Origin of the sequence: Nonomuraea sp. NPDC048881, from assembly GCF_040649795.1 — a bacterium.
Lineage (GTDB): Bacteria > Actinomycetota > Actinomycetes > Streptosporangiales > Streptosporangiaceae > Nonomuraea.
This window is the reverse complement of the sequence record NZ_JBEZGC010000002.1, coordinates 903,918-958,841: the sequence shown is the minus strand read 5'-3', so window position 1 is coordinate 958,841 and position 54,924 is coordinate 903,918. Positions and strand designations below refer to the sequence as shown.

General features: G+C 73.3%; 55 protein-coding genes and 3 tRNA genes (1 of these 58 cut by a window edge). 25 read left to right on the top strand and 33 right to left on the bottom strand.

Going from position 1 to position 54,924, the window contains the following annotated elements:
- Positions 1-53: 53 nt before the first annotated feature.
- Positions 54-188, top strand: coding sequence for a hypothetical protein (locus AB0C33_RS09990; RefSeq protein ID WP_352361246.1), 135 nt, complete (start codon positions 54-56; stop codon positions 186-188).
- Between the two features lie 85 nt (positions 189-273).
- Here the strand turns inward: AB0C33_RS09990 and AB0C33_RS09985 are convergent, their stop codons facing one another.
- The gene (locus AB0C33_RS09985) at positions 274-1,077 is read right to left on the bottom strand and encodes an HAD hydrolase family protein (protein ID WP_358285551.1); all 804 of its coding nucleotides are present in this window, start codon (positions 1,075-1,077) and stop codon (positions 274-276) included.
- 50 nt (positions 1,078-1,127) lie between these two features.
- On the opposite strand from AB0C33_RS09985, the gene AB0C33_RS09980 reads away from it, so the two are divergent.
- Positions 1,128-1,511 carry a hypothetical protein gene (locus tag AB0C33_RS09980; RefSeq protein ID WP_358285550.1) on the top strand — a complete coding sequence of 128 codons (384 nt, stop codon included), beginning with the start codon at positions 1,128-1,130 and terminating at the stop codon, positions 1,509-1,511.
- Positions 1,512-1,533: 22 nt separating this feature from the next.
- On the opposite strand, the gene AB0C33_RS09975 is transcribed toward AB0C33_RS09980, so the two are convergent.
- On the bottom strand, positions 1,534-2,010 hold the full coding sequence (locus AB0C33_RS09975) for a DUF2283 domain-containing protein (protein ID WP_358285548.1): 477 nt from the start codon (positions 2,008-2,010) through the stop codon (positions 1,534-1,536).
- A gap of 127 nt (positions 2,011-2,137) precedes the next feature.
- Here AB0C33_RS09975 and pyrF point away from each other — a divergent pair, with 127 nt between their 5' ends.
- The gene (pyrF, locus tag AB0C33_RS09970) at positions 2,138-2,944 is read left to right on the top strand and encodes an orotidine-5'-phosphate decarboxylase (RefSeq protein WP_358285543.1); all 807 of its coding nucleotides are present in this window, start codon (positions 2,138-2,140) and stop codon (positions 2,942-2,944) included.
- Here the strand turns inward: pyrF and AB0C33_RS09965 are convergent.
- The gene (locus tag AB0C33_RS09965) at positions 2,925-4,601 is read right to left on the bottom strand and encodes a 2-isopropylmalate synthase (protein ID WP_358285989.1); all 1,677 of its coding nucleotides are present in this window, start codon (positions 4,599-4,601) and stop codon (positions 2,925-2,927) included. The two genes, pyrF and AB0C33_RS09965, sit on opposite strands and share 20 nt — an antisense overlap.
- A 202-nt stretch (positions 4,602-4,803) precedes the next feature.
- On the opposite strand from AB0C33_RS09965, the gene AB0C33_RS09960 reads away from it, so the two are divergent.
- The gene (locus tag AB0C33_RS09960) at positions 4,804-5,502 is read left to right on the top strand and encodes a FadR/GntR family transcriptional regulator (protein ID WP_358285540.1); all 699 of its coding nucleotides are present in this window, start codon (positions 4,804-4,806) and stop codon (positions 5,500-5,502) included.
- A 36-nt stretch (positions 5,503-5,538) separates the two neighbouring features.
- Here AB0C33_RS09960 and AB0C33_RS09955 read toward each other — a convergent pair whose 3' ends face one another.
- From AB0C33_RS09955 to AB0C33_RS09905, 11 genes are all read right to left on the bottom strand, one after another.
- Complete coding sequence (locus tag AB0C33_RS09955) at positions 5,539-5,757, bottom strand: hypothetical protein (RefSeq protein ID WP_352361234.1); 219 nt, start codon at positions 5,755-5,757, stop codon at positions 5,539-5,541.
- Between the two features lie 58 nt (positions 5,758-5,815).
- Positions 5,816-6,709, bottom strand: a complete 894-nt coding sequence (gene rbsK, locus AB0C33_RS09950) for a ribokinase (RefSeq protein WP_358285538.1) — start codon at positions 6,707-6,709, stop codon at positions 5,816-5,818.
- Positions 6,706-8,058, bottom strand: a complete 1,353-nt coding sequence (locus AB0C33_RS09945; protein ID WP_358285536.1) for an ADP-ribosylglycohydrolase family protein — start codon at positions 8,056-8,058, stop codon at positions 6,706-6,708. Before AB0C33_RS09945 ends, rbsK begins: the two co-directional genes overlap by 4 nt.
- Positions 8,055-9,194 carry an ADP-ribosylglycohydrolase family protein gene (locus AB0C33_RS09940; RefSeq protein WP_358285534.1) on the bottom strand — a complete coding sequence of 380 codons (1,140 nt, stop codon included), beginning with the start codon at positions 9,192-9,194 and terminating at the stop codon, positions 8,055-8,057. The genes AB0C33_RS09945 and AB0C33_RS09940 overlap by 4 nt, the downstream gene beginning before the upstream one ends.
- Positions 9,191-10,150, bottom strand: coding sequence for an ADP-ribosylglycohydrolase family protein (locus AB0C33_RS09935; protein WP_358285532.1), 960 nt, complete (start codon positions 10,148-10,150; stop codon positions 9,191-9,193). Before AB0C33_RS09935 ends, AB0C33_RS09940 begins: the two co-directional genes overlap by 4 nt.
- A gap of 6 nt (positions 10,151-10,156) precedes the next feature.
- Positions 10,157-11,122, bottom strand: a complete 966-nt coding sequence (locus tag AB0C33_RS09930; RefSeq protein ID WP_358285530.1) for an ADP-ribosylglycohydrolase family protein — start codon at positions 11,120-11,122, stop codon at positions 10,157-10,159.
- Positions 11,119-12,429, bottom strand: a complete 1,311-nt coding sequence (locus tag AB0C33_RS09925) for a sugar ABC transporter substrate-binding protein (RefSeq protein ID WP_358285527.1) — start codon at positions 12,427-12,429, stop codon at positions 11,119-11,121. Before AB0C33_RS09925 ends, AB0C33_RS09930 begins: the two co-directional genes overlap by 4 nt.
- A gap of 12 nt (positions 12,430-12,441) precedes the next feature.
- Positions 12,442-13,260 carry a carbohydrate ABC transporter permease gene (locus AB0C33_RS09920; RefSeq protein WP_357706637.1) on the bottom strand — a complete coding sequence of 273 codons (819 nt, stop codon included), beginning with the start codon at positions 13,258-13,260 and terminating at the stop codon, positions 12,442-12,444.
- Positions 13,257-14,171 carry a sugar ABC transporter permease gene (locus AB0C33_RS09915; RefSeq protein WP_357964307.1) on the bottom strand — a complete coding sequence of 305 codons (915 nt, stop codon included), beginning with the start codon at positions 14,169-14,171 and terminating at the stop codon, positions 13,257-13,259. Before AB0C33_RS09915 ends, AB0C33_RS09920 begins: the two co-directional genes overlap by 4 nt.
- Positions 14,168-15,199 (bottom strand): LacI family DNA-binding transcriptional regulator, encoded by a 1,032-nt coding sequence (locus AB0C33_RS09910; protein ID WP_352361218.1) that lies wholly within the window; start codon positions 15,197-15,199, stop codon positions 14,168-14,170. The genes AB0C33_RS09915 and AB0C33_RS09910 overlap by 4 nt, the downstream gene beginning before the upstream one ends.
- Before the next feature lie 255 nt (positions 15,200-15,454).
- The gene (locus AB0C33_RS09905) at positions 15,455-16,681 is read right to left on the bottom strand and encodes an MFS transporter (RefSeq protein WP_358285525.1); all 1,227 of its coding nucleotides are present in this window, start codon (positions 16,679-16,681) and stop codon (positions 15,455-15,457) included.
- 23 nt (positions 16,682-16,704) lie between these two features.
- Between AB0C33_RS09905 and AB0C33_RS09900 the strand changes: the two genes are divergently transcribed.
- The 3 genes from AB0C33_RS09900 (at position 16,705) to mihF (ending at position 18,872) form a co-directional block, all read left to right on the top strand.
- Entirely contained in the window at positions 16,705-17,952 is a 1,248-nt protein-coding gene (locus AB0C33_RS09900; RefSeq protein ID WP_358285522.1) for an ROK family protein, read from the top strand.
- 108 nt (positions 17,953-18,060) lie between these two features.
- Entirely contained in the window at positions 18,061-18,465 is a 405-nt protein-coding gene (locus tag AB0C33_RS09895; protein WP_358285520.1) for a heme-binding protein, read from the top strand.
- 101 nt (positions 18,466-18,566) lie between these two features.
- Positions 18,567-18,872, top strand: coding sequence for an integration host factor, actinobacterial type (mihF, locus tag AB0C33_RS09890; RefSeq protein WP_043641121.1), 306 nt, complete (start codon positions 18,567-18,569; stop codon positions 18,870-18,872).
- A gap of 143 nt (positions 18,873-19,015) precedes the next feature.
- Here mihF and AB0C33_RS09885 read toward each other — a convergent pair whose 3' ends face one another.
- Together AB0C33_RS09885 and AB0C33_RS09880 are read right to left on the bottom strand one after the other, a co-directional pair.
- Positions 19,016-19,663, bottom strand: a complete 648-nt coding sequence (locus AB0C33_RS09885) for a response regulator transcription factor (RefSeq protein ID WP_358285518.1) — start codon at positions 19,661-19,663, stop codon at positions 19,016-19,018.
- On the bottom strand, positions 19,654-20,901 hold the full coding sequence (locus AB0C33_RS09880) for a sensor domain-containing protein (protein WP_358285516.1): 1,248 nt from the start codon (positions 20,899-20,901) through the stop codon (positions 19,654-19,656). The genes AB0C33_RS09885 and AB0C33_RS09880 overlap by 10 nt, the downstream gene beginning before the upstream one ends.
- A 187-nt stretch (positions 20,902-21,088) precedes the next feature.
- On the opposite strand from AB0C33_RS09880, the gene AB0C33_RS09875 reads away from it, so the two are divergent.
- Genes AB0C33_RS09875 through AB0C33_RS09865 form a run of 3 tightly spaced genes read left to right on the top strand, consistent with a single transcriptional unit; the run spans position 21,089 to position 25,456 of the window.
- Positions 21,089-22,342, top strand: coding sequence for an acyltransferase (locus AB0C33_RS09875; protein ID WP_358285514.1), 1,254 nt, complete (start codon positions 21,089-21,091; stop codon positions 22,340-22,342).
- A gap of 36 nt (positions 22,343-22,378) precedes the next feature.
- On the top strand, positions 22,379-22,912 hold the full coding sequence (locus AB0C33_RS09870; RefSeq protein WP_358285512.1) for an N-acetyltransferase family protein: 534 nt from the start codon (positions 22,379-22,381) through the stop codon (positions 22,910-22,912).
- A 45-nt stretch (positions 22,913-22,957) separates the two neighbouring features.
- Positions 22,958-25,456, top strand: a complete 2,499-nt coding sequence (locus AB0C33_RS09865) for a DUF3516 domain-containing protein (RefSeq protein WP_358285510.1) — start codon at positions 22,958-22,960, stop codon at positions 25,454-25,456.
- A 131-nt stretch (positions 25,457-25,587) separates the two neighbouring features.
- Here AB0C33_RS09865 and AB0C33_RS09860 read toward each other — a convergent pair whose 3' ends face one another.
- The gene (locus tag AB0C33_RS09860; protein WP_358285508.1) at positions 25,588-26,151 is read right to left on the bottom strand and encodes a hypothetical protein; all 564 of its coding nucleotides are present in this window, start codon (positions 26,149-26,151) and stop codon (positions 25,588-25,590) included.
- Between the two features lie 8 nt (positions 26,152-26,159).
- Between AB0C33_RS09860 and AB0C33_RS09855 the strand changes: the two genes are divergently transcribed.
- The gene (locus AB0C33_RS09855) at positions 26,160-26,663 is read left to right on the top strand and encodes a DUF2087 domain-containing protein (RefSeq protein WP_358285507.1); all 504 of its coding nucleotides are present in this window, start codon (positions 26,160-26,162) and stop codon (positions 26,661-26,663) included.
- Between the two features lie 37 nt (positions 26,664-26,700).
- Here the strand turns inward: AB0C33_RS09855 and AB0C33_RS09850 are convergent, their stop codons facing one another.
- Positions 26,701-27,615: a helix-turn-helix domain-containing protein gene (locus AB0C33_RS09850; protein ID WP_358285505.1), complete on the bottom strand. Its 915-nt coding sequence runs from the start codon at positions 27,613-27,615 to the stop codon at positions 26,701-26,703.
- Between the two features lie 41 nt (positions 27,616-27,656).
- On the opposite strand from AB0C33_RS09850, the gene AB0C33_RS09845 reads away from it, so the two are divergent.
- A complete protein-coding gene (locus AB0C33_RS09845) occupies positions 27,657-28,436 on the top strand; it encodes a phytanoyl-CoA dioxygenase family protein (RefSeq protein WP_358285503.1) in 780 nt (259 codons plus the stop codon).
- A 23-nt stretch (positions 28,437-28,459) separates the two neighbouring features.
- On the opposite strand, the gene dusB is transcribed toward AB0C33_RS09845, so the two are convergent.
- Positions 28,460-29,569, bottom strand: coding sequence for a tRNA dihydrouridine synthase DusB (gene dusB / locus AB0C33_RS09840; protein ID WP_352325166.1), 1,110 nt, complete (start codon positions 29,567-29,569; stop codon positions 28,460-28,462).
- Between the two features lie 78 nt (positions 29,570-29,647).
- Between dusB and AB0C33_RS09835 the strand changes: the two genes are divergently transcribed.
- The 6 genes from AB0C33_RS09835 to AB0C33_RS09810 all read left to right on the top strand — a co-directional run bounded on the left by AB0C33_RS09835 (position 29,648) and on the right by AB0C33_RS09810 (position 32,315).
- The gene (locus AB0C33_RS09835; RefSeq protein ID WP_358285500.1) at positions 29,648-30,283 is read left to right on the top strand and encodes an ACT domain-containing protein; all 636 of its coding nucleotides are present in this window, start codon (positions 29,648-29,650) and stop codon (positions 30,281-30,283) included.
- 48 nt (positions 30,284-30,331) lie between these two features.
- A tRNA-Gly gene (locus AB0C33_RS09830) sits at positions 30,332-30,403 on the top strand.
- A 16-nt stretch (positions 30,404-30,419) separates the two neighbouring features.
- A tRNA-Cys gene (locus AB0C33_RS09825) sits at positions 30,420-30,493 on the top strand.
- A gap of 1 nt (position 30,494) precedes the next feature.
- A tRNA-Val gene (locus AB0C33_RS09820) sits at positions 30,495-30,569 on the top strand.
- Between the two features lie 294 nt (positions 30,570-30,863).
- On the top strand, positions 30,864-31,505 hold the full coding sequence (locus AB0C33_RS09815) for a maleylpyruvate isomerase N-terminal domain-containing protein (RefSeq protein WP_358285498.1): 642 nt from the start codon (positions 30,864-30,866) through the stop codon (positions 31,503-31,505).
- Positions 31,506-31,568: 63 nt separating this feature from the next.
- Positions 31,569-32,315 (top strand): hypothetical protein, encoded by a 747-nt coding sequence (locus AB0C33_RS09810; protein WP_358285496.1) that lies wholly within the window; start codon positions 31,569-31,571, stop codon positions 32,313-32,315.
- 36 nt (positions 32,316-32,351) lie between these two features.
- Here AB0C33_RS09810 and AB0C33_RS09805 read toward each other — a convergent pair whose 3' ends face one another.
- The 5 genes from AB0C33_RS09805 to AB0C33_RS09785 all read right to left on the bottom strand — a co-directional run bounded on the left by AB0C33_RS09805 (position 32,352) and on the right by AB0C33_RS09785 (position 39,612).
- Positions 32,352-34,259, bottom strand: a complete 1,908-nt coding sequence (locus AB0C33_RS09805; RefSeq protein WP_358285494.1) for a DUF5107 domain-containing protein — start codon at positions 34,257-34,259, stop codon at positions 32,352-32,354.
- The gene (locus AB0C33_RS09800; protein WP_358285492.1) at positions 34,256-35,059 is read right to left on the bottom strand and encodes a carbohydrate ABC transporter permease; all 804 of its coding nucleotides are present in this window, start codon (positions 35,057-35,059) and stop codon (positions 34,256-34,258) included. Before AB0C33_RS09800 ends, AB0C33_RS09805 begins: the two co-directional genes overlap by 4 nt.
- Positions 35,060-35,096: 37 nt before the next feature.
- Entirely contained in the window at positions 35,097-36,017 is a 921-nt protein-coding gene (locus tag AB0C33_RS09795) for a sugar ABC transporter permease (RefSeq protein WP_358285489.1), read from the bottom strand.
- Complete coding sequence (locus tag AB0C33_RS09790) at positions 36,017-37,336, bottom strand: ABC transporter substrate-binding protein (RefSeq protein WP_358285487.1); 1,320 nt, start codon at positions 37,334-37,336, stop codon at positions 36,017-36,019. The genes AB0C33_RS09795 and AB0C33_RS09790 overlap by 1 nt, the downstream gene beginning before the upstream one ends.
- Positions 37,337-37,410: 74 nt before the next feature.
- Positions 37,411-39,612, bottom strand: coding sequence for an RICIN domain-containing protein (locus AB0C33_RS09785; RefSeq protein ID WP_358285484.1), 2,202 nt, complete (start codon positions 39,610-39,612; stop codon positions 37,411-37,413).
- Between the two features lie 247 nt (positions 39,613-39,859).
- On the opposite strand from AB0C33_RS09785, the gene AB0C33_RS09780 reads away from it, so the two are divergent.
- On the top strand, positions 39,860-40,846 hold the full coding sequence (locus tag AB0C33_RS09780; protein WP_352361449.1) for a LacI family DNA-binding transcriptional regulator: 987 nt from the start codon (positions 39,860-39,862) through the stop codon (positions 40,844-40,846).
- Here AB0C33_RS09780 and AB0C33_RS09775 read toward each other — a convergent pair.
- Positions 40,785-41,429 (bottom strand): phosphatase PAP2 family protein, encoded by a 645-nt coding sequence (locus tag AB0C33_RS09775; RefSeq protein WP_358285481.1) that lies wholly within the window; start codon positions 41,427-41,429, stop codon positions 40,785-40,787. The two genes, AB0C33_RS09780 and AB0C33_RS09775, sit on opposite strands and share 62 nt — an antisense overlap.
- 39 nt (positions 41,430-41,468) lie before the next feature.
- The gene (locus AB0C33_RS09770) at positions 41,469-42,455 is read right to left on the bottom strand and encodes a LacI family DNA-binding transcriptional regulator (protein ID WP_352361447.1); all 987 of its coding nucleotides are present in this window, start codon (positions 42,453-42,455) and stop codon (positions 41,469-41,471) included.
- Positions 42,456-42,647: 192 nt separating this feature from the next.
- Between AB0C33_RS09770 and AB0C33_RS09765 the strand changes: the two genes are divergently transcribed.
- From AB0C33_RS09765 to AB0C33_RS09750, 4 genes are all read left to right on the top strand, one after another.
- Positions 42,648-43,493: a sulfotransferase gene (locus AB0C33_RS09765; RefSeq protein WP_358285479.1), complete on the top strand. Its 846-nt coding sequence runs from the start codon at positions 42,648-42,650 to the stop codon at positions 43,491-43,493.
- Positions 43,490-44,668 carry a glycosyltransferase family 4 protein gene (locus tag AB0C33_RS09760; protein WP_358285477.1) on the top strand — a complete coding sequence of 393 codons (1,179 nt, stop codon included), beginning with the start codon at positions 43,490-43,492 and terminating at the stop codon, positions 44,666-44,668. Before AB0C33_RS09765 ends, AB0C33_RS09760 begins: the two co-directional genes overlap by 4 nt.
- Before the next feature lie 124 nt (positions 44,669-44,792).
- The gene (locus AB0C33_RS09755; RefSeq protein WP_358285474.1) at positions 44,793-45,722 is read left to right on the top strand and encodes a D-alanyl-D-alanine carboxypeptidase family protein; all 930 of its coding nucleotides are present in this window, start codon (positions 44,793-44,795) and stop codon (positions 45,720-45,722) included.
- A gap of 198 nt (positions 45,723-45,920) precedes the next feature.
- On the top strand, positions 45,921-46,988 hold the full coding sequence (locus AB0C33_RS09750) for an oxidoreductase (protein ID WP_358285472.1): 1,068 nt from the start codon (positions 45,921-45,923) through the stop codon (positions 46,986-46,988).
- A gap of 62 nt (positions 46,989-47,050) precedes the next feature.
- Here AB0C33_RS09750 and AB0C33_RS09745 read toward each other — a convergent pair whose 3' ends face one another.
- Positions 47,051-47,680, bottom strand: coding sequence for an alpha-ketoglutarate-dependent dioxygenase AlkB (locus AB0C33_RS09745; RefSeq protein WP_358285470.1), 630 nt, complete (start codon positions 47,678-47,680; stop codon positions 47,051-47,053).
- A gap of 203 nt (positions 47,681-47,883) precedes the next feature.
- Between AB0C33_RS09745 and AB0C33_RS09740 the strand changes: the two genes are divergently transcribed.
- Complete coding sequence (locus tag AB0C33_RS09740) at positions 47,884-49,287, top strand: MFS transporter (protein WP_358285468.1); 1,404 nt, start codon at positions 47,884-47,886, stop codon at positions 49,285-49,287.
- A 34-nt stretch (positions 49,288-49,321) separates the two neighbouring features.
- Here the strand turns inward: AB0C33_RS09740 and AB0C33_RS09735 are convergent, their stop codons facing one another.
- From AB0C33_RS09735 to AB0C33_RS09715, 5 genes are all read right to left on the bottom strand, one after another.
- Positions 49,322-49,861, bottom strand: coding sequence for a CGNR zinc finger domain-containing protein (locus tag AB0C33_RS09735; RefSeq protein WP_358285466.1), 540 nt, complete (start codon positions 49,859-49,861; stop codon positions 49,322-49,324).
- A gap of 68 nt (positions 49,862-49,929) precedes the next feature.
- Complete coding sequence (locus AB0C33_RS09730) at positions 49,930-50,886, bottom strand: hypothetical protein (RefSeq protein WP_358285464.1); 957 nt, start codon at positions 50,884-50,886, stop codon at positions 49,930-49,932.
- Positions 50,887-50,891: 5 nt separating this feature from the next.
- Positions 50,892-51,842 (bottom strand): hypothetical protein, encoded by a 951-nt coding sequence (locus AB0C33_RS09725; protein WP_358285461.1) that lies wholly within the window; start codon positions 51,840-51,842, stop codon positions 50,892-50,894.
- A gap of 73 nt (positions 51,843-51,915) precedes the next feature.
- Positions 51,916-52,278 carry a DUF2203 domain-containing protein gene (locus AB0C33_RS09720; protein ID WP_352361155.1) on the bottom strand — a complete coding sequence of 121 codons (363 nt, stop codon included), beginning with the start codon at positions 52,276-52,278 and terminating at the stop codon, positions 51,916-51,918.
- 10 nt (positions 52,279-52,288) lie between these two features.
- The gene (locus AB0C33_RS09715; protein WP_358285458.1) at positions 52,289-52,969 is read right to left on the bottom strand and encodes a GntR family transcriptional regulator; all 681 of its coding nucleotides are present in this window, start codon (positions 52,967-52,969) and stop codon (positions 52,289-52,291) included.
- Positions 52,970-53,060: 91 nt separating this feature from the next.
- On the opposite strand from AB0C33_RS09715, the gene AB0C33_RS09710 reads away from it, so the two are divergent.
- The gene (locus AB0C33_RS09710; protein WP_358285456.1) at positions 53,061-54,392 is read left to right on the top strand and encodes an MFS transporter; all 1,332 of its coding nucleotides are present in this window, start codon (positions 53,061-53,063) and stop codon (positions 54,390-54,392) included.
- An 89-nt stretch (positions 54,393-54,481) separates the two neighbouring features.
- Here the strand turns inward: AB0C33_RS09710 and AB0C33_RS09705 are convergent, their stop codons facing one another.
- Positions 54,482-54,924 carry the end of an MFS transporter gene (locus AB0C33_RS09705; protein ID WP_358285454.1) on the bottom strand. Its footprint extends 856 nt past the window's final position, so the window shows 443 of its 1,299 coding nt (coding positions 857-1,299); its start codon lies off the right edge, out of view — the gene reads right to left on this strand; its stop codon occupies positions 54,482-54,484.

The window sequence follows — 54,924 nt, the reverse complement described above, 5'->3', positions numbered from 1 at the left end:
CGTACGCCTCGGCCGCGGCGCCTGCCCAGGGGCCGCGACCGCTCATCGGCGACGTGGTCGTCTTCAACGACGAGATCGTCGAGCCGGTGTCGCTCCCGGTGAGCACCTGCGGCGGCCTGCTGCCGGTGCTGAGCGGCGCCCCCACCGGGTGCGAGGGCACGTCCAGGGTGTCGGACGACGACGCCTGAGATCTCCGGCGCCCGCCCGCGGGGGCGGGCGGGCGCCGGACCCCGGCCGGGTCAGCCATAGAGGCGTTCGAGAACGTCGGCCGGGTCAGCCGTAGAGGCGTTCGAGGACCTCGGCCACGCCGTCCTCGTCGTTGGAGGACGTGCGGTGCCCGGCCGTGGCCAGCACCAGCGGGTGGGCGTTGGCCATCGCGTAACCGGCCCCGGCGAAGGCCAGCACGGCCAGGTCGTTGGGCATGTCGCCGAACGCCACCACCTCGGCGGGCGCGACCCCGCGTGCCAGGCACAGCTCGGCCAGCATGCCCGCCTTGGTCACGCCCAGCGCGCTGACCTCCAGGAGCCCCGGCACCCCGGAGTGGGTGACCTCGGCCAGTTCCCCCACCGCCGCCGCAGCCAGGGCCGACATCTCGTCGAGGGTGTGCGCGGGCGAGAGCACCAGCAGCTTGACGATCGGCTCGCCCGCCTCGCACGCCGAGGCCACCTCCCGGTAGTGCGCCACGTCGTGCTCGACCCGTCTGGTGTAGCCGGCCTCGGTGAGCACGCCGGTGCCCGTCTCGACGGCGAAGGCCGCCCCGGGCAGGGCCGCGGCCAGGCTGTCGGCCACCTTCCTGGCGGCCTGCGGCTCGATCGTGCGGCTGGCCACGATCCGCGCGGCGGCCAGGTCGTACAGGAGGGCGCCGTTGCTGCAGATCGCGAGGCCCGTCAGGCCCGCCTGGCCGGCGATGGCGTGGATGGAGCGCGGCGGGCGGGCGGTCACGAAGACGATCTCCGCTCCGGCGGCGCGGGCCAGGCCCAGGGCCTGCCGGGTGCGCGGGGAGACGACGCCGGCGGAGGTCAGGAGGGTGCCGTCGAGATCGGTGGCCACGATGCGGGGCGGGGTGGCGGAGGTCACGTCCCCACCGTAGGTCCCGGCCGGGAGGGGGGCAGGAGTAGGGTGCCCTCGTGTCTTCCCTATCGGGGCGTTTCGCCCGGTCCGGACCGCGTCCGGACGACCGGGTCGCCTCCGTCTTCCGGTTCGCGTCGGAGCTGGTCGCCTGGGTCGCGGCGCCGTGGGCGCTGCTTCCCGGGTCGGTGTGGCAGGCCGTGTTGTCGGTCGTGGTGCTGATCGGGCTGCCGACGGTGTTCGCCACGCCCGGCGACAAGCGGGGCGTGCTGGTCGCCGTGCCCGGGTTCGTGACCGTCGGGCTGGTCGCCCTGCAGCTCGTGGTGGCGGTGGCGGCGGCGTGGGTGGCCTGGCACGCGGTCGTGGCGGCGGTGGTCACGGTGCTGGCGGTGGTCACCGTGGTGCTGGAACTGCCGCGCTGGCGCTGGCTGCTGACGGGCTGAGCGGCCGCGCGTCCGGTGGGTCTCAGAGGCGCATCTCGGCGGGGAGGCGGGTGGCGGCGTTGAGCAGCTCCAGGCCGAGCAGGTCGCCCGAGGCGCCGTAGTCGAGGACGGCGTCCTCCGAGACGGTCTGCCGTACCGCCTCACCTGGCACGATTTCGTGCTTCATCGCGATATAGGCGATGTCTTGTTCCTTGTTCCAGCTGACGTACACGGTCCGGGTGAGCTGGCGGTCCGGCGGGGCGTCGTCCGGCCGGAGCAGGCCCTCCTTGGCCTCGTGCGAGCCGGCCAGCGCCGCGCGTACCATGGCCAGCGCCACCTCGACCGCCTCCAGCGAGTCGCGCCCGGTCGCCCGGCGCTCGTGCTCCCATCCGGCCAGCCCGTCGATCCGGTACGGGCACGACCACTCCCCCGCCTCCTCGTACGGCATGCCGACGGCGACGGTCACCTCGCGCGGCGGGACGGTCTCCAGCACCAGCACCCGCTGGGCGATCTCGTACATGCCGCATCATCTACCCAGGCGCCCGCTTCCGGAAGACCCACGGCACGAGCCATATCATCCGGGGCCGATGCGTTCCGGCTTCCGGCGGCGGCGGGTTAGTGTGCGTTAGGGTCGCAAGGGGGCCTAGATGAACGAGTCGTTCGGCACACGCCTGCGTGCCAGGCTGGACAAATTCGGCCCGCTCTGTGTGGGCATCGATCCGAGCCCGGCGTTGCTCGACGCCTGGGGCCTCGACGACTCACCGGGCGGCCTTGAGCGCTTCAGCCGCACGGTGGCCGACACGGTCAGCGACGTGGCCGCCGTGGTCAAGCCGCAGTCGGCCTTCTACGAGCGCTGGGGCAGCCGCGGCGTCGCCGTCCTGGAACGCACCATCGCCGACCTGCGCGAGGCCGGCACGCTGGTGCTGCTCGACGTCAAGCGCGGCGACGTAGACACCACCATGGCCGCCTACGCCGAGGCCTACCTCGACCAGGGCAGCCCGCTGGCCGCCGACGCGGTGACGCTCAGCCCCTACCTGGGGTTCGGCTCGCTGGAGGTGGCGATCACCTCGGCGGTGGCCAACGACGCCGGCGTCTTCGTGCTGGCCCGCACCTCCAACCCGGCGGCGGCCGGGCTGCAGCAGCGGGTGGCCGACCTGGTGATCGCCGGCGCCGCCGCGGCCAACGCGGGTCACGAGCCGTTCGGTCCGGTGGGAGTGGTCATGGGCGCCACGCTGCCCGCGCTCGACCACTCCCTGGCCGACCTCAACGGCCCGATCCTGGCTCCCGGCCTCGGCGCGCAGGGCGCCTCACCCGCCGACGTGGCCCGGCTGTTCGCCCCGGTACGCGGCTCCGTCGTGCCGTCGGTCTCCCGGGCCGTGCTGGCCGACCCGCGCCGGCTGCGGTCGAGGACCCTGCAGTACCGGGACGAGTGCGTCATGTACCTGACGTACTGAGCCGTTCGACGGCGGCCAGCACCGCCCGTACCGACGCGGTGAGCACGGAGGTGTCCTGACCGGCGCCCCAGCCGATCACGCCCCCGACCCGGGCCTCCACGTACGCGACGGCGCTGCTGCCCGTCCCCGGGTCCACGGCGTGCTCGGCGTAGTGCAGGACGTCGACCTCGACGCCGTCCCCGGCCAGCGCGGCGGTCAGCGCGGACAGCGGCCCGTTGCCGGTGCCGCGCAGCACCCGCCCCGACTCCAGGACGCCCTCGAACTCGTGCGTGCCCGGCGCGGTCTCGGCCGTGCGCCAGGAGGCGAACCCGGAGCGCTCGCCGGGCGCGATGTAGGTGGCGTGGAAGAGCGCCCGCAACTCGTCGGCGGTGATCTCCTCGCCGCTGTCGTCCGTGGCCCGCTGCACCGTCGCGGCGAAGTCGATCTGCAGACGGCGCGGCAGGTCGAGGCCGTGGCGGGCGCCCAGCAGGTACGCGATGCCGCCCTTGCCCGACTGGCTGTTGACCCGGATGACCGCCTGGTAGCCGCGCCCCACGTCGGCCGGGTCGATGGGCAGGTACGGCACCTCCCACGGCGCCTGCTCCGGCGGCACGCCCAGCTCGGCGGCCCGCGCGGCGTGGTGGGCCAGGCCCTTGCCGATGGCGTCCTGGTGGGTGCCGGAGAAGGCGGTGTAGACCAGGTCGCCGGCGTAGGGGTGGCGGTCGTGCACGGGCAGGCGGTTGCAGTGCTCGACGACGCGCCGGATCTCGTCGATGGCGGAGAAGTCGATCATCGGGTCGACGCCCTGGGAGTGCAGGTTGAGCGCGAGGGTCACCAGGTCGACGTTGCCGGTGCGCTCGCCGTTGCCGAACAGGCAGCCCTCCACCCGCTGCGCCCCGGCGAGCACGGCCAGCTCGGCGCAGGCCACGCCGGTGCCGCGGTCGTTGTGCGGGTGCACCGACAGGATCACCGAGTCGCGGCGGTCGAGGTGGCGGTGCATGTACTCGATCTGGTCGGCGTACACGTTGGGGGTGGCGATCTCGACGGTCGCGGGCAGGTTGTGGATCACCGGGCGGTCCGGGGAGGCGTCCCAGAGGGCGGTCAGCTCGTTGCAGATCTCCAGCACGTAGTCGGGCTCGGTGAGGTTGAACACCTCGGGCGAGAACTCGAAGCGCACGGGGAGCCCGTCGGCCAGGCGGGCGACCTGGCCGGCCGCGTCCAGGACGAGCTTGCGCAGGGCGTCGCGATCGTGGCCGAGCACCACGTTCCGCCAGGTGGGCGCGGTCGCGGTGTAGAGGTGCACGACCACGTCGGGCAGGCCGCGGATCGACTCGAAGGTGCGCTCGATCAGGTCCTGCCGGGCGGCGGTGAAGGCCACCACGGTCACGTCGTCGGGCACCGCGCCGGGCTCGGCCAGCTCCCTGAGGAAGTCGAAGTCGAGCCTGCTGGCCGACGGGTAGCCGACCTCGATCTCCTTGAAGCCCATGCGCACCTGAAGGTCGAACAGGCGGCGCTTGCGCGCCGGGTCCATCGGCTCGGCCAGAGCCTGGTTGCCGTCGCGCAGGTCGACCGGGACCCAGAGGGGGGCGGCGGTGATGCGGCGCGAGGGCCAGGCGCGCTCGCCGGTCAGGGGCACCTCGACCCGCTCGTGGGCGGGCCGGTAACGGTGAGAGAGCATCGCGCTGGGGCGCTGCCGGTTCCATGCGTACACGTCTTCGTTCCTTCTTCGGCGGTCGGACGACCGGCAGCACCTCGCACGCCGCGGCGGGGTGCCGGTCCGGTCAGGCCCCGCCGCGGCGGCCGAGAAGAAGGAGACCGTACGACGACATGGCGGCTACACTAACCACCACACAGGTCCTCAGACAACCTGAGAGGTAGATATGCCGCTCGGCGCCCTCCGCCGCAGCCCCCTGGTCGACCAGGCCGTCCAGCACCTGCGCGAGCAGATCACCGAGGGCCACTGGCCGGTCGGCACCCGGCTGCCCGGCGAGAACGCGCTGGCCAAGACGCTCGGGGTGGGCCGGTCCACGGTCCGCGAGGCGCTGCGGGCGCTGGCCGGGGCGGGGCTCGTGCGGGCGCGTCAGGGCTCGGGGGTGTTCGTCATCGCCTCGGAGCCGGCCGAGGACTGGCCGGCGCGGCTGCGGCGGGCGGCGATCACCGACGTGTACGAGGTCCGCATGATGGTCGAGACCCAGGCGGCCAGGCTGGCGGCGGTCCGGCGTACCGACGAGGACGTCGCGGCGATGGAGGCCGCGCTCCAGGCCCGCGAACGGGCGGCGGGCGAGGACGACGCGGCGTTCGTCGACGCCGACATCGCGCTGCACGCGGCGGTCGTGGCGGCGGCGGGCAATCCGGTGCTCACGGACCTGTTCGCCGAGTTCGCGCCGGCGTTGCGGGAGGGGCTGATCGACATGGTGGGGCTGCTGGAGCTGCGCGGGCACGACCGCACTCCCGGGCACGACGCGCACGCCGCGCTGGTGGCGGCGGTCCGCGACGGCGACGCGGCGGCGGCCGGCGACCTGCTGCAGGCCGAGCTGGAGCAGACCCTCGCCCGGCTGCACACGCAACCCGGCGCCTGACGACCGCGGGGGCAGGCGGTCCCGGCGGGCGGCAGGTCAGGCGGTGGGGCCGGCGTCGGGGCGGATGACGTCCTCGCCTTCGTCGTCCTCCTCGGGCGGCTCCTCCGGGACGGGCTCCTCCAGCTCGTCGGGCGGGTCCGCGGACAGGGGGCGGCGGGTCCTGGGCGATCCGGAGGCGGACCGCTCGGCGACCACGTCGCTCTCCCCCTCCACGCCTCCCACCGCCGCGGGCAGGTCGTCGGGCTTTCGGTTCATGGCCCCCACCTGCCCGTGACGGCGTCCCTTGACGCCCGGCCGGACGTCAAGGGACGGGCTAGGACAGCTCCCGCAGCGCGTCCTCGATCTCGGCCCTGACCGGCATCGACGTGCTGGCGCCCGCCCGCTGGACCGACAGCGCCGCCGCAACCGAGGCGAAGCGCAGCGCCTCGGCCGGGGCCAGGCCGTCGGCCCGCGCGACCGCCAGCGCGCCGACGAACGTGTCACCGGCGGCCGTGGTGTCCACGGCCTTGACCTCGATCGCGGGCACCCGCAGCCGCTCGCCCGAGCGCGCGCCGTAGAGCGCGCCGCGCGAGCCCAGTGTGATGACGGCCTCCTCGACGCGTTCGAGGAGCGCGTCGAGGGCGGCGTCGGGGTCGGCCTGGCCGGTGATGTCGGCGGCCTCGTGCTCGTTCGGGACGATCATGGTGACCGCGTCGAGCAGTTCGTCGGGCAGCGGCTGCGCGGGCGCCGGGGTCAGGACGGCGGGCACCCCGGAGACCCGGGCCGCCTCCGCGGCGGCCACGACGGCCTCCATGGGCAGTTCGAGCTGGAGCAGCAGGGCCCGCGACCCGGCGATCGTGGCCAGGTCGCCGCCGGACGGCCCGGTCACGGTGCCGTTCGCGCCGGGCACGACGATGATCGAGTTGCCGCCGGCGTCGTCGACCACGATGTGCGCGATGCCGCTGGGGCCGGGCACCTGGCGCAGGCCGCGGACGTCCACGCCGGCCTCGGCCAGGGTGGAGCGCATCTCGGCCCCGAAGGCGTCGTCGCCGACCGCGCCGAGGAAGGCCACCTGCGCGCCGGCGCGGGCGGCGGCGATGGCCTGGTTGGCGCCCTTGCCGCCGGGCACGGTCCGGAACCGGTGACCGGTGACCGTCTCGCCCCGTTTGGGGGCCTGGGATACGTACGCGACGAGGTCCATGTTGGCGCTGCCGAAAACCGAGATCATGGGGCCATCATCTCCTGTGTACGTCGCGCCAGTTCGCCGAGCCCCACCCCGTCGAAGCCGGTCAGGCTGCTGGCCAGGCTGTCGCGCATGAGCCAGCGCTCCGGCACGCCGCCGTTCAGCGCGCCCGCCACGGACCCCGCCGTGGCCCCGGCCGAGTCGGTGTCCCAGCCGCCGGCGACCGCGCCCGCGACCGTGGCGGTGAAGTCGCCCGCGCCGTGGATCAGCGTGGCGGCCACCAGCGCGGCGTTGTTGATCGTGTGCACCCAGTGCAGCGTGCCATGCCGCTGGTGCAGCAGGTCGATGACACGCTCGAAGTCCGGCTCGCGGGCGGCGTCGGCGACGGCCAGGCTGACCGCCTCGTGCAGGCGGGAGTCGCGCGGCACGACCGACAGGCCCGCCTCGACGGCCTCCCGCGCCGAGCCGGCGACCAGCGAGGCGGCGCACATGGCCGCGACGAACATCGCGCCGTAGATCCCGTTGGCGGTGTGGGTCAGCCGGGCGTCGCGCCAGGCCAGTTCGGCGGCCGTGGCGGGGTCGCCGGGGTTGGCCCAGCCGTAGACGTCCGTCCTGATGAAGGCGCCGATCCACTCGCGGAACGGGTTGCGGCGGGTGGCCGTCTCCGGCGGCTCGAAGCCGTCGAGCAGGTTGCGGTAGGCGACCCGCTCGGCGGTGAACGTGCGGCCGGCCGGCAGCTCGTCCAGCCACAGCTTGGCGACGTCCTCGGTGGTGAAGCCGCGGCCGTGGCGCTCCAGGACGGACAGCGCCAGCAGCGGGTAGTTGAGGTCGTCGTCCTCGGGGATGCCGTCGATGTTCTCGGCCAGCGAGTTGACCGCGCTGCGCCGGTTCCACGGCCACCTGCGCGCGATCTCCTCCGGCAGGCCCTCGGCGGTGAACCAGCCGGTGATCGGCCAGTTGCCGGTGGCCTCGGCGATCTGCCTGATGCCCGCGCGCGGGATCTTCTCCACCGGCTTGCCCAGCACGCAGCCGGCCGCCCGTCCCTGCCAGGCGCCCAGCAGCCGCGCCGGGTCCGCCTTCGCCGCGGTCCGGGCCGCGATCCCGGCCGCGGGCCAGTCCGGGCAGGCGGCGACGATGGCGTCCAGGTCGGAGGGCTCGGCCAGCGGCGAGGGGATCGCGGCCAGCTCGTCCAGCAGGCTCTCGGCCAGGGGACGCAGCCGGGCCGCGGCGGCCTCGGAGGCGCCGGCGCGCGGCGGGGCGTCGTGGCCGCCCGCCGCGTGCCACCGTCCGGCCAGCTCGCGCACCTGCGGCAGGTCGCCCCTGCCGTCCTCGCCGGCCTGGCGCAGCTCGTGGCCGACCAGGTCCTCCGGCTGGACCCAGGTGAGCCTGATCATCGAGCGTCCAGCTCGGCGAAGGCGGCCTCGTGGGCGCGCCGCCGCGCCAGGTCGTCGGCGTGCACCCGGCGCGCCACCTCGGCGATCGCCAGGCCGGGCGCGACCAGGTCGGTACGGCTGGCCGCCCCCACCTGCTCCACCCACTGCGCGGGCACCGCGGACAGCCCCCCGAGGGCGCCCGCGATCGCTCCGCCCATGGAGGCGATCGAGTCGGCGTCGCGGCCGTAGTTCACGCCGCCGAGCACGGTGTCGCGGAAGTCGCCCTTGGCCGCGACCAGGAAGCCCAGCGCCAGCGGCAGCTCCTCGATGCTGTGCACCCGGCTCGGCCGGCGCGCGCCGAGCCCCTGGTCGCGGTAGGTGTCGGCGACCGTGTCGAAGGGCCGTACGGCCGCGCGCAGCACCTCGAAGGAGCCGTCCCAGTGGCCGACGCCGGCCGCGGCCTCGCAGACCGCCTCGATGGCGGCGCGGGTGCCGTCCTTGGCCAGGCGCAGGCAGGCGGCGACCACGGAGTCGACCGTGGCGCCCGGCCGCATGGCCTCGGCGACGGCGGCGGCCATCACGCCGGCGGCCTCGCGTCCGTAGCTGGACTGGTGGGCCCCGGTCAGGTCGACGGCCTCGGCGTAGGCGGCGTCGGGGTCGGCGGCGTTGACGATGCCGACGGGCGCGACGTACATGGCCGCGCCGCAGTTGACGATGTTGCCGACGCCGGCCTCGCGCGGGTCGACGTGCCCGTAGTGCAGGCGGGCCACGATCCACTTCTCGGCCAGGAAGATCCGCTGCAGCGGCAGCGCCTCGGCCTCCAGCTCGGGGATCCACCGCCGCTCGCCCATCAGCTCCGGCACGAAGTGGTCGGCCATCGCGTACGCGCCCAGGTGCCCGCCGACCTTCTCGTACACGCGGATCAGGGCGTGCGTCATCAGGGTGTCGTCGGTGATGTGCCCGTCGCCCTTGTGGTACGGCGCGATCGGCCGGGCGTTGCGCCAGTCCTCGTTGTACGGCGGCACGATGCCCTCGACGCGGCCCCCGTACCGCTCCACGATCTGTTCGGGAGTCCAGCCCTCGGTGGCGCCGCCCAGCGCGTCACCGACCGCCGCCCCCGCCACGCAGCCAGTGGCCCTGTCCTCAAGCGGCGTCATGCGATTCCCTTCGTCAGTTCGATCAGATCCTTGCCCGCCAGCTCCGGCAGGCAGCAGCCCGCCAGCGTGCGGGCCGGCGCGAGCCACCCCTCCGGGATCGCGCCGTACCCCCTGGCGGCCCCCGCCAGCGCGCCGGTCAGCGCGGGCGCCGAGTCGGCGAGCGCCGACAGGCAGGCGGCGGCCGGGACGGCGCGGGCCAGGTCGCCCCCCGCCGCCTCGGCCAGCGCCAAGGCGACGGGCACCGTCTGGGCGGCGCCCACGCCGTAGCTGTAGACGTGGTCGAGCAGCGCGGCGTCCAGCGCGGGCACCGCGCCGAACGGGTCGCCCGCCTTCCGCGCCGCGGCCAGCGCCACCCGGGCGTTGTGCCCGATGGCGGTGTCGCCGGGCAGGACGGCGAGCGCCGCCTCCACGGCCTGGCCCACCGAGCCCGACGCGACCGCGGCGGCCACGGCGGCGGCCATGGCCTGAGCCCCGAGCAGGCCGTCGCCGGCGTTGGTCACCTGGGCGTCCTCGGTCGGGTCCTTGCCCAGAGCCCCGAACGCGACCGCCCGTACGGCGGCGGCGTCGTCGAAGTGGTGGGGATTGTCGTGCCCCGAGGCCGGCGGCTCGACGCCCCTGGCCAGGTTGTCCAGCGCGGTGGCCACCGAGATGCGCGCCCGGACGCCGGTCAGCTCCCGGAACGCCGCGGCCCGCGGCCGGTCGATCGTCAGCAGCGTCCAGGCCAGCCATTCGGCGTCGTCGGACGGCCCGACGGCCAGCGGCGCGATCGGCTGGTTGAGCGCGAACGGCACCGGCAGCGTGGTGACCCGGTGCTCCTCGGCGAAGGCGTCCAGCTCGCGGTGCAGGCGCCGGCTCCAGGGCGCGTGCAGGGCGGCGCGGTGCCTGGCCGCGGGCCAGCCGGCGGCGTCGCCCACGGCGAGCCCGATGAAGGCCCCCCTGATTCTGTCCCCCGACATGATGATCTACAGTCCTTCCGCCAGTTCGTCGGCGACGTCCAGCACGTGTCTTCCGGCCACGACGGGCAGGCATTTGCCGCTCACCGGGCCGATCCGGGCGGCCCATCGTCCGGGCACGCCCTGTTCTCCCTGGATCGCGCCGGCGACCGCGCCGGCGATGGCGCCGATCGTGTCGGCGTCCCGGCCCAGGCTGACCCCGAACGTCACCGTGGCCTCCACCTCGCCGCCGCCCGCCAGGACGGCGCCCAGCGCCAGCGCGACGGCCTCGGGCGCGAGGTCGGTCCAGGGGTAGTGCCGGACCACGACGGCCTCGTGCAGCGCCTCGATCAGGGCCAGGTCGTCGTCCGCGCCCGTCGCGAGCACGTCGCGCGCCCTGACGATCGCGCGGGCCGTCCAGGAGTCGGCGGGGATCACCGACAGCGCGGCGGCCACGGCCTCGGCGGGCGTGCCGCCCGCCATGGCGGCGGCCACGGCCCCGGCGACCGCGCGGCCGCCGAGTATGCCCTCGCCCGACCCGCTGACCAGCCCGTCCTGTTCGATCAGGCGGGCCGCCTCGGCCGGGTCGCCGGGGCAGAAGATCCCGTACGGCGCCGCCCGCATGGCCAGCCCGTCGGACCAGCCATGCTGGTGGACGCGCCCGGTCAGCGGCGGCTCCAGCCCCCGGCGGAGCGCTTCGATCGTGCCCAGCTCGGAGAACCCGGCACCGCGCATCGGCCCGGTCACCGACGGGATGATCTCCTGCCGGTACGCCCGCGCGACGTCGGCCGCGGTCAGGGCGTGCCCGTGCCGGACGAGCAGCGAGGCGGCGAAGATGGCGTACTCGGTGTCGTCGGTGCCGCCGCCCTCGATCTCGGTGAGCCGGCCCCACCGCCGCCGGATCTCCGACGGCGACAGGTTCTCGGCGGGGGCGCCGAGGGCGTCGCCGGCCGCCAGGCCGAGCAGACACCCCCGGGCCCTCAGGCGATGAGTCACTGCTGGTACCGCTCCAAGACCTGGTTGCCGTCCTCGACGAGCCGCTTGGCCGCGTCGTCGATGGTGATCTTATTGGCGAAGTACTCCTGGAGGACCGGCGTGGCGACCTTGCTCTTCCACTCGTCGAAGCCGTTCACCTTCAGGAACGGGGCCACGACCAGGTTCTTGGCGGAGGCGGTGGCGACGTCCCAGCCGTTGTCCTGGGTGGTCATCGCCGGGTCGGCGGCGGCCGTCTGCGAGGTCGGCAGCAGCCAGTCGCCCTTGGCGAGCTTGGCCTGGTTGGCGCCGTTGAGGAAGAACGAGATGAACTTCATGGCCTCGTCCGGGTGCTTGCTGTCCTGGGCGATCGACAGCGTCTGCGAGACCGCGCCCTGCTGGGCGCTGGTGCCCTTCGGCGCGGGCAGGGTCACCCAGTCGAAGTCGTCCGGGGCCTGCTCGGCGACCTGCTGGCGCAGGTAGACGCCGGCCGGCAGCAGCGCGAACTTGCCCTTGTAGAAGGCGGGCAGCGGGTCGGCGGTGCCCTGGCCGAGCGCGGCCGGGTCGGCGGACTTGTCCTTGTAGAGCTGGTCGCGGATGCGCTGGAGCACCTCGCGCTCCTCAGGCCCGACCTTGACCGTGGTCTTGCCGTCGGCGGTCTGGAAGAACGTGCCGCCGAAGTTGAGCGCCAGGTTGAGCGTCTTGTTGACCGGCGACTTCATCGGCCAGGCCACGCCGAACGTGCCGCCCTTGGTCATCTTCTTGGCGGCCTCGGAGAACTCGTCCCAGGTCCACGGGTTGTCCGCGGTGGGGACGCGCACCTTGGAGGCGTCCAGGAGCTTCTTGTTGGCGATGATGACCTGCGACTCCTGCAGGAACGGCACGCCGTAGATGCCCTGCTCGCCCTTGCCGCCGTTGAAGGTGACGGTGTCCCAGGCGGACTGCGGAATGTCGCCCTTGAGGTCGGCGGGCAGCTTGCTCGTCAGGTCGAGCAGGTAGCCGTCGGAGGCGAACCCGGCCAGCGCCGGCGAGTCGTTGTGGATCACGTCCGGCGCGGTGCCGCCGGCGAACTGGGTGACGAGCTGGTCGTTGACGTTGTCCCAGCTGCCCTGCACGTAGGTGACCTGGGTCTTGGGGTTGGCCTTGTTCCACTCGTCGACGATCTGCTTGTTGGCCGCGACGGACTCCTTCTGCCAGGCCAGGCTGAGGAAGTTGAGCTTCACCGGCTCGCCGGACGAGGCGGCCTCTCCACCGCCCCCTCCTCCGCTGCCGCCACACGCGGCGGCGAACGCGACGACGGCCGCCGCCGCCAATGCGGACTTGATTCGCATATGAGCCTCCTACTAGCCCTTCACGGCGCCGGCCATCAGGCCGGACTTCAGTCGCCGCTGAATGATTGCGAAGAAGATCAGGCTCGGGATCGTCGCCATGAGCGACGCCGCGGCCAGCGGGCCGAGCCTGGCCACCCCCTCGGGGCCGGTGAACCGCACCAGCGTGAGCGGGAGTGTCATCACGTCGGGGTCCTGGAGGATCACGAGCGCGAACAGGAACTCGTTCCACGACGAGATGAAAGAGAACAGCAGCGTGGCCACCACGCCGGGCGCGAGCAGCGGCGCCACCACGCTGGCGATCGAGCGCAGCCGGGTCGCGCCGTCGACGGCCGCGGCCTCCTCCAGCTCGCGCGGCACGGCCCGCACGTAGCCCTGGAGCATCCACAGCGCGAACGGCAGCGTGAACGTCACGTGCACGACGACGAGCCCAGGCAGGGTGTTCACCAGCTCCAGATCCCGCAGGATCATGAAGAGCGGGATGATGATCAGGATGAACGGGAAGACCTGGCTGACCAGCACCCACCCGATCGCGACCTTGTTGAGCAGGCTGCGGTAGCGGGCCATGGCGTACGAGGCCGGCAGCGAGATCAGCACGGTGATCACGCTGCTGAACAGCGCCACGACCAGGCTGCGGCCGGCCGCGCCGATCAGGTCCTGCTCGCCGAAGGCGTCGGAGAAGTTGGACAGGGTCGGCTCGCGCGGGATCCACGTCGGGTCGGCCAGCGCCATCTCCTGGGGCGTCTTCAGCGCCGTGGACAGCAGCCAGAACAGCGGGAACGCCAGGAAGACGATGTACGCGACCAGCGCGACGTACTGCGGGGCGCGTCTCATCGGGTCTCCCTCATCTGGCGCCACAGGTACAGACCGAGCACCGTGAGCACGACGATCGCCATGGCCAGGCCGAGCATCGAGGCGTATCCGGCCATCCGGTAGCGGAACGCCTCCTCGTAGGCGAACAACATCGGCAGCCGGGTCTGGCCGCCGGGCCCGCCCTGGGTGAGCACGTAGACCAGGCCGAACTGGTTGATGTTCCACACGAAGTCGAGCGAGGTGATCGACACGATCACCGGCCGCAGCTGCGGGAGCGTGATGCTCCAGAACCGCCGCCAGCGGCCCGCGCCGTCCACCTCACCGGCCTCGTAGAGCTCCTTCGGGATGCCCTGGAGGCCGGCGAGCAGGACCACGGTGGTCTGCGGCATGCCGGTCCAGACGCCCACCACGATGATCGCGGGCAGCGCGAGCGAGAAGTCGGCCAGCCAGTTGACGTGCGTGCCGAGCAGGCTGTTCAGGATGCCCGCGTCGGGGTGGTAGACGAGCTTCCACATCAAGCCGATGACCACCGGCGGCATCGCCCACGGCACCACCGCGAGCACCCGGGCCAGGGTCCTGAAGCGCAGGTTCTGGTTGAGCAGCACCGCCAGGCCGAGCGCGGCCAGGAACTGCAGCACGGTCACCGAGACCGACCAGATCGCGCCGATCCGGAAGGAGGCCCAGAAGTCGTCGTCGGTGAGCAGCCGGCCGAAGTTCTCCAGACCGACGAAGCTGGTCTCGTGGACGCGCGTGTTGCGGGCGTCGGTGAAGGCCAGGCCGATGCCGTACAGCAGCGGGCCGACGCTGAACAGCGCGACGGGCACCAGCGCGGGCAGCATGAGCAGCCACATCTCGCGGTTCCCGCGCGACTTGGGACGCCGCCGGGAAGGCGGGCGCCGGGGCGGTGCCGCCGTCGTCACGGTCGCGGTCACGTCCTGCCTCCCTCATGTCCGTAGGTCTCGCCCGCCGTCGAGGCCCGCACCACCAGGCGCGGCGGAACGGTGATCACGCGCGGCGCGGCGTCGTCGCCGTTCAGGCGGTCGAGCAGCAGCTCCGCGGCGGCCTTGCCGCGTTCGGCCGAGCCGAGCGAGACGCTCGACAGCGACGGCCAGGACGCGGCGGCCAGGTCGGTGTCGTCCATGCCGACCACCGCCACGTCCTCGGGCACCCGGCGGCCGGCGGCGCGCAGCACGTCGAGCGCGCCGAGCGCGATCAGGTCGTTGGCGCACATCAGCGCGTCGACGTCGGGCGCCCGGTCCAGCAGCTCGGCCACCGCGCGGCCCCCTTGCGCGCGGTAGAAGTCGCCGATCTGGACCAGGTCGTCGTCGTAGGGCAGGCCGAGCTGCTCCAGCGCCTCGCGGTAGGCCGCGCCGCGCGAGGCGCCGGGCCAGGTGTCGGGCGGGCCGTTGACCAGCGCGATGCGCCGGCGTCCGAGCGCGTGCAGGTGGTCGACGGCGAGCTTGACGCCGGTGCGCGAGTCGGCCCGTACGTTGTCCACCGGCGTGCCCTCCGGCACCGTGCCGATGATCACGACGGGCGCCCTGGCCGCGGCCAGCATCTGCAGGTGGGCGTCGGTGACCCGGAGCGGGCTCATGATCAGCCCGTCCACGTACCGCTCGCCCAGACTGTGCAGCACGTCGATCTCGTCGGCCACGACGGCGTCGGTCGAGTGCAGGACGAGCCGGTAGCCGGCCGCCTTGAGCACCGGCTGGATCTGGCGCAGCATCGCCAGGTAGGCGGGGTTGCCGACGTCGGCCATGGCGAAGGCGACCTGGTGGGTGCGCCGGGACTTGAGCGACCTGGCCACGGCGTTGCGCACGTAGCCCAGCTCGTCGGCGGCGGCCATCACCTTGCGCACGGTCTCCTGCCTGGTCGGCAGGCCGTTGAGGACCCGCGAGACGGAGGCGATCGAGACACCGGCGCGCTCGGCGATCGTGGTGATCGTGGGTCCGTCGGCCAAGGCTGTCCTTCCAAGAAGGTAAACGTTTACGGGAAAGTGTCTGTAAACGTTTACCGTGTTTCGCACATGAAACCGGGCCCTCACTTCCGGGTCAAGTCACGATCCCATAACGCCAGGTCAGCGGGCATATGGGCGAAAGACGAGCGCCCGCTCCCCCGGGTTCGGGGAAGCGGGCGCGTCAGGAGCGACTCAGGGCCGCGGGGAACGCCCGAGCGGCCACGCGGGACGCTCGGGGCCGCGCGGGGCGTTCGGCCGCTACGCGGGGCGTTCGGCGGGGACGGGGGCGGGCGGCGACTGCCGCGTGAGCAGGCGGATCCCGGGGGCGCCGCTGAGCGCGACGACGGCGGCCAGGACGGCCGGGATGATCAGGGCGACCGGCAGCGACTCCGTGGCCTCGGCCACGTACCCGAGGACCGCCGGGCCGAGCAGCAGCCCGCTGTAGCCGAAGGCCGTCACCATGGCCAGCGCGCGCCCCACCGGGCCGCCCGCCGCGCCGACCGCGCTGAACAGCACCGGCACGACCGTGGCCAGCCCCACGCCCGCCAGCGCCCAGCCGGTCCACGCGCACACCACGCGCAGCGGCCCGCCGAGCGCCGGGGCGGCGAGCACCAGGACGTACCCGAGGGTGGCGAAGCCGCCGGCGAGCTGGATCGTGCGCACCGAGCCCAGCCTGGCCCTGATCGGGTCGCCGAGCAGGCGGACGGTCGTCATCGCGACCGAGAAGATCGTGTAGGCCAGCGGCGCGTCGGCCGGGTCGGTGTGCAGCACCCAGCGGGCGTGCAGGGCGGCCCAGTCGATGGCCGCGCCCTCGCTCAGGTGCCCGGCGAAGGCCGCCACCCCGAGCAGCGCGATCAGCGCCCACTTCAGCGTGCCGGCGCCCTCGCCGCCGTCGGCCTGCTCGCCGGCCTGCCGGGCGGCGTCGGGCAGCAGCAGGCGGCAGGCCAGCAGGTACAGGAACGGGACGACGACCGCCCCCGCCACCAGCAGCGCCTGCGGGTCGACCGACGCCCGCAGCGCCAGGGACGTCAGCACGCCCCCGGCCGCCCCGCCCAGGCTCCACGTGCCGTGGAAGGCCGAGATGACGGGCCGGCCGTAGACCCGCTCGACCTCGACGGAGTGGGCGTTGATGGCGACCTCGACCACCCCCAGCCCCATCCCGAACGCCAGCGCGAGCGCCATCAGCGGCCCGTACGAGGGGGCCAGCGCGGGCCCGAGGAGCAGCACGGCCGACAGCGGCCCGCCGATCCAGGACACCCGCCGGCTGGACCACCTGTCCACCAGCCGCCCGGCCACCAGCATCGACACCAGCGCGCCGCCGGAGATCAGCAACAGGACGGTGCCCAGCCTGGCGGCGCCGAGGCCGAGGCGGTCGTTCAACGAGGGCAGGCCGGCCGCCCACAGACCCATCACGAATCCGCTCAGGGAGAAGAGACCGAAGACTCCGACACGTGCCCGTCTGGCATCAATGAGGCTTTTGTTCACGCCTAGAGCATAAGCTGGGAGCTGTGAAAAGTGCTACGACGAGCGGCGAACTTCGCGCGCACAACCGGGTCAGGCTGCTGCGCGCGGTGCACGACTGCGCGGCGACCCGTACCAGGTCGCAGCTCACCCGCGACCTCAACCTGGCCAGGGGCACGGCGTCGGTGCTGGTCGCCGGCCTGGCCGAGGACGCCCTGCTGCACGAGGAGCCCGCCGCCGAGCCGGCCGCCGGGCACCCCAGGGGACGGCCCACCCAGGTGCCCGGCCCCCACCCGCTGGGCCCGCTGGCCCTGGCCGCCGACGTGCGCGAGGACGCCTGGGAGCTGGCGGCGTGCGAGCTGGGCGGACGGGTGAGCGTGCTGGAGGTCCAGCCGCACGACGGCACCCCGGAGGGCGCCCTGGCCTCGCTCGGCCAGGCGGTGGCCGACCACCTGTCGCGGCGGGTGGTCGGCCTCGGGGTGGCCCTCGCCGGCCCGGTCCGGCACGACGGGCTGGTGGACATCGCCCACCTGGGCTGGCGGTCGGTGGACGTGCCCCGCCTGCTGGGCCTCGCCTGGCGACCGGCCGGCCCGGACCCGGTCCTGGTGGGCAACGACACGGGCCTGGCCGCCCTGGCCGAGGCCCGGCGCGGACGGCTGCGCGGCGTGCGGGTGGGCCTGCACCTGCACGTGGACTTCGACCTCGGCGGCGTCCTCGTCGTGGACGGCCGGCCGCTGGACGGCGCGAGCGGCCCCGGCGCCGAGTTCGGCCACATGCCGCTGGGCTGCGGCGACCGGCCGTGCGCGTGCGGCGCGACCGGCTGCTGGGGCCAGGAGGTGGGCGCGAACGCGCTGCTGCGCCACGTGGGCCTGGCCCACGGCGGCGGCCGGGGCCGCGCGCAGGCGGAGGAGGTGCTGGCAAGCAGCCCGGAGGCGGTCGAGGCCGGGGCCCGCGCGCTCGGCCGGGGCATCGCCGCCCTGGTCAACGCGCACGACCCCGAGGTCGTCACGCTCTCCGGGCACGGCGTCGCGCTGCTGGAGCGCGCGGGCGAGGCCCTGACGGACTCCTGCCGGCCCGCGCTGATGGCCATCCGGCGGGAGCGTCCGCCCCGGATCGAGGCCGCCGCGCTGGGTTGGCGCGCGGCCCTGCTGGGGGCCATGGAGTCGGTGTTCGACGCCTTCCTGACCCCCGAAGGGCTGGAGAGATGGCGCGAAAGGGGCCCCGACCAGGGCGCCGACACGCCCGGATCACGAAATGTGACGCATTCCACCCTCAAGAGGAAAATCTTGCAATAACTTCCGGCGGCACGAGCCCCGACCAGGCGATCTTGCGCCCTCCTCCCCCGGCGCTGTACGGATGGAAGGGCCCGGCGCGCTCATGATCATCGACGGGGGTGTGAACGCGTGGATCTCGAACTCGCGCTCCGCATGACCGAGGCCGCTCTGAAGCAGGCCGTCCGGGAGGGCGCGCTGGTCTCGGTGGCGGTCGTGGACGCGGGCGGACATCTGGTGTCTTTCCAGCGTATGGCGGGTGCGGAGATCGCCGGGCCGGTGCTCGCGCCGGGCAAGGCGTACACGTCGGTGGCCCTTCGCGCGGCCACCGCGGACCTCGCTCCGCTGGTGGCGCCGGGCGGCGAGCTCTTCGGTCTGACTGGTGACAGATTCGTCTGTTTCGGGGGTGGCATCCCCCTCTGGGCGGACAACGGCGAAGGGGAGCGGGTGGCCGGCGGCGTGGGGGTCAGCGGCGGCACGATCAGCCAGGACGTGGCGTGCGCCGAAGCGGCCGCCCTGGTGTGGCGGACTCGTTGAGCGGGCGCTTTCCGCAACACGAACCGCTGGTATCCGCCATGATTAGCCACTGCACCACGGGAAACAGTTTCCCGAACCCAACTCCCCGAGGAGAGAACGAGATGGCACTTCCCACTCTCACCCCCGAGCAGCGTCAGGCGGCTCTGGCGAAGGCGGCCGAGGCCCGCGCGGCCCGCACGGCCCTGCTCGCCAAGGTCAAGGCGGGCGAGCTGACCTTCGCCCAGCTCCTGGAGCGCGACGACGACATCGCCAAGAAGATCAAGGTGTCCCAGGCCCTGCGCGCCGTCAAGGGCGTCGGCCCGGCCAAGGCCACCGCGCTGATGGAGGAGGCCGGCGTCGACGAGAAGCGCCGTCTCGGCGGCCTCGGCGCCCAGCAGCGCAAGAAGCTGGTCGACGCGCTCGGCTAGGACCGGGCGGCCGGGTCCGCGCGCCACGTCGCGCGGACCGGCCGGCGACCCCTCGTAGGGCCAGGAGGGGCCGGAGAGCGGCGCACGCTCCACGGCGGGCCCGGCCGAGGGGTCAACCTCAGGCGGTCGATGTCAGGCTGAGGTCAGGACCTCAGGTAGGCCAGCACGGCGAGCACGCGGCGATGCTGGTCGCTGTCGTCGGCGTAGAGGCCCAGCTTGTTGAAGATGCTCCTGATGTGCTTCTCCACGGCGCCGTCGCTGATGACGAGCTGCCGCCCGATGGCCGGGTTGGACTTGCCCTCGGCCATCAGCCCGAGCACCTCGCGCTCGCGCGGCGTGAGCTGCGCCAGCGGGTCGTCCTTGCGTCTGCGGACCATCAACTGGGACACCACCTGCGGATCGAACACGGTGCCTCCCGCCGCCACCCGCCGCAGGCCCTCCAGGAACTCGTCGACGTCGACGACCCGGTCCTTGAGCAGGTAGCCCACCGCGCCACGGGCGTCGGCGAGCAGGTCGTCGGCGTAGGAGACCTCGACGTACTGCGACAGGATGAGCACCGGGGCGCCGGACACCCGGCGCCGGGCCTCGACCGCCGCCCGCAGCCCCTCGTCGGTGAACGACGGCGGCATGCGCACGTCGACCACCGACACGTCGGGTCTGTGCTCGACGATCGCCTCCACGAGGGCGTCGCCGTCCCCCACGGTGGCGACCACCTCGCAGCCGAACTCCTCCAGCAGCCTGACCAGGCCCTCCCTGATCAGAACCGCGTCATCGGCCACGACTACGCGCACGGCACCTCCGCCACGATCACCGTCGGCCCGCCGTCCGGCGACCTGACGGTGAGCTCCCCGTCGACGGCCCGGAGCCGGTCGGCCAGACCGGCCAGGCCGTGTCCCTTGGCGACGTGTGCGCCGCCCACACCATCATCCCCGATCGTGAGCATGAGGACGTCACCGATGCGGAGCAGCTGAACCGTGCAGATGGTCGCGCGGCTGTGTTTGGCCACGTTGGTCAGGGTTTCCGCGCAGACGAAGTAGATCGCGTTCTCGGTCGCCGCCTGGAAGCGGCCCACGATCTGCACGTCGAGGTCGACCGGCACCGTGCAGCGCCCGGCGAGGGCGGCCAGCGCGGGCGCGAGGCCGCGGTCGGACAGGATGGGCGGCGCGATGCCGCGCGACAGGGCCCGCAGCTCGTCGAGCGTCTCGCGGGTGGCGCTGATCGCCGAGCTGATCGTGGCCGAGGCGGCCTCGGGGTCCTTGGCGAGCTGCCGCTGAGCCCTGGACAGCTCCATGGCCAGGGAGACCAGGCGCTGCTGCGGGCCGTCGTGGATGTCGCGCTCCAGCTTGCGCAGCGCGTTGGCCTCGGCCGACACGGCCGCCGCCCGGCCCTCGGCCAGGTCGTCGATGCGCTCCTGCAACTCGGCGACGCCGGTCAGCAGCGCCCGGCCGAGCCCGGCCCTGACCAGCGCGGCCCCGCGCACCATGAACGGCATGACGAACGTGAAGACCAGGCCGAGCGAGACGTAGAAGATCGTGTTCACCAGGTAGCCGGAGCCCAGCCCGAGCAGCTCGGGCAGCTCCGCGTTGCCGGGGATGCGCGAGGTGACCAGGCCGTAGAGCGGATAGGTCAGCCCGAGGACGGGGATCGCCCAGAACACCACGGTCAGCACGAACGCCAGGATGGCGAACGGGAAGTTCAGGATGCCGTGCAGCAGGTCGAGCCACGACTGGCCGTTGGTCAGCGGGTTGACGATGCGGCGGAAGCGGCCCGCCCCCTCGGGCGCCGGACGGTAGCGCGGCCGCACCGGCGGGCGCTTGAGCACGTCGGAGAGCCAGCCGCGCTCGGCGTCGGCGAAGCCCCTCGCGACCAGGAGCGTGCCGGCCAGCAGCGGCACGCCGATCCACACGACCGCGGTGCCGACGCCGGCGGCGAAACCGGCGACCATGGTCACGAAGCCGATGACGGCCGTCGGGAAACCGACCAGCGTGTAGCGGGTGTCGAGAAGGACACGCCTCATCAGGGAGCGCATGCAATGAAGGCTAAGTCCCCCGGCGCAGCGGTACGAGCAGGTACGCAGGCGTCCGGGGGTAGGGCTGGCCCTACCCCCCATGGTGGTGTGATCTTGACCTGAAGACGGCGGCCCGCGGCAGTGTGCTCAGGCGTCCGGGACGGAAGCCTTGAGTCATCCGCTCCCCCGCTCGAAACGAGGCTCCCCCATGACCGTCCTGCTCGATCGTCCCGCCCCGGTACGGGCGCCGCGCGCGACGGCCAGGGACCCGTTCATCGACCTGCTGCGCGTGCTCGGCATGGCGCTCATCGTGCTCCAGCACTGGACGATCCCCGTCCTGTCCTACGAGGGCGGCCGCCTGACCACGGGCAACGCGCTGTCCACGCCGGGGGTGTGGGTGGTGACGTGGCTCAGCCAGGTCATGCCGCTGGTGTTCTTCGCCGGCGGCGCGGCCAACGCGATCAGCCGCGGCCGGTCGGTCAAGAGCGACCAGGAGTGGCTGGCCGGGCGGTTGCGCAGGCTGGCCTGGCCGTTGCTGCCGCTGGCGGCGGTGTGGATCCCGCTGCCCCACGTGCTGCTCACGCTGGGGGTGCCGGAGCAGCCGCTGGCGGTGGGCGCCAAGCTGACCGGGCAGCTGCTGTGGTTCCTGGCCGTGTACCTGATCGCGGTCACGGTCACGCCGTACGCGCTGCGCCTGCACCGCAGGTTCGGCGTGCTGGTCCCCGTCGCGCTGGCGGCCGGGGCGGTGCTGACGGACGTCGTGCGCTTCTCGACCGGCCTGGAGGCGGCCGGGTACGTGAACATCGTCTTCGTGTGGCTGGCCGTCCACCAGATCGGCTTCTTCTACGCCGAGGGCCGGGTGCGGCTGCCCGCGTTGCTGGCGGCCGGCGGGTTCGGCGTGGCGGCGCTGCTGGTCGGGTTCGGCCCCTACCCCGGCAGCATGATCGGCCTGCCCGGCGCCGAGGTGTCCAACATGGCCCCGCCCACGCTGGCCATCATGGCCGTCGGCATCGGCCAGATCGGCCTGGCCGTGCTGCTGCGCCCCTGGCTGGTCCGGCTGCCCCTGCGCCGCGTCCTGGACTGGGCCGGCCCGCGCATCATGACGGTCTACCTGTGGCACATGCCCGCGCTGTTCGCCGTGACCGGCGTGGTCGTGGTCCTGCTGGGCGTGGAGACGCCGGAGCCGGGCAGCCTGTTCTGGTTCGCCGGCTGGCCGGTGTGGTTCGGGATGTTGTGCCTGGTCATGTGGGGGCTGGTGCGGGCGTTCGCGAGGTTCGAGACGCCGCCGTCGCTGCCGTACGGGACGGCCGGCCGCGGGGTCATGCTGGGGGCGGCGGGGCTGGTCGGGGCCGGGATCCTGACGCTGACCGTGGGCGGCTTCGTGCCGGGCGGCGGGCCGTTCCTGGCGGTGCTCGCGGTGCTCGGCGGCCTGCTGCTGACCGCGCCGAAGACCCGCGCGTAACATCGGCGAAACGCGTCCCGGCCACAATCGGGCGGCATGACGACGATCCGCGACCTGACCGAGGCCGATGTGCCCGCCGTGACCGCCATCTACGCCCACTACGTGACCGGCGGCGTGGCCACGTTCGACGAGACGCCGCCGGGGGCCGGCGAGTGGCGGGCCAAGGCGGCGGCGCTCACGGCGGCGGGGCTGCCGTTCCTGGTCGCCGAGGACGACGCCGCGGACGACGGCGCGGTCACCGGCCCGGTCACCGGCCCGGTCATCGGCTACGCCTACCTCAGCCAGTACCGGCCCAAGCCCGCCTACCGGCACAGCCTGGAGGTCTCGATCTACCTGGCGCCCGGCGCCACCGGCCGCGGGCTCGGCCGCCTGCTGCTGGGCGAGCTGATCCGGCGGGCGTCGGCGACCGACGCCCGCTCGCTGATCGCGGTGATCGCCGACGGCGGCGCCCCCGCCTCGGTGCGGCTGCACGCCGCCTTCGGGTTCCAGGAGGCGGGACGGCTGAGCAACGTGGGGTTCAAGCACGGCCGCTGGATCGACACCGTGCTGATGCAACTCGACCTCCGGTAGGGGTCGCGGGTTCGACCACCCGGCAAACTTCGGCAGGATAGATACGTGAGCCTTCTCGTTGACCGCCTGCCGGAAGACATCGACGCCGACCCCGACGTCATATTCGACGCGTTCGTCGCCTGGAACGCCGAACGGGGGCTCACGCTCTATCCCGCCCAGGAGGAGGCCCTCATCGAGGTCGTCTCCGGCAGCAACCTGATCCTGGCCACGCCGACCGGCTCGGGCAAGTCGCTGGTCGCCGCCGGGGCCCACTTCGCCGCGCTGACCCGTGACATGCGCACGTTCTACACCGCGCCGATCAAGGCGCTGGTGTCGGAGAAGTTCTTCGACCTGTGCGCCGTCTTCGGCACCGCCAACGTCGGCATGATGACCGGCGACGCCAGCGTCAACCCGGGCGCGCCCATCATCTGCTGCACGGCCGAGATCCTGGCCAACGTGGCCCTGCGCGACGGCGCGGCGGCCGACATCGGCCAGGTCGTGATGGACGAGTTCCACTTCTACGCCGAGCCCGACCGCGGGTGGGCCTGGCAGGTGCCGCTGCTGGAGCTGCCCAACGTGCAGTTCGTGCTGATGTCGGCCACGCTCGGCGACGTGTCGATGTTCGAGCGCGACCTGACCAGGCGCACCGGGCGGCCCACGGCGGTGGTCAAGCACGCCGAGCGGCCGGTGCCGCTGGTGTACTCCTACCGGATGACACCGCTGCACGAGACGCTGGAGGAGATGCTCACCACCGGGCAGGCCCCCGTCTACGTCGTGCACTTCACGCAGGCCGCGGCCATGGAGCGGGCCCAGGCGCTCATGTCGATCAACATGGCGACCAAGGCCGAGAAGGAGGCCATCGCCGCGATGATCGGCGGCTTCCGGTTCACCACCCGGTTCGGCCGGGCGCTGTCGCGGCTGGTCAAGCACGGCATCGGCGTCCACCACGCCGGCATGCTGCCCAAATACCGGCGGCTGGTGGAGCGGCTGGCCCAGGCGGGGCTGCTGAAGGTCATCTGCGGCACCGACACGCTCGGCGTCGGCGTCAACGTGCCCATCCGCACGGTCCTGTTCACCGCCCTGTCCAAGTACGACGGCAACAAGGTCCGCCGGCTGCGCGCCCGCGAGTTCCACCAGATCGCCGGGCGGGCCGGGCGGGCGGGCTTCGACACCATCGGCTACGTCGCCTGCCAGGCCCCCGAGCACGACATCGAGAACGCCAAGGCCCTTGCCAAGATCGGCGACGACCCCAAGCGGCGGCGCGGCTACGCGCGCAAGAAGCCGCCGGAGGGGTTCGTCGGCTGGAGCGAGGAGACGTTCGAGAAGTTGCAGCAGGCCGAGCCCGAGCCGCTCAACTCCCGCTTCAAGGTGAGCAACGCGATGCTGCTGGCCGTGATCAACCGGCCGGGCGACTGCTTCCAGGCGATGAGACACCTGCTCACCGACAACCACGAAGACCGCAAGTGGCAGCGGCGGCACATCAGCCAGGCCATCGCCATCTACCGGTCGCTGCTGGCCGGCGGCATCGTCGAGCAGTTCGCCGAGCCCGACGAGCAGGGCCGGCGGGCCCGGCTGACGATCGAGCTGCAGGAGGACTTCGCGCTCAACCAGGCGCTGTCCACGTTCGCGCTGGCCGCCTTCGACCTGCTCGACCGCGAGTCGCCCTCGTACGCGCTGGACATGGTCTCGATCGTCGAGTCCATCCTCGACGACCCCCGCCAGATCCTGTCGGCGCAGCTGAAGAAGGCGCGCGGCGAGGCGGTCGCCCAGATGAAGGCCGACGGCATGGAGTACGAGGAGCGCATGGAGGCGCTCGCCGAGGTCATGTACCCGATGCCGCTCGACGACCTGCTGCTCGGGGCGTACGAGACCTACCGGCGCGGCCACCCGTGGGTCGGCGACTACACGGTCAGCCCGAAGTCGGTGGTGCGCGACATGTTCGAGCGCGCGATGACGTTCGGCGAGTACATCCAGTTCTACGAGCTGGCCCGCTCCGAGGGCACGGTGCTGCGCTACCTGGCCGACGCCTACCGCACGCTGTCGCGCACGGTCCCCGAGCACCTGAAGACCGAGGACCTGGTCGATCTGATCGAGTGGCTGGGCGAGCTGGTCCGGCAGGTCGACTCCTCGCTGATCGACGAGTGGGAGAAGCTGACCAACCCCGAGGAGGCGCTGGAGCGCCAGGCGCAGCTGGAGACCAAGGTGCGGCCGGTCACGGCCAACCCGCGGGCCTTCCGGGTGCTGGTGCGCAACGCCATGTTCCGGCTGGTCGAGCTGTGCGCCATCGAGAAGGAGGACGAGCTGGAGGAGCTGGCCCCCGACGTCGACTGGGGCGCGGCGCTCGACGCGTACTACGCCGACCACGAGGAGATCTTCACCGACGCCGACGCGCGCGGGCCCGCGCTGCTGCGGATCGAGGAGGAGAGCGGCCTGTGGCGGGTGCGCCAGACGATCAAGGACCCGGCCGGCGACGGCGACTGGGGCATCGACGCCCAGGTCGACCTGACCTCCTCCGACGAGGAGGGCCGGGCCGTGCTGCACGTGCTCGGCCTCAACCGGCTCTGAGCGGCTGCGGAAAGAGAACAAGCCGTGTGCCGGAACGGACTGGCAAGGGCGTTCCGGCACCGGCTTGTCGCTTCATTGTCGGACGGCGAAAGTAGGCGTCCGGTCATGGCGACGTCTCAAGATCGAGACATTCAGCACTCCGCGAGCGTGCAGATCTTGGCGAGCATCGTGCCCGCGTCCTTCCGCTGCCGGCTGAAGTCGGCCTGGGCGGGCTTGCCCCACTCGCCGCCGGCCGTGTAGACGATCAGGGCGTTGGCGCGACGGGTCACGACGGCCCGCTCGCCGCCGACGGCCGGCTTGCCGTGGTCGTAGGCCTGGCCGGTGACCAGCAGGCCCTCGTCGCCGAGCGCGATCTTGGATGCGCCGTACCGGTACGCCGCGGTGCCGCAGGCCCGTACGGCCGCCCTGAGGTCGCCGACCGCCTTGCCCGCCGCCTCCGGCGAGGAGTAGAGGATCACCTGCTCGGACTTGGAGTAGTCGGGCACCGACGTGTAGACGATCGTCCTGGCCGCCGTGCGGCCGGCCTGGCCCAGCCCCGCCTTCTGGCACGGGTTCACGACGAGCTGGGCGTTCTTCCTGCCCGACACCGTCCAGCTGTGCTCGGGGTTGGGGTCCTTCTTGGCGGCGTCCTTCTCGTACAGCAGGAAGTTGCCCGGGATGGCCAGGCCGACGGCGACGAACAGTGCTGCGATCATGGGACAAAATGGTAGGGGTGAGCGACGAAGACCTCAGACGCGTGCTCGGGTTGCTCTGCCAGGACGACACCCTGCGCGCACTCGCGTCCCTGGTGCTCGGTGGCACCGGCGACCTGCCCCCCAAGGCGCTCGACCGCCTGGCCAGCGGCGGCCTGGCCGAACGCGACGACGACGGCAAGTGGCGGGCCCGGCCGGAGCGCTTCCGCGAGCTGCTGCGGGAGCGGGCCGAGCCCCCCGCCGAGCTGAGCGCCGAGGAGCGGGTGCTGCGCACGTTCCTGGTCGACGGCCGGCTGACCACCATGGGCATGCGCCGCGACAAGCGGCTGATCGTGCTGCGTTACGTCTCGCGGGTGTTCGAGCCGGGCGTGCGCTACCCCGAGGCCGACGTCAACGTGGCTCTGCGGGCCTTCCACGACGACTTCGCGGCGCTGCGCCGCTACCTGGTGGACGAGGGGCTGCTGTCCAGGGAGGGCAACGTCTACTGGCGCAGCGGCGGCCCGGTCGAGGTCTGAGCCGGTCGAGGTCTGAGCCGGGCTGGGCTGACGGGGGTCAGGGGCGGCGCAGGCGGGCGCGGTAGTCGCGGGGCGGCAGGCCGTACTCGCGCCTGAAGGCGCGGCTGAAGTGGAACGGGCTGACGAACCCCGAGGCGGCGGCCACCTGGCCGACGTCCAGGTCGGTCACCTCCAGCAGGCTCGCGGCGTGCCGCACCCGCGCCCGGCGCACGGCGCCCATCGGGGCCAGGCCGGTCTCGGCCGCGAACAGGTGCGCGAACCTGGACGGCGACAACGCCACCGCGCGGGCCAGCGAGGCGACCGAGTGCTGGGCCCCGGGCTCGGCGGCGATGAGGTCGAGCACCCGGCGCACCCGCTCGTCCCCGCCCTCGGCCCCCGGGGCGGGAACGGCCCCCGCCGAGGCCGTGGCCAGCACCAGCACCTCCTCCACCGCCCCGAGCACCAGCTCCCGGGCGGGACTGGCCATGACGACCGCCGGCGCGGGCGACGGCCGCCCGGCAGGCGCGGGCGACGGCGGCAGCCCGGCGGGGGCGGTGTGGCCGGGGATCCAGCGGGCGTCCTGGAACGCGCGGTCGAAGGCCCGGTCGACGCGGTCGCGCACCCCGACGGGCACCCCCTCGACCAAGTGACAGCCGGTGGCCAGGGCGTACGGCGCGAGCCAGGTCGTCCAGGACGGGCGCGGCTGGAAGTGCACCCACCAGAACCGCCATCTCCCCGCCCCCGGCGCGACCCGGTAACGCTGCGCCGAGCCCGGCCCGAGCACCGCCAGGTCCCCCTCCCGCACGGTGAACGCCGCCCCCGCCTGCTCGACCCGCCCCTCCCCCGCCTGGGTCCACAGCAGCAGCCAGCTCGGCGAACCGTGGGGGCGGCGGGTGCCGTACCCGGCCGGCTTGTCGTAGTGGCCGACGATCATCAGCTCGGCAGCAGGAACAGACAGGTTCTCAGCGGTCACGGTCATACCGTCCCACGCGCCGGGTCCCTACGGTGAAGGGCATGAGGCTGAACGACTTCCACGACCGGGGGTACGTGCTCGTCCCCGCGCTGCTGGCTCCCGAGGAGGTGGCCGAGCTGCGCGAGGAGTTCATGGCCCTGCACGCCGCCGGCCCGATACCCGGGCATTTCTCGCCCGTCCCCCAGGAGCCGGGCGCGCCCTACGACGCCCTGCGCGACTACCCCCGGATCATGCACCCCCACCAGGTGAACGACGTCGCCCTGCGCTACCTGCTCGACGCCCGCTTCGCCGCGATCCTGCGCGAGCTGCTGGGCGAGGAGCCGATAGCAGCCCAGAGCATGTTCTACTTCAAGCCGCCGGGCGCCCGCGGGCAGGCGCTGCACCAGGACAACTTCTACCTGCGCGTCGAGCCGGGCACGTGCGTGGCCGCCTGGGTGGCGCTGGACCGCGTCGACCGCGCCAACGGCGGCCTGGAGGTGGTCCCCGGCACCCATCTGATGGACCTGTTCTGCCCGGAGGAGGCCGACCAGGACCTCTCCTTCACCCGCGAGTACGTCCCGCCCCCGCCGGGCCTGGAGCGGGTGCCCGTGGACATGCAGCCCGGCGACGTGCTCTTCTTCAACGGCAGCCTGGTGCACGGGTCGGAGCCGAACAGCACGGCCGACCGGTTCAGGCGCAGCTTCATCTGCCACTACACCGGCCGCTCGGCCGAGCGCATCTCGTCCTGGTACGAGACGCTGACGATGGACGGCGAGCGCGTGCTGCTGGAGCCGTCGGCCGGCGGCGGCCCCTGCGGCACCGAGGCCACCGGCCCCCACTGACCGCCCCACCAGGAACCGGTCCGTCAGCCGCCGGATATGTCCGACTCAGCCTCGTCCGGGACCACGCAGTCCCACGGGTCGTCGAGCCACCCGTCAGGCAGTTGCACCTTCTGACGCTCGCCCGACTTGCCGCGAGGGGTGTCGGTGTTCGGCGGCCACGGCTGGTCGTGGTCGAGCTTGGCCAGCCCCTCCCGGAGCCCGTCGAGCGATTCGGCCGTGGCCAGCTCCCGCCGCAGCGCGCTCCCGACCTCGAACCCCTTGAGGTACCACCCGACGTGCTTGCGGAAGTCCGCGATCGCGTACCGCTCGGTGTCGAAGCACTCGGTGAGGCCGGCCGCGTGGCGTTCCATCGTCCCGGCCACCTCGCCGAGCGTCGGCCGGACCCGCTCGGGGCTGCCGTTGAACGCGTTCTCCAGGTCCTTGAACAGCCACGGACGCCCGAGGCAGCCGCGCCCCACCACGACGCCGTCGCAGCCGGTGCGCGCCACCATGCGCAACGCGTCGTCGGCCGACCAGATGTCGCCGTTGCCCAGCACCGGGATCTCGGGCACGGCCTCCTTCAGGCGCGCGATCGCCGCCCAGTCGGCCACGCCGCCGTAGTGCTGCTTCGCCGTGCGGGCGTGCAGGGCGATCGCCGCGACGCCCTCCTCGGCCGCGATGCGGCCGGCGTCGAGGTAGGTCAGGTGGTCGTCGTCGATGCCCTTGCGCATCTTCATCGTCACCGGCAGCGCCCCCGCGTTCGCCACCGCCGCCCGCAGGATCCGCCGCAGCAGGTTCCTCTTGTACGGCAGCGCCGACCCGCCCCCACGCCTGGTCACCTTGGGCACCGGGCAGCCGAAGTTGAGATCGACGTGGTCGGCGAGGTCCTCCTCGGCGATCATCCGGACCGCCCGCCCGACGATGTCGGGGTCGACGCCGTAGAGCTGCAGGCTCCTCGGCCGCTCCGACTCGGCGAACCTGATCATCCTGAGCGTCTTGGGATTGCGCTCGACCAGCGCCCGCGTCGTGATCATCTCGCACACGAACAGCCCGGCGCCCTGTTCCCGGCACAACACCCGGAACGGCGCGTTCGTGATGCCCGCCATGGGCGCCAGCACCACGGGCGGCCATGCCCCAATCGGCCCAATCTTCACTCCGTCAGTTGTAGCGCAGCTCAGGCCGGAAGCGGTATTCGCCTATAGGCTGTGGACGGCATCACCAGGGAGGGATCGATGCTTCTTCGCGTGCGCGTGGCGCTGCCCGACCGTCCGGGGTCTCTGGCCCAGGTCACCAAGGCCCTGGGCACGGCGGGGGCCGACATCACCCAGGTCACCGTCCTCGACCGGGGGGCCGGCTCGGCGGTCGACGACATCACCGTCTTCTGCCCCGAGAGCACCCCGCGGGAGGTGCTGGTCAAGAGCCTGGAGAGCGTCGACGACGTCCGCGTGGAAGGCATCTGGACCACTCGCGAGACCGCCGGCACCTACCCCGAACTGGAGATACTCAAGTACATCACCACGGCGGGCGACCGCGCGCTGACCACGCTCGTCGACTCGCTGCCGGTGCTGTTCAGCGCCGACTGGGCCGCCACCGCCGCCGACCACGGCGTGGTCTACGCGAGCTGGCGCGCCCCGCAGGGCCTGACCGTCCCCAGCCCGGCCCCGCCACGCCCGGCGGCCCTGACGCTCGACGGCGGCGTGCACGCCATCCACGCCCCGCTCCCGCCGCTCGCCCTGACGTTGCTGCTGGCCCGCTCCGAGGGTCCGGCCTTCCACCGCATCGAGGTCCACCGGCTCACCCGGATCCTGGAGATCTTCCTGAGCCTGCCGGCCACCGAACGCGGCGTCGCCCGCCGGCTCCGCAAGTAGCGGGAAGCATCTGGTCGGAAAAGGCGCTAGAGTTAGGCACGCAACAGCGCGGAAGTGGCTCAGTGGTAGAGCATCACCTTGCCAAGGTGAGGGTCGCGGGTTCGAATCCCGTCTTCCGCTCGGAGTGGTTCGACTCGGTGGAGTGGCCGAGAGGCGAGGCAGCGGCCTGCAAAGCCGTCCACACGGGTTCAAATCCCGTCTCCACCTCCAAGGACGATTAGCTCAGCGGGAGAGCGCTTCCCTGACACGGAAGAGGTCACTGGTTCAATCCCAGTATCGTCCACCACACAGAAAGGCCAGCCCGGAACGACAGGGCTGGCCTTTCTGCTGTCCAGGACCCGAACACCGGTCCGGCACGCGGACAGGCCCGCCCCCCGAGCGTGCGGTGCCGGCCCACTCAAGATCCAGCCTGCCGCCCTCACAGTGTCGAGCTCCGTCCGGACGGCCGATGCCGGGCCGCCGGTGACGCCACGGGCCGGGTGGCTGACGTGCGCGGAGTGGCGGGCCCGCCTCCCGCAGCGGCGGGGGTGTGCGCCGGGCCGGGGGGATGGTCGCCATGGGCGGGAGAAGAATCGTGGTCATGGACATCGAACGTGCGCGTACCGCCCTCGACGCCGGCTATCGGGAGTTCACGGCTGCGGTGAAGGAGACCGATCTGCTGAGCCCCACCCGGTGTGCCGGTTGGGCGGGGGTGGATCTGCTGTTTCACGTGCTGTGCGACGCCCAGCGAGCCCTCGTCGCGTTCGCCACCCCCGCCGACGGGCCGCCCGACGTCGACCACGTCACCTATTGGAGCTCCTTCCAGCCCGTCCCGGACGCCTCCGAGGGCGCCGGGGGCGGCGCGGACGCCCACGCCTGGTGGGTGCGCAGGTCCGCCTCCGCCTTCACCCGGCCCTCCGGGGTGCTGCGGGTGTGGGAGGACACCGCCCCGGCCGCCGTGCGGGCGGCGCTCGCGGCCGACCCGGCGGGGCACGTCGCCACGCAGGGCCACGTGATCGCCGTGCCCGACTTCCTGGCCACGCTGGCGACCGAGGCCGCCGTCCACCACCTCGACCTGCGGGCCGCGCGGCCGCCCGCCCGGGAGGCGCTGGAACTGGCGGGCGAGACGCTCGACGGGCTGCTCGGCGTGGACCGCCCGTCCCAGCTGGATCTGACCACGTACGTGCTGGAGGCCACCGGACGGGTCCCGTCGGCCGACGACCGCTTCCCGCTGCTGGGCTGACCGCCGAGGGGCCCAGGAGGTCCGTGCTCTCGTCGTGATCATCCTACGGCAGGATCTCGGCTCGTGAAGAAGACGATGATCACCGCCCTGGCGGCCTGCGCCTGCGTGCTGACGGCGACCGCGCCCGCCCAGGCGGCCCCCAAGGACCCCGTACGCGCCCTCAAGGCCAAGCTCGCCGCCGGGCACGGCGTGCGGTTCACCGAGACGACCATGCTCTCGGGCCCGAACAAGGGCAAGATCCAGAGCCGCAAGGGCACCTTCCAGTTCAACGCCAAGGGAGTGGCCGCCTCCGACATCACCGCCACCCCCGTGGGACGGCCCCGCGAGCGCACGATCAGCATCGGCAACGTCAGCTACACCTCCGGCGGCATGTGGGCCGACCGCATGCCGGAGGGCAAGTCGTGGCTCAAGAGCAAGGCCCTGCTCGGCGGCGGCAGCGGCTTCCACGGGCAGGTGATCAACCCCGCCGAGCCGACCACGCTGGCGGCGCTGGTCAGGAAGGGCCGGCTGCGCGGGAGCACGCTCACCGGGAAGATCACCTTCAAGGAGCTGGAGGAGGCGTCGCGCTGGTTCGGGGCCTCGATCCCGCTGCGCATGCACGACGACACGAAGGTCTCGTACACGCTCACGCTGAACTCCGCCGGGCTGGTGAGCCGGGTGCGGTCGTCGTACGCGGCCACGGGGATCTTCGACACCAACCAGTTCGAGGGCGGCACGATCACCATCGACAGCCGCTTCACCGGGTGGGGCGCCAAGGTGTCCATCAAGGCGCCCGACTCCGACGCGGTGACCACCGACACCGGCGAGTGAGCCCCCCTCCCGGGGCGCCCGGCCGCCCCTGAGGGGTCAGGCGTCGTCCGGGTGCATGCGGAAGTCGTAGCGTCCGGGCAGCGGGGCGGCGGTCAGGCGCGACCACGTCTCGTGCAGGACGGCCTCGCCCTCCCGCAGGTCCTCGACGTCGAAGCCGGCGTCGAACAGCGCGCGGGCGCCGTCCCGGTCCCCGGCGGCGAGCAGGGCGCGGGCGCGGAGCAGGACGGCCCGGCCGGTCTCGGGCAGCGTGTCCAGGACGGCCAGGCACTCGGCGGCCCGGCCGGCCTCCAGCAGCGCGACGGCCGCCTCCGCCGCCAGGCGCTCCCGGACGAGTCCGGCCGTCCGGCGGAGGGCTGTGAGGTACAGGGTGGCCCGTTCGTCCGGGTTCGCGGTGGTGCGGGCCAGGCAGCGGGTCGCCCAGGGGTTCGGGCGCAGCTCGGCGGAGCGCCGCCACGCGCGTACCGCCCCCTCATGGTCCTGCGCGTGCCAGGCGGCCACGCCCAGGTGGTAGGCCGTCACCCAGGTCTCCGGCGCCCGCTCCAGCAGCCGCCGCCACGGCGCGGACACGAGGCTGTGCCCGGGATCCGCGCCGGGAGAGGGCTCGGGACGGGGGAAGGCGCCGGTGGTGAGGAGAGTCAGCCAGGGCGACTGGCCGGCGCCGAGGGTGGACCGGGGGAACGGGGTGCCTGGCGTGGTGACGCCGGCGCGCGCCACCTCCAGGGCGCCCCAGCCGGACCCTTCCGCCAGGATCCGGACGGGCTCCTGGTCGGCGTGCGGCCGCCACTTGCGCCAGGCGGCGGACACCTCGGCGGCCGGCAGCCGGGCCGCCAGCTCCTCCTCGGCCGCCCGCACCGCCTCCGACCAGTCCGCGCCGTGCACGGCGGCGGGGTCGGCGCGCAACGGCCCGTACGCCTCCAGCCAGGAGAACTCGCCCCCGCCGGGCAGCGGCACGTGTTCGAGCTGGGTACGGGCCAGCCCCGCCTGGATCTCCAGGTAGCCGCCGGTGCCGGGCTCGGTGAGCCAGTCCTGCCAGCGGCGTCCGCCGGGCCCGCGTCCCCACAGGAAGAGCTTGCGCCCGCGCAGCGACCGGGTGGAGGTGTGCACGAGGCCCGCGCCGGAGCCGTCGAGCGCGGCGATCCACGGACGGCGATCGCCGAGCTCGAAGAAGTAGTCGGCGGCGTGGTCCGCGCGGGCCGGGTAGCTGCGGTCCAGGCCGTCCCAGACCGGGATCGGGACCTGTTCGAGCCGCCCGGCGTAGCCGAAGTGCCAGGCCGTGCCGGCCGGGGCGAGCACGCGCGTCCGCCCGGTCTCGGGGACGGCGATGTTCGACCACCAGTACGCCGGCACCTCGTGCGGGTGCGGGTTGCGCATGCGCACGCCCACGTACAGGAAGTCCGACCCGCGCGGCAGCCAGAAGTCGACCTGGTACGGCAGGTCCCGGGTGCGTTCCCACTCCCATATCCGGACCATCGGCGTGCCGTCGGGCCCCTCGGCCTCCCCGGCGAAGACCGGGCGGCAGGTCAGCGTGGTGTGCCCGGTCGAGCCGGAGTTCCACTCCACGCCGCCGGAGAACCAGGCGCCGGTCAGCCCGAAGTTCGCCGGTTGCAGCACCGGGTTCCGGTAGAGCAGCTCGCCGTGGTCACGGTGGACCAGCGAGTACAGCCGTCCGCCCCAGCCGGGCAGCACGGTCGCGGTCAGCCGGTCGTTGGCGAGCTGGATCGCCTCGACCCGGCGGGGCCGGCGTGCCCGGTCGTAGCCGTCCTGGACGCGGCAGGGCAGCACGGAGGCGAGCCTGCCGTAGGAGAGCTGGAAGGCCATGTCGGGCGGCGCGCCGGCGACCGTGGCCGCGGGCCCGGCGGCCTCGCCGAGGGGCGGCAGCGGGTTGTCCGGGCCGGGCAGGGCGACCGGCAGAGTGATCATGATGCGGCGGACGGTCGTCGTCATTTCCCCATCCCCAGGGTGATGCCTTCGGTGACGCGGCGTCCCACCCAGGCGAACAGGACCACCATGGGCAGCACGACCACGCAGACGCCGGCGAACATACCGCCCCAGTTGGTGCCGGTGTACTGCTGCTGCTGGGCGAAGCCGATCAGCGCCACCGGCAGCGTCTCCTTCTCGTCGTCCTGCATCAGCACCAGGGCGAGCATGGTCTCGTTCCAGGAGACGATGAGCTGCAGCACGAACACGGTGACCAGCCCCGGCCGGGCGACCGGCACGACGATGCGCAGGAACGTCCGCCACACCCCGGCGCCGTCCAGCGCGGCGGCCTCCTCCAGCTCGCCGGGCAGCGATCGGAAGAAGCCGGTCAGCAGGAAGACGGTGAACGGCATGGCCGTGCCGACGTAGGCCAGGGTGAGGCCGGTCAGGGTGGAGGTGAGCTCCAGGCTGCTCAGCATGAGGAAGATCGGCAGCAGGATGACCTGGGTGGGCACGCCGGTCCCGAGCGCGAACAGCAGCGTCAGCGGCCGTCCCGCGCGGTTCGCGGTCCGGGTCAGCGCGTACGCGGCCGGTGCGGCGACCACCACGGCCAGCACCGAGGACAGCACGCCCACGACCGCGCTGTTGACCGCGGCCCGGCCGAAGTTCCCGACCTCCAGCGCGGTCAGGTAGTTGTCCAGCGTCGGCGGGATCGGCAGCCGCCAGGGATGGTCGAACACGTCGCGGGTGGTCTTCAGCGATGTGATCAGCACCCACGCCAGCAGCGCCACGTCGGCGGCGACGACCGCCCACACGACTGCCTTCATGGGCGCGAGCCTCGTCGGTCTCATGGTCGGCCCCCTTTCAGAACCGGACGGCGTCACGGTCGAGCGCCCGCCGCAGCAGGAGCACCACGGCCGCCGCGATCAGCAGGCTGAACAGCGCGCTGGCGGCGGTCATCCCCAGCTCGGGCGGCGAGCCGGAGCCGCCGTACGTGGCCGCGTAGCTGTAGAGGGCGACGGTCCAGGTGCTGCTCGGCGGCGTGCCCGCGGTGCCGCCGCCGAACACCAGCACCAGCTCGAACACCTTGATCGAGCTGATGGTCCACAGCAGCGCGCAGACGCTGAGCACGTCCCAGGTCAGCGGGATCGTGACGTGCCGCAGCCGCTGCCAGGACGTGGCCCCGAGCAGCGCGCAGTCCTCGTAGAAGGAGGCGGGGATGCGGTCGACGGCGGCCATGATGATCGTGGTGTAGTACCCGACGGCCGCCCAGATCGCCACGATCATGATGAGCGTGAACGTGTTGTCCACGGCCAGCCACTTGGGCGGGTCGCTCACCCCTAAGACGCCCCTCAGCACGGTGTTGACCAGCCCGTCGGGGTTGAACAGGAATCCCGCCACGATGGCCGGCACCAGCGCGCTGACGATGTTGGGGAAGAACAGGATGTTGCGCGCGACCAGCCGTCCGCGCATCTCCCTGAGCACCATCGTGAGCGCGAACCCGGCGGCGAACGTCACGCCGCCGCCGACGACCAGCAGCTTCAGGGTGTTGAGCAGCGCGGTGTGGAAGACCGGGTCGCCCAGCAGGCGGGCGTAGTTGCGCAGGCCGACGAAGCGCGAGTCGCCGTACCCGGCGGTCTGCTGGAGGCTGATCCACACCGCGTAGCAGGCCGGGCCGAGGACGAAGACGCCCAGCAGCGCCAGGGCCGGGCCGACCATGGGGACGAAGGCCCGCTGCCGGGCCCGTACGGCCGGGCCGGGCCGCGTCTCGGGTTCGGCCGCCATCAGCTGCCCTGGTTCTTCCAGAAGCCGGCCTGGACCGCGGTGATCTTGTCCACGAACCCCTGTGCGGTGAGCCTGCCGTTGAACAGCTCGCCCACCGTCGGGTAGTAGACCTTGTCGGTCCAGCCCGGCACGCTCAGCCCGGCCGCGAACGGGAAGGTCTCGGGCACGCTGTCGAGCTGCCGCTTCACCCCGGCCAGCGCCTCGGGCACGAACGCGTCCGCCCGCGGCGAGAGCACGGAGGCCGTCCTGGCCAGGTCGTCGGCGAACTCCTTGGTCGTCAGGTACGCGATGAACCGCTCGCCAGCCTCGACGTTCCTGGCCTTGGCGGGCATCGCGAAGCCGAACTGCACGACCTCCTCGCCCTTCGCCGGCCCGCCGACCTCGGGGAAGGGCATGGAGGCGGGCTTGAACCCGGCCCTGGCGTACGAGCCGACCTCGCTGGGCAGCCAGGAACCCATGATCATGAACGCGGCCCGGCCCTGGGCCCAGTTCTTCTGCTGCTCGGGGTATTTGCCGGCGTCGTACCCCTTGAGCAGGTAGCCCTCCTTGGCGAACCGCTCGATCTGCCGGGCGGCGGCCAGCACCTCGGGCTTCTTCCACGACTGCCCGGTGCGGTCCTCGGCGATGGCCTTGAGGCCGTCCGCGCCGATCGTCCGGTAGAGGTAGTAGTTCATCCAGTACGAGTCGGACCAGTACTGTTCGCCGTCGGCGGTGAGCGGGGCCGTCCGGCCGCCGGCCTTGAGGGTGCCGAGCAGCGCCAGGAACGCCGTCCAGTCCTTCGGCGGCGTCTCGGTGAGGGTGGCGGCGTCGTAGAACAGGCCGATGCCGGCCACGCTGTAGGGCACCATGTACGGCTGGCCGTCCGGCAGCCGCAACGCCGGGCTCTGCGAGTACTTGGCCGGGATGACGTCCTTGACCTTCTTGCCCGCCTCGCCGGGCACGTCGGCCTCGTACACCTTGGCCAGCCCCCGGGCCACGCCCGGGGTCACCATGAACGGCCGGATCGTGTCGTCGGACTGGTCGACCACGTCCGGCACCTTGGACGTGGTGAGCGCGGCGGGCAGTTTCTGCTTGACCACGTCGCGGCCGGCCCACTCGACCCTGACCTCGATGCCGGTGGCCCGGGTGAAGCGGGTGATCGCGGCCTGCAGGGCCACCTGCTGGGGTTCGCCCTGCTTCCACATCGACCAGTAGACGAGCTCCTTGCCGGACGCGTCCTGGGCGTCGCCGCCACAGGCGGTGACCAGGCCGAGGGCCAGCGCGCCGGCGGCGAGCCCGGCGAACGTCCGGCGAATGGGGTGGGATCGGGATGAGCTCATCGAGCGGCACCGCCTGTCCTGTGAGATGGGGGGGTGGCCCGGCGGGGCCCGGACGGGACCCCGCCGGAGGAGGGTCAGCCGACGGTCCAGCGCTGGAGCGCCGAGCCGGTGTCGGCCTGCTGGGTGACGAGCGCGCCGTCGGCGGTGGAGGCCGTGGTGAGCAGCAGCCCGCTCTTCTGCGAGGCGATCCGGTAGCCGCCCGCGGGGGCGGGGGTGACCTGCCAGCTCTGGTTGGCGGCGCCGGTGCACGTCCACTGGATGATCTGGGCGCCGGCGGCGGTCGAGCCGCCGCCGACGTCCGCGCAGAGCTTGGACAGGCTGTTGGCGATCTGGTAGGAGCCGTCGGGCCGGCGGGTGAAGACCCAGCGCTGGTTGGCGCCGGAGTTGGGGGTCCAGGTGATGAGCTGGGTGCCCGGGGTGGTGGAGTGGTCGGGGTCGTCCAGGGCCTTGCCGGCGGCGGTCAGGGTGTGGGTGCCGCTCAGGTCGCCGCCCGAGGCGCCGGTGTCGGTCAGCGTCAGGGTCTGCTCGGCGGCCGTGCGGCGACCGCCCACCGTCCCGCCGGAGGTGTCGCTCCAGTGGCGTACGGGGGTGGTCTCGGCCGGTCGGGACGCGTCCGCCGTCAGGGCGAGGGCGAGGCCGCTGTAGCGGTTGACCAGCCGGTGGCCGCTCCCGCCCGGCACCACGAACCACTGCTGGCCCGCGGTGGGCCCGCCGGCGCCGGGGGCGGTGACGACCGGTCTGGCCCCCCAGGCGCGGCCGGCCGTCGTGGCCGCGTCCACGCCGAGCAGCCCGCCGGTGGAGGCGTTGGCGATGCGGTAGGAGCCGTCGCCGTTGGGGGTGAACGTCCAGTTCTCCAGGGGCGAGCCGGTCGGGGCGGCGGCGGAGGTGGTCGCCGGGCCGCCGGAGACCTGGGCCAGGACGCGGCCCGCGCCGGTGCCGATCCGGTAGGTCCTGGCCGGGTCCGCCGGGGCGGGGGCGGGCGCGGTGGAGGTGACGGTGAGGTTCGCGTACTCGCCGCTGGAGGTCGCGCACTCGATCGAGCAGTACGAGCGGAACGTCCTGCCGACGATGGCCGAGCCGGTTCTGCTGACGTCGTCGAGGAACCAGCGGTACCAGGAGCCGGAGACGTAGCTGCCGGTGTCGCCGATCAGGCGCCACCGCTGGGTCGACAGGTCGTCGGTGACGTAGAGTCGCTGCGGCTGACGGCCGGAGACGACCTCGGGCTCGCCGAGGTAGAGGCCGAGGTGGGCGTCGTAGGCGATGTTCATGATGAACAGGTCGGACTTCGGCGGCAGCTCCCCGGCGGCGATCTGCTGGTCGACCGTGCCGGTGTTGGCCGGGTCGTAGTCGCCGCCCACGGGCGTGTAGCCCCGGGGGTTCGCGGCGGTGACCGGGACCATGTTGCTCTCCTTGCCGCCCACGCCGGGCTGCGACCAGGAGCCGTCGTACCACTTGGTCCACGAGCCGGTCGCCATCTTGGCCGACATGGGCGCCCGCGCCACGTGGGCCAGGCCGCCGTTGCCGCCGCCCACGCCGCCCTTGGGGATGATCCGCGAGCCGTAGTAGACGTAGAAGTAGCCCGAGACCGGGTCGGCGAACAGGCGCGGGTCGCCGTCGCCGTAGTCGTAGGTCTGGTGGGGGAAGGCCGCGGCGTCGTTGCGCTTCGTGCTGTACGGCGAGGTGATCGCGTGGCCGAGGATGGTCCACACCCGGCCCTGGTTGCGGGAGACGGCGTAGTCGAGCGAGTCGTAGTGCAGGCCGTCGCCGAAGGGCTGGGGGGTGAACTCGTTGTGCACCAGGCCGTACCAGTCGCCGGTGTCGGGGTCCACCCAGACGCCGACCAGGTCGCAGTAGTTCTTGTGGGCGTACCCCGAGCCCGCGCCGGCGGGGGTCGCCTCGACGCCGGTCGGGCTGTTGTTGCAGCGCCAGGTCGTGTCGTTGTTGCGGTCGGCGGAGTTGGCCGGGTTGACCGCGTCGCTGATCGCGGCCGAGCGGGTGGCGGTCTCGAAGTTGGCGCCGGTGAAGAAGTCCCAGTAGCGGGGGTCGGAGGCGCCGTAGAGGGCGGCCGACTGCTGGAAGTAGAAGGTGCCGTCCTTGTCGATGTAGGTGGCCGCCGGGGTGTCGGTGGGATGGGCGTAGCGGCCGGTGGAGCCGACGGTGATCGTGTAGGTGGCGTCGGGCGGTGCGGCCGACGCGGCCGGGACGGCGAGGGAGCCGCCCAGGACCAGCGTCAGGGCCGCGGCGGCGGCGGTGAGCACGTTGCGATGGGGGGACACGGGTGCTCCTTTCTGTCGGGCACGCCACATCGGGCGGGCCCTTGGGGGAACCACGAGCCGGAACCGCGTGGCCGGACCATACGCCAGATTTGACCGCTCAAACAAGGCCCGAATTCGCGTTCTTGCTCTCTTGTCCGGTCAAAAGGCACGTAATGCGCACGATGGTTGACGAGATCCGAGCCGGGCGACTACGTTTCGGGGCGACGTCATTGGACCGGTCAAACCCCTAGGAGGCCGCGTGGTCACGATGCAGGACGTGGCCGAGCGGGCCGGGGTCACCAAGCAGACGGTCTCCAACGTGGTCACCGGCCGCGTACGCGTCCGCCCCGAGACCGAGGCCAGGGTGCGCGCCGCCATCGCCGAGCTCGGCTACACCCCCAACCTGGTCGCCCGCTCGCTGGCCACCGGCACCACCATGACCGTCGGCCTGTTCGTGCCGACGGTGGCCAGCTCGTTCTACTCGGCCGTGGTCGAGGAGGCGGAGAACGTCCTGGAGGAGCACGGCTACCACCTGCTGCTGTGCACCACCCGCCTCGACGGCGACCGGGCCCGCCGGCACATCACCGGCCTGACCAGCCGCTCGGTCGACGCCCTGCTGATCGCCGGCGACAACGGCCTCACCGAGCACCTGCCGCTCCTGGCCGACGCGCGTTTCCCCGTGGCGCTGTGCGCGTGGGAGAGCGAGGTGCCCGACACCCTGCCCGTCGTCACGATCGACTACGAGCAGGCCGGCTACCTGGCCGGGCGGCATCTGCGCGAGCTGGGCCACGAGCGGGTCGCGGTGCTGAGCAGCGCGCCGCACGCGCTGCGCGTGCAGGGGTTCCGGCGCGCGTTCGCCCGCGACGGCCTCGACGTCCCGGCCGCGGCCGTCTTCACCGCGCCGGAGCCGACGGCGATGGGCGGCTTCACCGCCGCCACCGCGGCCCTGACCGCCGACCCCGGCGTGACCGCGCTGTTCTGCACGCACGACATCCTCGCGCTGGGCGCGCTGGAGGCGGCCCGGCTCGGCGGCCGCTCGGTGCCCGGCGACCTGTCGGTGGTCGGCCACGACGACATCGACGAGGTACGGGTGACGCATCCCGCCCTCACCACGGTCGCCGTCCCGAGCAGGGAGATGACCAGGCAGGCCATCGAGCTCCTGCTGCGCGCCCTGGACGAGGGCCGCCCGCCGGTCAACTCCCTGCAGCTGCTGCGCTCGACCCTGATCGTCCGGGCCAGCAGCGGCCCCGCCTGATCTCCCGCGGCGCGGCGCAGGCGGCCAGCGTGCGGCGCAGCCAGCGTCCGCAGCCCCGGGCGCTCCAGCCCGCCGCCGCCCCGACGGCGACCCCGGCCAGCACGTCGCCCGGGTAGTGGGCGCCCACGTACACGCGGGAGGCGGCCACGCCGGCGGCGAGCAGCGTGACCGAGGTGGCGACCGGCAGCGGCGCGTCCCTGGCGACCGCCACCGCGAAGGCGACCGCGGACGCGCTGTGCCCCGACGGCAGCGACGAGGACGCCGGCACCCGGCGGCGCCGGATCACCGGGATGAGGTCCGTCAGCGGGCGCGGCCTGCGGATCGCCTGCTTGACGACCATGCTGGTCAGCGGGCTGGCCAGCGAGATCGCCAGTAGCCCGCGAACGCCCGCCCGCTGCAGGCGCGGCCGGCCCGTCATCATCAGGACGCCCGCCACCAGCCCCCACAGGACCGAGTTGTCGGCCGCCGACGACAGATGCGGCAGCAGGGCGTCGAGCACGGGCAGGTCGGAGCGCGCGACCCGGTCGAAGGCCCGCTTGTCCCAGGCGTCGAAACGTTCGAGCAGCATCATCCAGCCGATCACCTCCGCGACGGCCCTACACCTGCCCGCCGATCATGCCGGTCATGCCCGGGACGGCCTGGCTCCCGTGCTCTCCCTGACCACGAGCTCGGGCTCGACCAGCCGCCGCGCCTCGGGCTCGTGCCCGGCCATGAAGTCGAGCAGCAGGTGGAAGGCGTGCCTGCCGACCTCGCCGAAGTCCTGGCGCACGGTGGTCAGCGGCGGCCAGAAGTAGGCCGACTCGGGGATGTCGTCGAACCCGGCCACGCTGACGTCCTCGGGCACCCGGCGGCCGGCCTCGCGCAGCGCGCGCAGCACGCCGAGCGCCATCTGGTCGTTGGCCACGAACACGGCGGTGACGTCGGGGTTCTCGCAGAGGCGGCGGCCGAGCTGGTAGCCCGAGCGGGCGCTCCAGTCGCCGCGCAGCACCTCGGGCGCCTCCCGGCCGGCGGCCTCCAGCACGCCGCGCCAGCCCTCGATGCGGCCGTTGGCGTCGAGCCAGTCGGCCGGGCCGGCGACGTGCCAGACCGTCTCGTGGCCGAGGCTGAGCAGGTGACGGGTGACCCGCCTGGCGCCCGCCTGCTGGTCGACCTTGGCCACCGGTACGGGGATGTCGTCGCCGGCGTCGACGGCCACCACCGGCATCTCCGGCGGCAGGTGGCGCAGGCCGTCGGCGGCCGACTCGTGCGGCGCCACGATGATCACGCCGTCGACCGCCTGGGCGCGCAGCCGCTGCACGCCCTCCTCCATCGACCTGCGGCTGAGCGAGGGCAGGCTGGCGATGCTGACGTTGTAGCCGGCCCGTCTGGCCGCCTGCTCGATGCAGTAGAGCGTGGAGGCCGGGCCGTAGAGGGTGGTGTCGATGCTGACCACGCCGAGCACCCCGGACCTGCCGGTGACGAGCTGGCGGGCGGCCTGGTTGGGCCGGTAGTCGAGCTCGCGCACCGCGGCCATGACGCGGGCCCTGGTCTCCGCGCGGACCCGGTCGGGCGCGTTGAGCACGCGCGAGACGGTCATGGCCGAGACCCCGGCGAGCACGGCCACGTCCATGAGCACCGCCGGCCTGTCGCCCTTCGCTTTCACCGCCGCCCACCTCCTGTCAGCGGTAACGCTAACAGGCCCGGGGCGCTCCCGCGCGACCGCGCGGCAGCCGCGCACGGCCCCCGCGAACCCGCGGCACGCCTGGTCGGCGGCCTGACGCTGCCAGGTAACTGCCAGGAACGGTAGGTAGTCTGCCTCGCCATGAACTGGCAGCGGCACGTCAACAAAGCGCTGGTCAGGTTCACCGGATTCCAGATCGAGCGAGTCGGGAACACGCCCTCTCCCCCGCCCGCTCCCGAGATCAGACCGCCCGCGGATCCGCTAACCGACCGGCTGCTCGAATCCCCCGTCTTCCTCCTGTCCCCCGTACGGTCCGGCTCCACGCTCCTGCGCGCGATCCTCAACGCCCACCCCGACCTGCACGCCCCCCACGAGCTGCACGTACGCCGGTTGCGGGTGCAGTTCGGCACTCCGCTGGCCGCCAAGGCGATGGCCGCGCTCGGGCACAACCAGGCCGACCTGGAACACCTGCTGTGGGACCGGGTGCTGCACCGCGAGCTGGTCCGCAGCGGCAAGCGGTACGTCGTGGACAAGACCCCCGCCAACGCCTTCGCCCACCAGCGCATCGCCGCCTGCTGGCCGGACGCCCGCTTCGTCTTCCTGCTGCGCCACCCCGCCTCCATCGCCACGTCCTGGCACGAGGCCGCCCCCGACCGGCGCACCCCCGAGGAGGCCGCCCTGGACGCCCTGCGGTACATGAAGGCCGTGCAGCGGGCCAGGGCCGCGCTGCCGGGGCTGACCGTCAGATACGAGGAGCTGAGCGCCGAGCCCGAGCGCGTCACCCGCGAGATCTGCGCGTTCCTCGGCCTGGAGTGGGAGCCGCGGATGCTCTCCTACGGCGAGCAGCAGGTGCTGGAGAAGGGGCTCGGCGACTGGCGGGACAAGATCAGGACCGGGACCGTCCAGCCCGCCCGGGAGCTGCCCTCCCCCGACCAGATCCCCGAACCCCTCAAGCCCATCGCCCGGACCTGGGGGTACCTCGCGTGAAGATCCGCTACCTGATGCTGCACGCCTACGGCATGGGCGGCACGATCCGCACGGTGGTCAACCAGGCGAACGCGATGACCGCGGCCGGGCACGACGTCGAGCTGGTCAGCCTGGTACGACGGCGCGAGGCCCCGCAGTTCGCCATCGACCCCCGCGTCACCATCACCACGCTGGTGGACCAGCGCGGGGGCAGACAGCCCGACTCCGTCGGCCGCAGGGCGTGGCGGCGGATCCGCGGCAAGATCGTGCCGCGCGGCGAGTTCGCCGCCGACTACTTCACCGAGCGGGTGGAACGGGCCGCGATGGACTACGTCTCCGGCCTGTCCGGCGGCGTGCTGGTGACGACCAGGCCCGCACTGAACCTGATCTCCGCCCGCCGCACCCCCGCCGACGTGGTCAGGATCGCGCAGGAGCACATGAACCTGTCCGCCTACCCCGACACGATCCGCAGGGAGATCGCCCGCCACTACGGCAGGTTCGCCGCGGTCACCGTGCTGACCAGGACCAACAAGCTCGAATACCAGCGCCTGCTGCCGGACACGCCGGTGGTGGTGATCCCGAACGCCGTCCACCGCGTGGAGCGGGAACCGTCCCGGCAGGTCAACCCGGTGGTGGTGGCGGCCGGGCGGCTGGTGCCGCAGAAGGGGTTCGACCTGCTCATCGAGGCGTTCGCGCAGGTCGTGCGGGTGCATCCGGAGTGGCGGCTGCGCGTCTTCGGCACCGGGCCGCGCCGCAGCCAGCTCGCCGGGCTGGTCGCGCGGCACGGGCTGGCGGAGCACGTGACGCTGCCCGGCCGTACCGAGCGGCTGGAGAAGGAGCTGGCCGAGGCGTCGGTGTACGCGCTCAGCTCCCGCTTCGAGGGCCTGCCCATGGTGATGATCGAGGCCATGACGCACGCGCTGCCCGTGGTCGCCTTCGACTGCCCCACCGGGCCGCGGGACGTGCTGACCGACGGCGTGGACGGCGTCCTGGTGCCGCCCAGGGACGTGGACGCGCTGGCCGCCGCGCTGATCCGGGTGATCGGCGACCGGGAGCTGCGGGTGCGGATGGGCGAGGCGGCGGCGGCGACGTCGCGGGCGTACGGGCCGGAGGTGGTGATGCCGATGTGGGAGGAGCTGTTCTCCGGGCTGGCGCGGGGGCAACGGGTGGCGGACAACCTCTGGACGGGCCGCTGAGGGGCCCGGCACGAAAGATCTACCTGACGCATCCTTCGGCGTCGGCGGGATTTCTAACGATTTGGTCACAGATTTTGCCGCAAACCGTTAAACGCACGCCAAACCGGGCGGCAGCCTGGGGTGCATGCGTAACCGGAAAGCTCGACTCACCGCGTTCGCAGGCGCCTTCGCCCTGGTCACGGGGCTGGGCGTGCCCGCGTACGCGCAGACCGCGACCCCGTCCGCCGCGACCCCGTCCCTCGCGGCTCCGTCCCTCGCGGCCCCTTCCCTCGTCGCCTCCGCCGCCGACGCCGGGGCGCCCGCCGTGTACGGCCGGGCCGCCTACCTGATGGACGCCCGGTCCGGCGCCGCGCTGTTCGGCAAGGCCGCCGACACCCGCATGCCGATCGCCAGCCTCACCAAGACGATGACGGCGTACGTCGTCCTGCAGTCGGCCAAGCCCACGGACATGGTGGAGATCGCCCCCCAGGACGCGCGGTACGCCGAGGAGGGCGGCGGCACCACCGCCGACCTGCGGCCCGGCGACCGGCTGCCGGTGGGCGAGCTGCTCTACGCGCTCATGCTGCCCTCGGGCGCCGACGCCGCCCACGCGCTGGCCCGTACGTACGGGCCGGGCGTGCCGGGGTTCGTCGACAAGATGAACGCCACCGCCCGCTCGCTCGGCATGAACGACACCCGGTACGTCAACGCCGACGGGCTGCCCACGCCGGCCGGCGACGGCTGGTCCACCGCCCGCGACCAGGCCGTGCTGGCCGCCCAGGCCCTTCAGGTGCCGCTGATCGAAGGCGTGGCCGGGACCCGGTACCACGAGGTCGCCGCGACCGAGGAGCACGGCGCGTACGGCTGGCGCAACACCAACCGCCTGCTCGCCGAGCCGGGGGTGATCGGGTTGAAGACGGGGTTCACCCGGGCGGCGGGGTACAGCCTGGCCTTCGCCGGTGAGCGGGACGGGCACCGGCTGGTGGGCGTGATCCTGGGCGAGTCGGTCTCCAGCCGCCGCTTCGACACCGCCCAGTCCCTCCTCACCTGGGCCCCCACCCGCACCGCCGCCTGACCTCCCCCACCTCCACCCGCACCGCGGCCCGCCACCTACACCCCCCAGCGGCACCGCCGCCCGCCCCTCCCCCACCCCGCACCACCTCACGGCCCCCTCCAAGCCCCCACCCCCCACCACCTGACAGGTGTCGTCTCCTGGGGGACCGGGCTGTCCGCATGATGGACGCTCGTGATCTCTTGGGTTAGTTTGCCCGGCATGAACGTTCGCATCGCGATGAGCGTGTTGTCCGCGGCGCTGGTGCTCGCCGCCCCGCTCCCCGCCCACGCCACCACCACCGGCCCCGGCCCGGACCTCGGCTGGGAGCTGAAGGAGACCGGCGTGACCGCCCGCTTCCGTGGTCTCGCACCCGTGAGCAGGGACGTGGTGTGGGCCGCCGGCACCGGCGGAACCGTCCTGCGCACCGTGGACGGCGGACGCACCTGGCAGAACGTCTCCCCGCCCGGCACCGAGTCCCTCCAGTTCCGCGACGTGGAGGCGTTCGACGCCCGCCGCGCCCTGGTCCTGTCGATCGGCACGGGCCCGGACGGCCGCGTCTACCGCACCGAGGACGGCGGCCGCACCTGGACCGAGTCCTTCAGGAACGACGAGCCGAACGCCTTCTACGACTGCATGGCCTTCTTCGACCGCCGCCACGGCCTGGCCATGAGCGACCCGGTGAACGGCAGGTTCCGCCTCCTGGCCACCGAGGACGGCGGCCGGAGCTGGCAGGTGCTCCCGTCCACCGGCATGCCGGACGCGCTGCCCGGCGAGGCCGGTTTCGCGGCGAGCGGCCAGTGCCTGGTGACCGCGGGCGGACGCGACGCCTGGATCGCCACCGGCGGCGGCGAGCGGTCACGCGTGTTCCGTTCGGCCGACCGCGGGCGTACGTGGACCGTCTCCGACACCCCGATCCCGGCCGCCGACCCGGCGAAGGGCGTCTTCGCGCTGGCCTTCCGCGACCGGCACCGCGGGATCGCGGTCGGCGGCGACTACCAGCCCGGCCTCCCCTCCCCGAACGCCGCCGCGGTCACCGGGGACGGCGGCGCCACCTGGCGGCCCGCCACGACCCCGCCGCCCGCGTACCGGTCGGGGGTGACGTGGCTGCCGCACCTGCCGTTCGCGGCGATCGCGGTCGGCCCCACGGGCAGCGACGTGACGTACACCGGCGGGGCCCGCTGGGAGACCTTCGACGGCGGCTCGTTCGACACGGTCTCGTGCACCCCGGACCTGTCCTGCTGGGCCTCCGGCGAGCAGGGCCGCATAGCCCGTCTCCGCCTCCGCTAGCACGAGGGGCGCACGGGGCTCGCGGAACCCGCGGGGGTCCACGGCGGGCGCGGCGGGCCGGGTCAGCGGACGCCGCGCGGCCTGAACTGGATGCTGATGCGCGGCCCCGCGGGCCGGGCGGTCTTGGGGATGGCGTGCTCCCACGTCCGCTGGCAGCTGCCGCCCATGACGATCAGGTCGCCGTGCCCGAGGTCGCGGCGGATCGAGGGGCCGCCGCCGCGCGGGCGCAGCAGGAGCGGGCGCGGGCTGCCCACCGAGACGATCGCGACCATGGTGTCCTCGCTGCTGCCCCGGCCGATGGTGTCGCCGTGCCAGGCCACGCTGTCGCGGCCGTCGCGGTAGAAGCACAGGCCCGCGGTGCGGAAGGGTTCGCCCAGTTCCTCGCCGTAGTGGGCGTCGAGCGCCGCTCTGGCCTGGTCGAGGACGGGGTCGGGCAGCGTCTCGCCCTCGTCGTAGAACTTGAGCAGGCGCGGGACGTCGAGGACCCGGTCGTACATGCGGCGGCGCTCGGCACGCCACGGCACCGTCTCGGCCAGCCGCGCGAACAGCGTGTCGGCCCCCGTCAGCCAGCCGGGCCGCAGGTCGATCCAGGCTCCGTGGTCGAGGTACGTCCGGCGGACCGTGGCGCCCAGCCGCCCGACGCCGAGCTCCTCGTCGAGACCCAGCAGAGATGCTTGGAACGCGGCTTTCATGAGGCCGAGTCTATGCCATTGTTCGTACACATATTCGACTCGGGGCCGGCTCGGGGGTTGGAAGGCGCCCGGCCTGTGCGGTACGCAGTCCGTACAGGCCGGGCGGGTCGCCGCCGGCGGGCGCGAGGCCCGCGCGGGACGATCACCCGAGCCCTTCCCCCGCCCGGACCGTCCCTTAACGCGGATCCTGTAACGTCTTGCTGGTGCTGACGCGTTACATGGCCGGGGTGGTCGCGGCCCGGACCGGCGACGAGATGTCCGGACCCGCCCTCCTGGTGGCCGGGCTCGCCGCCACCGGCTCTCCGCTGCTCGGGGCGTCGCTGCTGGCCGGGCTGACCGTCTCGGCGGCCGTCGGCGGGCCGCTGCTCGGCGTGCTGCTGGACCGCGCCCGCCGTCCGGGCCGGTTGCTGGCGTGCTGCCTGCTCGGGTACGCGACCGGCTTGCTGCTGGTGGCGGGCGGCGTCGGACGGGTGCCCGGGACGGCACTGGTGGCGCTGGCGGTGGTGACCGGGCTGGCGGGCCCCGCGCTCACCGGCGGCTGGACGGGACAGCTCCCCCTCGTCTCCGGGCCGGACCGGGGACGGCTGGCACGGGCCACCGCGCTGGACGCCATGACGTACAACGTGGCGGGGCTGGCCGGGCCGGCGGCGGTCGGCGTGATCGCGGCCGTGGCGGGCGGTCCGGCGGCGGTGCTCGTCTCCGCGGCCCTCCTCCTGACCGCCCTCCCCGCCGCCTGGACCCTCCCCACCCGCACCCCCCAAAACCGCCCTGCCCACGCCCACCCCACAAGCGCCCCACCCACAGGCGCCCGGCCGCACGACCGGCCCGCCCTCGACCACCCCACGCTTGACCCGCCCAGCCACGCCCACCCCACGAGCGACCTCCCCGCAGACAACCGGCCGAAGGGTGAGCGGCGGCGCTTCGGCGGCCTCAGCTCGCCCGTACGGGCTGCGGGGGCGGTCGCGCGGGAGATGGCGGCCGGGGTCCGGGCGGTGCTCGGGAACCGGGTGCTGGGACGGGCCACCGCCGGGTCGATGGTCTCGTGCGCCGGGGCGGGCATGTTCGTGGTGTCGGCGCCGGTGCTGGGGCTGGAGCTCACGGGCGACAGCAGCCGCGGCACGCTGCTGCTGGCCGTCACGGCAGCAGCCGGCCTGGCCGCGAACGGACTCCTGGCCTGGCGCGGCGGCCCCCGTCGCCGGAACCCGACACCGGCGTGGGACGCGACCCTGACCTGGTCCACCGCGCTGGTCGGCGCAGGCATGACGTTGGCCGCGATGGCAGGAACGGCCCTGGTGGGGGCGTATTGGATCGCGGTGGTCGCGGCGGGGCTGGTGGGCGCGGGCGAGGGGCCGCAGTTGACGGCGCTGTTCGCGGTGCGGCAACGCGAGGCCCCCGCCGTTCTGCGCAGTCAGGTGTTCACGACCGGCGCCAGCCTCAAGATCACCTCGTTCGCCGTCGGATCGGCGCTGGCAGGCCCGCTGAGCACCCAGTCGGCCACTGCCGCCCTGCTGACCGGCGCGGCCTTACAGGCCGTGGCCGTCTACGTTCTCCTCCGCCGCCGCGGTTGGCGAACGGCGGCGGGCGACGCGGGCACCAGCAGGCGGTGAGCAGGCGCAGGCCGGCTGGGGCGGGCGCGTGGTGTCAGGGGGTTGGCTGGGGGCGGGCGCGGTGGGCGGCGACGCGGGCGCGGGTGGCGCAGCGGGTGCCGCAGTAGCGGCGGGGGCTGCCGCCGCCCAGGTCCAGGTACGGCCGTCCGCACCCCGCGGCCGCGCACAATCCGCCCGGAACGCGCTGATGGTCGGCGACCAGCACGGCCAGGGCCATCGCCGACGAGGCCAGGAACCACTCGGCCCACGGCGCGTCGTCGCCGCTGTCGACGTGCAGATGCCAGGACGTCGTGCCCCGGTGGCTGGTCAGCCTGGGCGGCCGGGCGGTGTCGGCGAGCAGGCGGTTGAGCAGGCCCGCCGCCTCCTCGGCGTCGCGCGCGCCCAGCACGTCGCGCAGCCGGGCCGCCGCCGCCCGCATCGCGGCCACGTCGGAGTCGTCGAGGCCGAGGTCGCCGTGCTCGCCGTGGCGGCGCAGGACGTCCGTCACCGAGGCGGGCGTCGGCTCTTCGTGCAGCAGCGCCACGCACAGCTCGACGGCTCTGACGGCCATCGCCCTGGTCGAGTGAACCTCCACGCGGCAAGCGTATCCACGGCGGGACTCCCCCTGCCCCGCCGCGGACCCTGCCCCGCCGTGGCGTGGGCTCAGCCGCCGCAGGCGGCGAAGACGAAGCTGTCCTTGAGGACGGTGTACCGGTCCCTGACCCGTACGGCCCCCGTCCCCGTGTCGACCTGGACGATGGTCATCCTGGACGAGCCGGACACCAGGTGCAGCGTGACCTGCGTGTCGCCGGTCCAGTCGATCATGCTGAGCTCGCCGTCCGGCAGCTTGATCTTCCTGCGTCCGGTGACCTCGTCGGTGGCGAGGTCGTAGGTGAGCAGCTCGGTCTTCTTGCCGCGGATCACGACCGCCGCCGTGTGCCCGTCGCCGGCCAGCGCCTGCGGGCCGTTGGCGGCCACGACCTGCGGCGGCGTGACGCGTACGAGATGCTCGCCCGTCTGGTCGCGCACGACCAGGTCGGTGACGGAGTCGTCGGACTCGATCGAGGACAGCACCTCGTCGCCGTCGCCGCTGAACCCGAGGAGGGTCTCGTCGGCGGGGACGGTGCCGAGCAGGGCGCCGGTCGCGGTGTCGAAGATCTTCGTGGCGGCGGGCCGGTCGCTCTGGACCACGACGGCCAGCCGCGCGCCGTCGCCGGAGAGCAGCAGCGTCACCTCGTTCTGGGCGACCCGCGGCAGCGCGTCCTCGGGCAGCAGCGTGACGCCGCCGCCCAGCACGCGTACGGCCGGCCGCCCGGCCTTGGTGAGGTATGCCACGCGCTGCCCGTCGCCGCTGACCGCGATCGGCGCCGGCGAGGTGACGGTGGACCTGCGCCTGGCGTCGAGCGCGACGACCTGGGCGTCGGGCAGCGTCCTGCGCCCGCCGTCGTGCATGACCAGCCGCCACTGCCCGCAGGGCCGGGACGTGCCGTCCTTGGCCGGGCAGCCCTTGACGGAGGCGTACCGGATGCTGTCGTGGCCGTGGTGCGGCGCGGCCTGGGCGGCGGCCGGCACGGCGGTGAGGGTGAGCAGGGCTGCGGTCAGCAAAGGGACGATTCTCACGATGGTCACTCCCCCGGGAACACGATGGTGTGAGGGTCGGGGCCCACCTTGTAGGTGTCGGTACGGCGGGCCTGGCCGGAAGCGGGGTCGACGGTGAGCACCCGTACCACCGTCGACTTCGTGGTGCTGCTGTCGTAGGAGTAGGCGGCGAGCCGTCCGTCAGGGGTCCAGCGGGCGTGGTCGGGCGAGGCGTCGCCGGCGAGGGGCAGGTTCACGCCGTCGGCGAGCCGGGCGGTCTCCAGGTCGTACGTGCGCATCCGGGGCGGGCCGCCACTGCTGCCGCCGGAGCTGAACGCGGCGACGGTGTGCCCGTCGGGGGACAGCGCGAGGGTGACGGCGTTGGCGACGAACTGGGGGGCCTGGCTCCTGAGCGCCCGGCCGTCGAGCCCGTAGGAGTACAGCCATCTGGTGCCGTCGCTCAGGTCGCGGGTGGTGAGCACCTCGTCCCCGTCGCCGCTGAAGCCGGCCGGTTCGCCCTTGACGGTCAGGCCGGTGATCCTGCCGGTGGCCAGGGTGAGCACGTCGACGTGGCCTTGGCGGCCGACGAGGAGCCGGTCGCCGGCCGTTGACAGGTAGAGGGCGTCGTCCGCGCCGGGGCGCAGGGACCTGGGCAGTTCCCTGACCGGGCCGCCGGCCGCCGCGCGTGCGACCAGGCGGTGGTCGCGGGCCCGCTGGTAGACGATGGTCCGGCCGTCGCCGCTGAGGGCGAACAGGGAGGTCGCGCGGGCCTTGGCGCGGGCGGCGGAGTCGCCGACGGTGACCTTGCGGCCGTCACGGAGGAGCAGGTGCCAGGGGCCGCACGGGGACGTGCCCTCGACGGGCAGCTCGCAGGCGGTGACCCAGGCCGCGCGGGCCTGCGGCGGCCCGGTGTGCGCGGATGCGGCGGCGGCCGGGAGCCCCGGCCCGCCGGCGACCGCCGGCGCGAGGAGCGCGGCGGCCGCTGAGAACAGCCTCATGAGTGGTGATCCTTTCGCTCACCTGGTTAGACCCATGGGCACGGTGGCGAGTTGGTCACATGTAGGCCACGCTTCAGGGCAGCGGGCGCCGCCCCGCGAAGCCCAGATCCGTACGGTGGTACCAGGCGAGCTCGGGCTCCCCCTCGATCCAGCAGAGCCGCACCGACGCCCCGCCGAGCACCGAGGGGAAGTCGATCAGCAGCGGCGCGACGCCCTTGACCTCGATCCCCTGCTCGCTCCACCGGGTCAGCGTCTCCTCGATGCGCGCCTCGATCGCCTTGATCTCGGGCAGCCCGCCGAGCCGCGACCCGCCGGCGGCCTCCCGGTCGAAGGCGATCTCGGCCAGGTCGGCGCGGCCCGCGACGATCTCCCGCGCCTCGGCGATGATGCCGGGCAGCAGGGCGCGCGCCTCGTCCAGGGTGAAGATCCGGTCCATGCGGAAAACGCTACCCGTTCGGCTGGTAGGCGTGGATGAGAAGCCGCTCGGCCTCGTCGAAGTAGTCGTCGAGGTAGGCCGCCGCCTCCTCGGCGCGACCGGCCGCCAGCAGGGCGAGCAGCGCGCGGTTGCGGTCGATGAACGGCTCGTGGAAGGCGCGCGGGTTGTCCATCACGTGGAAGACCAGGCGCAGCTCGGCCAGGAGCTGCCGCATGGCCTCGTCGAGGCGGGGGCTGCCGTGCAGGCCGACCAGGGCCTGGTGGTAGCGGATGTTGGCGGTGCCGACGCCCTGCCAGTCGCCCTGGGCGGCGGCCCGCTCGGCGTCGCGCACGGCCTCCTCGATGAGCGCCAGCGCCTGCCGCGACGCCTTGCGCCGGACGGCGGCCCCTTCCAGCACCCGCCGCATCGTGTAGAGGTCGGAGACGTCCTCCACGGACGGGAGCCGGACGAAGACGCCCCGGTTGAGCCGGTGGTCGAGCAGGCGTTCGTGGCCGAGCAGGCGGAACGCCTCGCGCAGCGTGTTGCGCGAGACGCCGAGCCCTTCGGAGATGGCCTCCTCCGACAGCCGCGCGCCCGGCGGGAAGGCGCCTTCGATGATGTTGTCGCGGAGGATGTCGGCCACGCGCTCGGCCGTGCTGCTGCGGCTCAGTCTCGACCGGTGCCGGGCGAGGTCCGCGACCACGTCTTCCACGTTCGCCAGGGAATCATGGAGCAAACCTCTTGTCGAATTGTTCAACAATCCTTACGTTGAAACTATCCCCTCGACCATCTGGGAGCCTTCGATGTCAAGCTCCGCGCACCAGACCCGCCGGGTGATCATCGCCGCCCTCGTCGGCACGTCCCTGGAGTGGTACGACTTCTTCCTCTACACCACGGCCGCGACGCTGGTCTTCGGCAAGCTGTTCTTCCCGTCGCTCGACCCGCTCAACGCGACGCTGGCGGCCCTGACCACCAACGCCGTCGCGTTCGTCGCCAGGCCGCTCGGCGGCGTGGTGTTCGGGCACTTCGGCGACCGGGCCGGCCGCAAGACCGTGCTGGTCGTGACGCTGCTGCTGATGGGCCTGTCGACGTTCCTCATCGGCGTGCTCCCCGGCTACGCGAGCGTGGGGGTGGCCGCGCCCGTCCTGCTGGCCGTGCTCCGCTTCGTCCAGGGCTTCGGGCTCGGCGGCGAGTGGGGCGGCGCGGTGATCATGTCGCTGGAGCACGGCGACAGCAGGCGGCGCGGCTTCAACGCGAGCTGGCCGCAGGTCGGCGTACCCGCCGGGCACGTGCTGGCCACCGGCCTGCTCGCGATCCTGTCCTTCGCCCTGCCGGACGTGGCCTTCCAGGCGTGGGGATGGCGGGTGCCGTTCCTGCTGTCGGGCGTGCTGGTGCTCGTCGGGCTGTGGGTGCGGACGCGGGTCGCCGAGTCGCCGCTGTTCTCCCGCGTCGAGAAGCACGGCGCCACGGCCAGGATGCCGCTGGTCGAGGTGCTGCGCACGCATCCGCGGGCGCTGCTGTCGGCGTTCACCGCGCGCATCGGGGTGGACGTGGCCTTCTACACCTTCACCGCGTACATCATCGTCTACCTCACCGGGCAGCTGAAGCTGGACCGGTCGGTGGCGCTGTACGCGGTGCTGATCGGCTCGGTGCTGCAGCTCGGCCTGATCCCGCTGTTCGGCGCGCTGTCGGACCGGCTGGGCCGGCGGCCGGTCTACTTCGCGGGCGTGCTGGCGGCGGCCGGGTGGGTGTTCGCGTTCTTCCCGCTGCTGGACACGAAGTCGTTCCCGCTGATCGTGCTGGCGGCGGTGGTCGCGCTGGCCGCCCACGCCGCCATGTACGGCCCGCAGGCCGCCTTCATCGCCGAGCTGTTCAGCACCCGCCTGCGCTACAGCGGCGCGTCCATGGGCTACCAGGTGGCCGGGATCGTCGGCGGCGCGCTGGCCCCGATCATCGCGCTCAAGCTCTTCGACCTGTACGGCACCACGCTCGCCGTGTCCCTGTACGTGGTTGTCGCGCTGGCCGTCACCGCCGTAGGTTTGGCCATCGCCCCGGAAACCCGCGACCTGGACATCGCCGCCGGCGAGAGCGGCACCGCCAGGAGGCTGCCCGGCCAGGTGGGTCCCTTCGCCTGAGTGCGGGGGAAGGCGGGAACGCCGCGAAGGCGTGGGCGGCGGCTGCCACCGCCGCCCACGCGCGCCGCTAGAAGGACTTCTGGGACGGCTCAGACGGCGGTCTCGGGCTCGGTGACCCGCGGGCGCCTGCGCCAGTCGCCCTTGAACGCCGCCATCGAGGCCAGGAACACGACCTGCCCGGCCAGCGCCACGGCGAGCCAGGCGCCCCAGCCGCCCGCGGAGACCACCATGGGCGAGACGACCAGCAGCGCCACGATCATGACGCGGACGACCATGCCCCAGATGCCCAGCGCCGAGCCCTGCAGGCGCGACTCGACGTCCTCGGCGTTCTCGGAGAAGTTGGCCATCCACGGCACGTACGCGACGCCCATGAACAGGAACAGCAGCGCGTAGACGGCGGTTACGTGCCCCGGGGAGATGCCGGGGCCGACCATGCTGATGAAGTAGGCCAGGGTGAGGACGGTCAGCGCGGTGCCGGCGGCCGTGAACGGCTTGCGCAGCCGCAGCCGGTCGGAGACCCGGCCGACGACGA

Coding starts and splice junctions, on each gene's coding strand:
- AB0C33_RS09975 (WP_358285548.1), bottom strand. CDS start 2,010: ATGTACGAGATCGCCCAGCGGGTGCTGGTGCTGGAGACCGTCCCGCCG.
- pyrF (WP_358285543.1), top strand. CDS start 2,138: ATGAACGAGTCGTTCGGCACACGCCTGCGTGCCAGGCTGGACAAATTC.
- AB0C33_RS09965 (WP_358285989.1), bottom strand. CDS start 4,601: ATGCTCTCTCACCGTTACCGGCCCGCCCACGAGCGGGTCGAGGTGCCC.
- AB0C33_RS09960 (WP_358285540.1), top strand. CDS start 4,804: ATGCCGCTCGGCGCCCTCCGCCGCAGCCCCCTGGTCGACCAGGCCGTC.
- AB0C33_RS09955 (WP_352361234.1), bottom strand. CDS start 5,757: ATGAACCGAAAGCCCGACGACCTGCCCGCGGCGGTGGGAGGCGTGGAG.
- rbsK (WP_358285538.1), bottom strand. CDS start 6,709: ATGATCTCGGTTTTCGGCAGCGCCAACATGGACCTCGTCGCGTACGTA.
- AB0C33_RS09945 (WP_358285536.1), bottom strand. CDS start 8,058: ATGATCAGGCTCACCTGGGTCCAGCCGGAGGACCTGGTCGGCCACGAG.
- AB0C33_RS09940 (WP_358285534.1), bottom strand. CDS start 9,194: ATGACGCCGCTTGAGGACAGGGCCACTGGCTGCGTGGCGGGGGCGGCG.
- AB0C33_RS09935 (WP_358285532.1), bottom strand. CDS start 10,150: ATGTCGGGGGACAGAATCAGGGGGGCCTTCATCGGGCTCGCCGTGGGC.
- AB0C33_RS09925 (WP_358285527.1), bottom strand. CDS start 12,429: ATGCGAATCAAGTCCGCATTGGCGGCGGCGGCCGTCGTCGCGTTCGCC.
- AB0C33_RS09920 (WP_357706637.1), bottom strand. CDS start 13,260: ATGAGACGCGCCCCGCAGTACGTCGCGCTGGTCGCGTACATCGTCTTC.
- mihF (WP_043641121.1), top strand. CDS start 18,567: ATGGCACTTCCCACTCTCACCCCCGAGCAGCGTCAGGCGGCTCTGGCG.
- AB0C33_RS09880 (WP_358285516.1), bottom strand. CDS start 20,901: ATGCGCTCCCTGATGAGGCGTGTCCTTCTCGACACCCGCTACACGCTG.
- AB0C33_RS09875 (WP_358285514.1), top strand. CDS start 21,089: ATGACCGTCCTGCTCGATCGTCCCGCCCCGGTACGGGCGCCGCGCGCG.
- AB0C33_RS09870 (WP_358285512.1), top strand. CDS start 22,379: ATGACGACGATCCGCGACCTGACCGAGGCCGATGTGCCCGCCGTGACC.
- AB0C33_RS09860 (WP_358285508.1), bottom strand. CDS start 26,151: ATGATCGCAGCACTGTTCGTCGCCGTCGGCCTGGCCATCCCGGGCAAC.
- AB0C33_RS09855 (WP_358285507.1), top strand. CDS start 26,160: ATGGTAGGGGTGAGCGACGAAGACCTCAGACGCGTGCTCGGGTTGCTC.
- AB0C33_RS09845 (WP_358285503.1), top strand. CDS start 27,657: ATGAGGCTGAACGACTTCCACGACCGGGGGTACGTGCTCGTCCCCGCG.
- AB0C33_RS09835 (WP_358285500.1), top strand. CDS start 29,648: ATGCTTCTTCGCGTGCGCGTGGCGCTGCCCGACCGTCCGGGGTCTCTG.
- AB0C33_RS09815 (WP_358285498.1), top strand. CDS start 30,864: ATGGACATCGAACGTGCGCGTACCGCCCTCGACGCCGGCTATCGGGAG.
- AB0C33_RS09805 (WP_358285494.1), bottom strand. CDS start 34,259: ATGACGACGACCGTCCGCCGCATCATGATCACTCTGCCGGTCGCCCTG.
- AB0C33_RS09800 (WP_358285492.1), bottom strand. CDS start 35,059: ATGAAGGCAGTCGTGTGGGCGGTCGTCGCCGCCGACGTGGCGCTGCTG.
- AB0C33_RS09795 (WP_358285489.1), bottom strand. CDS start 36,017: ATGGCGGCCGAACCCGAGACGCGGCCCGGCCCGGCCGTACGGGCCCGG.
- AB0C33_RS09790 (WP_358285487.1), bottom strand. CDS start 37,336: ATGAGCTCATCCCGATCCCACCCCATTCGCCGGACGTTCGCCGGGCTC.
- AB0C33_RS09780 (WP_352361449.1), top strand. CDS start 39,860: ATGCAGGACGTGGCCGAGCGGGCCGGGGTCACCAAGCAGACGGTCTCC.
- AB0C33_RS09770 (WP_352361447.1), bottom strand. CDS start 42,455: ATGGACGTGGCCGTGCTCGCCGGGGTCTCGGCCATGACCGTCTCGCGC.
- AB0C33_RS09765 (WP_358285479.1), top strand. CDS start 42,648: ATGAACTGGCAGCGGCACGTCAACAAAGCGCTGGTCAGGTTCACCGGA.
- AB0C33_RS09755 (WP_358285474.1), top strand. CDS start 44,793: ATGCGTAACCGGAAAGCTCGACTCACCGCGTTCGCAGGCGCCTTCGCC.
- AB0C33_RS09750 (WP_358285472.1), top strand. CDS start 45,921: ATGAACGTTCGCATCGCGATGAGCGTGTTGTCCGCGGCGCTGGTGCTC.
- AB0C33_RS09745 (WP_358285470.1), bottom strand. CDS start 47,680: ATGAAAGCCGCGTTCCAAGCATCTCTGCTGGGTCTCGACGAGGAGCTC.
- AB0C33_RS09725 (WP_358285461.1), bottom strand. CDS start 51,842: ATGAGGCTGTTCTCAGCGGCCGCCGCGCTCCTCGCGCCGGCGGTCGCC.
- AB0C33_RS09720 (WP_352361155.1), bottom strand. CDS start 52,278: ATGGACCGGATCTTCACCCTGGACGAGGCGCGCGCCCTGCTGCCCGGC.
- AB0C33_RS09710 (WP_358285456.1), top strand. CDS start 53,061: ATGTCAAGCTCCGCGCACCAGACCCGCCGGGTGATCATCGCCGCCCTC.